The sequence below is a fragment of the Flavobacterium croceum DSM 17960 genome (assembly GCF_002917885.1).
Classification (GTDB): Bacteria; Bacteroidota; Bacteroidia; order Flavobacteriales; family Flavobacteriaceae; genus Flavobacterium; species Flavobacterium croceum.
Map to the genome: position 1 here is coordinate 115,344 of NZ_PQNY01000006.1, position 55,734 is coordinate 171,077.

The 55,734-nt window shown below is 32.1% G+C and carries 57 protein-coding genes (1 of these 57 cut by a window edge); 29 read left to right on the plus strand and 28 right to left on the minus strand.

The window, feature by feature from the left end:
- Together Q361_RS06060 and Q361_RS06065 are read right to left on the minus strand one after the other, a co-directional pair.
- On the minus strand, positions 1-41 hold the 5' portion of the coding sequence (locus Q361_RS06060) for a hypothetical protein (RefSeq protein WP_103725823.1). The gene continues 250 nt to the left of window position 1, outside the view; the window shows 41 of its 291 coding nt (coding positions 1-41); its start codon is at positions 39-41; the stop codon falls past the left edge of the window.
- Positions 42-112: 71 nt separating this feature from the next.
- Positions 113-577 (minus strand): Dps family protein, encoded by a 465-nt coding sequence (locus tag Q361_RS06065; RefSeq protein ID WP_103725824.1) that lies wholly within the window; start codon positions 575-577, stop codon positions 113-115.
- 101 nt (positions 578-678) lie between these two features.
- On the opposite strand from Q361_RS06065, the gene Q361_RS06070 reads away from it, so the two are divergent.
- On the plus strand, positions 679-1,620 hold the full coding sequence (locus tag Q361_RS06070) for a LysR substrate-binding domain-containing protein (protein ID WP_103725825.1): 942 nt from the start codon (positions 679-681) through the stop codon (positions 1,618-1,620).
- A 32-nt stretch (positions 1,621-1,652) separates the two neighbouring features.
- Here Q361_RS06070 and Q361_RS06075 read toward each other — a convergent pair whose 3' ends face one another.
- From Q361_RS06075 to Q361_RS06095, 5 genes are all read right to left on the minus strand, one after another.
- Positions 1,653-1,850 (minus strand): hypothetical protein, encoded by a 198-nt coding sequence (locus Q361_RS06075; protein ID WP_103725826.1) that lies wholly within the window; start codon positions 1,848-1,850, stop codon positions 1,653-1,655.
- Positions 1,851-1,957: 107 nt separating this feature from the next.
- A complete protein-coding gene (gene mnmD, locus Q361_RS06080) occupies positions 1,958-2,620 on the minus strand; it encodes a tRNA (5-methylaminomethyl-2-thiouridine)(34)-methyltransferase MnmD (RefSeq protein ID WP_103725827.1) in 663 nt (220 codons plus the stop codon).
- A gap of 6 nt (positions 2,621-2,626) precedes the next feature.
- Positions 2,627-2,968, minus strand: a complete 342-nt coding sequence (locus Q361_RS06085; protein ID WP_245874612.1) for an iron chaperone — start codon at positions 2,966-2,968, stop codon at positions 2,627-2,629.
- Between the two features lie 2 nt (positions 2,969-2,970).
- On the minus strand, positions 2,971-3,420 hold the full coding sequence (locus Q361_RS06090) for a hypothetical protein (RefSeq protein ID WP_103725829.1): 450 nt from the start codon (positions 3,418-3,420) through the stop codon (positions 2,971-2,973).
- A 3-nt stretch (positions 3,421-3,423) separates the two neighbouring features.
- Positions 3,424-3,915, minus strand: a complete 492-nt coding sequence (locus Q361_RS06095; RefSeq protein ID WP_103725830.1) for a DUF4920 domain-containing protein — start codon at positions 3,913-3,915, stop codon at positions 3,424-3,426.
- Between the two features lie 203 nt (positions 3,916-4,118).
- Between Q361_RS06095 and Q361_RS06100 the strand changes: the two genes are divergently transcribed.
- Entirely contained in the window at positions 4,119-5,189 is a 1,071-nt protein-coding gene (locus Q361_RS06100; RefSeq protein ID WP_103725831.1) for a branched-chain amino acid aminotransferase, read from the plus strand.
- Between the two features lie 45 nt (positions 5,190-5,234).
- Here the strand turns inward: Q361_RS06100 and Q361_RS06105 are convergent, their stop codons facing one another.
- The 5 genes from Q361_RS06105 to rho all read right to left on the minus strand — a co-directional run bounded on the left by Q361_RS06105 (position 5,235) and on the right by rho (position 11,211).
- Positions 5,235-6,125, minus strand: a complete 891-nt coding sequence (locus tag Q361_RS06105) for a Ppx/GppA phosphatase family protein (protein WP_103725832.1) — start codon at positions 6,123-6,125, stop codon at positions 5,235-5,237.
- A 45-nt stretch (positions 6,126-6,170) separates the two neighbouring features.
- A complete protein-coding gene (ppk1, locus tag Q361_RS06110) occupies positions 6,171-8,273 on the minus strand; it encodes a polyphosphate kinase 1 (RefSeq protein WP_169929276.1) in 2,103 nt (700 codons plus the stop codon).
- The gene (locus Q361_RS06115) at positions 8,273-8,758 is read right to left on the minus strand and encodes a SixA phosphatase family protein (protein ID WP_103725834.1); all 486 of its coding nucleotides are present in this window, start codon (positions 8,756-8,758) and stop codon (positions 8,273-8,275) included. Before Q361_RS06115 ends, ppk1 begins: the two co-directional genes overlap by 1 nt.
- A gap of 3 nt (positions 8,759-8,761) precedes the next feature.
- Complete coding sequence (pdxH, locus tag Q361_RS06120) at positions 8,762-9,406, minus strand: pyridoxamine 5'-phosphate oxidase (protein WP_103725835.1); 645 nt, start codon at positions 9,404-9,406, stop codon at positions 8,762-8,764.
- Between the two features lie 65 nt (positions 9,407-9,471).
- Complete coding sequence (rho, locus tag Q361_RS06125) at positions 9,472-11,211, minus strand: transcription termination factor Rho (protein WP_103725836.1); 1,740 nt, start codon at positions 11,209-11,211, stop codon at positions 9,472-9,474.
- 184 nt (positions 11,212-11,395) lie between these two features.
- Here rho and Q361_RS06130 point away from each other — a divergent pair, with 184 nt between their 5' ends.
- Positions 11,396-11,806, plus strand: coding sequence for a DUF4293 domain-containing protein (locus tag Q361_RS06130; RefSeq protein ID WP_103725837.1), 411 nt, complete (start codon positions 11,396-11,398; stop codon positions 11,804-11,806).
- A 117-nt stretch (positions 11,807-11,923) separates the two neighbouring features.
- Positions 11,924-12,649, plus strand: a complete 726-nt coding sequence (locus Q361_RS06135) for a DUF4369 domain-containing protein (RefSeq protein WP_103725838.1) — start codon at positions 11,924-11,926, stop codon at positions 12,647-12,649.
- Here Q361_RS06135 and meaB read toward each other — a convergent pair whose 3' ends face one another.
- Positions 12,650-13,735, minus strand: coding sequence for a methylmalonyl Co-A mutase-associated GTPase MeaB (gene meaB, locus Q361_RS06140; protein WP_103725839.1), 1,086 nt, complete (start codon positions 13,733-13,735; stop codon positions 12,650-12,652). It lies immediately after the preceding gene.
- Entirely contained in the window at positions 13,722-14,234 is a 513-nt protein-coding gene (locus Q361_RS06145; RefSeq protein WP_103725840.1) for a metallophosphoesterase family protein, read from the minus strand. The genes meaB and Q361_RS06145 overlap by 14 nt, the downstream gene beginning before the upstream one ends.
- 101 nt (positions 14,235-14,335) lie before the next feature.
- On the opposite strand from Q361_RS06145, the gene truA reads away from it, so the two are divergent.
- The 4 genes from truA (at position 14,336) to lpdA (ending at position 18,816) form a co-directional block, all read left to right on the plus strand.
- Complete coding sequence (gene truA, locus Q361_RS06150; protein ID WP_103725841.1) at positions 14,336-15,100, plus strand: tRNA pseudouridine(38-40) synthase TruA; 765 nt, start codon at positions 14,336-14,338, stop codon at positions 15,098-15,100.
- Complete coding sequence (locus Q361_RS06155) at positions 15,090-16,853, plus strand: ABC transporter ATP-binding protein (protein WP_103725842.1); 1,764 nt, start codon at positions 15,090-15,092, stop codon at positions 16,851-16,853. Before truA ends, Q361_RS06155 begins: the two co-directional genes overlap by 11 nt.
- Complete coding sequence (locus Q361_RS06160) at positions 16,850-17,365, plus strand: hypothetical protein (RefSeq protein WP_103725843.1); 516 nt, start codon at positions 16,850-16,852, stop codon at positions 17,363-17,365. Before Q361_RS06155 ends, Q361_RS06160 begins: the two co-directional genes overlap by 4 nt.
- Positions 17,366-17,430: 65 nt before the next feature.
- Complete coding sequence (gene lpdA / locus Q361_RS06165; protein ID WP_103725844.1) at positions 17,431-18,816, plus strand: dihydrolipoyl dehydrogenase; 1,386 nt, start codon at positions 17,431-17,433, stop codon at positions 18,814-18,816.
- A gap of 55 nt (positions 18,817-18,871) precedes the next feature.
- On the opposite strand, the gene Q361_RS06170 is transcribed toward lpdA, so the two are convergent.
- Positions 18,872-19,531, minus strand: coding sequence for a TrmH family RNA methyltransferase (locus Q361_RS06170; RefSeq protein WP_103725845.1), 660 nt, complete (start codon positions 19,529-19,531; stop codon positions 18,872-18,874).
- A 310-nt stretch (positions 19,532-19,841) separates the two neighbouring features.
- Here Q361_RS06170 and Q361_RS06175 point away from each other — a divergent pair, with 310 nt between their 5' ends.
- Positions 19,842-20,537 carry an SIR2 family NAD-dependent protein deacylase gene (locus tag Q361_RS06175; protein ID WP_103725846.1) on the plus strand — a complete coding sequence of 232 codons (696 nt, stop codon included), beginning with the start codon at positions 19,842-19,844 and terminating at the stop codon, positions 20,535-20,537.
- A gap of 67 nt (positions 20,538-20,604) precedes the next feature.
- Positions 20,605-21,948: an adenylosuccinate lyase gene (gene purB, locus Q361_RS06180; protein WP_103725847.1), complete on the plus strand. Its 1,344-nt coding sequence runs from the start codon at positions 20,605-20,607 to the stop codon at positions 21,946-21,948.
- A gap of 163 nt (positions 21,949-22,111) precedes the next feature.
- On the opposite strand, the gene Q361_RS06185 is transcribed toward purB, so the two are convergent.
- From Q361_RS06185 to Q361_RS06205, 5 genes are all read right to left on the minus strand, one after another.
- Positions 22,112-22,813, minus strand: a complete 702-nt coding sequence (locus tag Q361_RS06185; RefSeq protein ID WP_103725848.1) for a hypothetical protein — start codon at positions 22,811-22,813, stop codon at positions 22,112-22,114.
- A gap of 2 nt (positions 22,814-22,815) precedes the next feature.
- Entirely contained in the window at positions 22,816-24,645 is a 1,830-nt protein-coding gene (locus Q361_RS06190; protein WP_103725849.1) for an ABC transporter ATP-binding protein, read from the minus strand.
- A 4-nt stretch (positions 24,646-24,649) separates the two neighbouring features.
- A complete protein-coding gene (locus Q361_RS06195; RefSeq protein ID WP_103725850.1) occupies positions 24,650-26,377 on the minus strand; it encodes a phospho-sugar mutase in 1,728 nt (575 codons plus the stop codon).
- A 61-nt stretch (positions 26,378-26,438) separates the two neighbouring features.
- Positions 26,439-27,395, minus strand: a complete 957-nt coding sequence (locus Q361_RS06200; protein ID WP_103725851.1) for a glycosyltransferase family 2 protein — start codon at positions 27,393-27,395, stop codon at positions 26,439-26,441.
- Complete coding sequence (locus Q361_RS06205; RefSeq protein ID WP_103725852.1) at positions 27,395-27,925, minus strand: DUF4199 domain-containing protein; 531 nt, start codon at positions 27,923-27,925, stop codon at positions 27,395-27,397. The genes Q361_RS06200 and Q361_RS06205 overlap by 1 nt, the downstream gene beginning before the upstream one ends.
- A gap of 228 nt (positions 27,926-28,153) precedes the next feature.
- On the opposite strand from Q361_RS06205, the gene Q361_RS06210 reads away from it, so the two are divergent.
- Together Q361_RS06210 and Q361_RS06215 are read left to right on the plus strand one after the other, a co-directional pair.
- Positions 28,154-28,405 carry a type B 50S ribosomal protein L31 gene (locus Q361_RS06210; protein WP_103725853.1) on the plus strand — a complete coding sequence of 84 codons (252 nt, stop codon included), beginning with the start codon at positions 28,154-28,156 and terminating at the stop codon, positions 28,403-28,405.
- Between the two features lie 114 nt (positions 28,406-28,519).
- Positions 28,520-29,692, plus strand: a complete 1,173-nt coding sequence (locus Q361_RS06215) for a GlmU family protein (RefSeq protein WP_103725854.1) — start codon at positions 28,520-28,522, stop codon at positions 29,690-29,692.
- A 94-nt stretch (positions 29,693-29,786) separates the two neighbouring features.
- On the opposite strand, the gene Q361_RS06220 is transcribed toward Q361_RS06215, so the two are convergent.
- Together Q361_RS06220 and Q361_RS06225 are read right to left on the minus strand one after the other, a co-directional pair.
- Positions 29,787-30,080, minus strand: coding sequence for a c-type cytochrome (locus Q361_RS06220; RefSeq protein WP_103725855.1), 294 nt, complete (start codon positions 30,078-30,080; stop codon positions 29,787-29,789).
- A gap of 87 nt (positions 30,081-30,167) precedes the next feature.
- The gene (locus tag Q361_RS06225; RefSeq protein ID WP_103725856.1) at positions 30,168-31,100 is read right to left on the minus strand and encodes a peptidylprolyl isomerase; all 933 of its coding nucleotides are present in this window, start codon (positions 31,098-31,100) and stop codon (positions 30,168-30,170) included.
- A gap of 90 nt (positions 31,101-31,190) precedes the next feature.
- On the opposite strand from Q361_RS06225, the gene Q361_RS06230 reads away from it, so the two are divergent.
- From Q361_RS06230 to rplS, 4 genes are all read left to right on the plus strand, one after another.
- Positions 31,191-31,640 carry a DUF1569 domain-containing protein gene (locus tag Q361_RS06230; protein ID WP_103725857.1) on the plus strand — a complete coding sequence of 150 codons (450 nt, stop codon included), beginning with the start codon at positions 31,191-31,193 and terminating at the stop codon, positions 31,638-31,640.
- On the plus strand, positions 31,640-32,431 hold the full coding sequence (locus Q361_RS06235) for a class I SAM-dependent methyltransferase (RefSeq protein ID WP_103725858.1): 792 nt from the start codon (positions 31,640-31,642) through the stop codon (positions 32,429-32,431). Before Q361_RS06230 ends, Q361_RS06235 begins: the two co-directional genes overlap by 1 nt.
- Before the next feature lie 16 nt (positions 32,432-32,447).
- A complete protein-coding gene (trmD, locus tag Q361_RS06240) occupies positions 32,448-33,128 on the plus strand; it encodes a tRNA (guanosine(37)-N1)-methyltransferase TrmD (RefSeq protein ID WP_103725859.1) in 681 nt (226 codons plus the stop codon).
- Between the two features lie 158 nt (positions 33,129-33,286).
- The gene (rplS, locus tag Q361_RS06245) at positions 33,287-33,640 is read left to right on the plus strand and encodes a 50S ribosomal protein L19 (RefSeq protein WP_103725860.1); all 354 of its coding nucleotides are present in this window, start codon (positions 33,287-33,289) and stop codon (positions 33,638-33,640) included.
- A 77-nt stretch (positions 33,641-33,717) separates the two neighbouring features.
- Here the strand turns inward: rplS and Q361_RS06250 are convergent, their stop codons facing one another.
- Positions 33,718-34,419, minus strand: a complete 702-nt coding sequence (locus Q361_RS06250; RefSeq protein WP_103725861.1) for a hypothetical protein — start codon at positions 34,417-34,419, stop codon at positions 33,718-33,720.
- A gap of 128 nt (positions 34,420-34,547) precedes the next feature.
- Here Q361_RS06250 and Q361_RS06255 point away from each other — a divergent pair, with 128 nt between their 5' ends.
- The 4 genes from Q361_RS06255 (at position 34,548) to uvrB (ending at position 40,517) form a co-directional block, all read left to right on the plus strand.
- The gene (locus tag Q361_RS06255) at positions 34,548-36,914 is read left to right on the plus strand and encodes a TonB-dependent receptor (RefSeq protein WP_103725862.1); all 2,367 of its coding nucleotides are present in this window, start codon (positions 34,548-34,550) and stop codon (positions 36,912-36,914) included.
- A 23-nt stretch (positions 36,915-36,937) separates the two neighbouring features.
- Entirely contained in the window at positions 36,938-37,753 is an 816-nt protein-coding gene (locus Q361_RS06260; protein ID WP_103725863.1) for a DUF4249 domain-containing protein, read from the plus strand.
- Positions 37,754-37,768: 15 nt separating this feature from the next.
- On the plus strand, positions 37,769-38,443 hold the full coding sequence (locus Q361_RS06265; RefSeq protein WP_103725864.1) for a thiamine diphosphokinase: 675 nt from the start codon (positions 37,769-37,771) through the stop codon (positions 38,441-38,443).
- A gap of 85 nt (positions 38,444-38,528) precedes the next feature.
- Positions 38,529-40,517 (plus strand): excinuclease ABC subunit UvrB, encoded by a 1,989-nt coding sequence (gene uvrB / locus Q361_RS06270; RefSeq protein WP_103725865.1) that lies wholly within the window; start codon positions 38,529-38,531, stop codon positions 40,515-40,517.
- Between the two features lie 22 nt (positions 40,518-40,539).
- Here the strand turns inward: uvrB and Q361_RS06275 are convergent, their stop codons facing one another.
- Complete coding sequence (locus tag Q361_RS06275; protein ID WP_103725866.1) at positions 40,540-40,890, minus strand: 4Fe-4S dicluster domain-containing protein; 351 nt, start codon at positions 40,888-40,890, stop codon at positions 40,540-40,542.
- A 122-nt stretch (positions 40,891-41,012) separates the two neighbouring features.
- On the opposite strand from Q361_RS06275, the gene Q361_RS06280 reads away from it, so the two are divergent.
- The 3 genes from Q361_RS06280 (at position 41,013) to ppk2 (Q361_RS06290) (ending at position 43,847) form a co-directional block, all read left to right on the plus strand.
- Positions 41,013-42,071, plus strand: a complete 1,059-nt coding sequence (locus tag Q361_RS06280; RefSeq protein ID WP_103725867.1) for an acyl-CoA reductase — start codon at positions 41,013-41,015, stop codon at positions 42,069-42,071.
- A 93-nt stretch (positions 42,072-42,164) separates the two neighbouring features.
- Positions 42,165-43,019, plus strand: coding sequence for a polyphosphate kinase 2 (gene ppk2 / locus Q361_RS06285; RefSeq protein WP_103725868.1), 855 nt, complete (start codon positions 42,165-42,167; stop codon positions 43,017-43,019).
- Between the two features lie 12 nt (positions 43,020-43,031).
- Complete coding sequence (gene ppk2 / locus Q361_RS06290) at positions 43,032-43,847, plus strand: polyphosphate kinase 2 (protein WP_103725869.1); 816 nt, start codon at positions 43,032-43,034, stop codon at positions 43,845-43,847.
- Between the two features lie 110 nt (positions 43,848-43,957).
- Here the strand turns inward: ppk2 (Q361_RS06290) and Q361_RS06295 are convergent, their stop codons facing one another.
- Positions 43,958-44,266, minus strand: a complete 309-nt coding sequence (locus tag Q361_RS06295) for a hypothetical protein (RefSeq protein ID WP_211290366.1) — start codon at positions 44,264-44,266, stop codon at positions 43,958-43,960.
- Between the two features lie 100 nt (positions 44,267-44,366).
- Here Q361_RS06295 and Q361_RS06300 point away from each other — a divergent pair, with 100 nt between their 5' ends.
- The 6 genes from Q361_RS06300 (at position 44,367) to scpA (ending at position 50,580) form a co-directional block, all read left to right on the plus strand.
- Positions 44,367-45,026: an ABC transporter ATP-binding protein gene (locus Q361_RS06300; protein WP_103725870.1), complete on the plus strand. Its 660-nt coding sequence runs from the start codon at positions 44,367-44,369 to the stop codon at positions 45,024-45,026.
- A 4-nt stretch (positions 45,027-45,030) separates the two neighbouring features.
- Positions 45,031-45,795 carry a TIGR02757 family protein gene (locus Q361_RS06305; protein WP_103725886.1) on the plus strand — a complete coding sequence of 255 codons (765 nt, stop codon included), beginning with the start codon at positions 45,031-45,033 and terminating at the stop codon, positions 45,793-45,795.
- Positions 45,796-45,910: 115 nt separating this feature from the next.
- Positions 45,911-46,519, plus strand: coding sequence for a uridine kinase (gene udk, locus Q361_RS06310; RefSeq protein WP_103725871.1), 609 nt, complete (start codon positions 45,911-45,913; stop codon positions 46,517-46,519).
- Positions 46,520-46,521: 2 nt separating this feature from the next.
- A complete protein-coding gene (locus tag Q361_RS06315) occupies positions 46,522-46,875 on the plus strand; it encodes an FtsB family cell division protein (RefSeq protein ID WP_103725872.1) in 354 nt (117 codons plus the stop codon).
- Positions 46,876-46,986: 111 nt separating this feature from the next.
- On the plus strand, positions 46,987-48,354 hold the full coding sequence (locus Q361_RS06320) for a methylmalonyl-CoA mutase subunit beta (protein WP_103725873.1): 1,368 nt from the start codon (positions 46,987-46,989) through the stop codon (positions 48,352-48,354).
- A 66-nt stretch (positions 48,355-48,420) separates the two neighbouring features.
- A complete protein-coding gene (scpA, locus tag Q361_RS06325) occupies positions 48,421-50,580 on the plus strand; it encodes a methylmalonyl-CoA mutase (RefSeq protein WP_103725874.1) in 2,160 nt (719 codons plus the stop codon).
- Positions 50,581-50,633: 53 nt separating this feature from the next.
- On the opposite strand, the gene Q361_RS06330 is transcribed toward scpA, so the two are convergent.
- The 3 genes from Q361_RS06330 to Q361_RS06340 form a co-directional block, all read right to left on the minus strand.
- Positions 50,634-51,755, minus strand: a complete 1,122-nt coding sequence (locus Q361_RS06330) for a tetratricopeptide repeat protein (protein ID WP_103725875.1) — start codon at positions 51,753-51,755, stop codon at positions 50,634-50,636.
- Positions 51,745-53,340, minus strand: a complete 1,596-nt coding sequence (locus Q361_RS06335) for a helix-turn-helix domain-containing protein (protein ID WP_169929277.1) — start codon at positions 53,338-53,340, stop codon at positions 51,745-51,747. Before Q361_RS06335 ends, Q361_RS06330 begins: the two co-directional genes overlap by 11 nt.
- A gap of 80 nt (positions 53,341-53,420) precedes the next feature.
- A partial coding sequence (locus Q361_RS06340) for a T9SS type B sorting domain-containing protein (RefSeq protein ID WP_146046983.1) occupies positions 53,421-55,734 on the minus strand: 2,314 nt, incomplete at its 5' end.

Here is a 55,734-nt window from a genome sequence, read left to right on the forward strand (position 1 = left end):
GATAGAAACAGAAATAAAACGAACTGCGCTACTATTTTCATACTACAAAAATAACTTTTAAAAAAACATTTAAAAGTTATTGTAATTATTTTAACAAAAATTATAACCTATTTTAAGCAATCCAAGCATGAAACATCCAAATATTTTTTTCTTGTTCAGAAATTAAATCAGATATTAAAGTTGTAGTACCTTCATCGTCTATTTCTGATGCTAATTTTATGGTTTGTCTTTCAAGAATTAGTAATCCTTGTAAACATTGCAATATTAATTTTACGGCATCTTCATCTTCAAAAACATTTTCGCCTATAGGTAAAGTATTTTTACTTAAATAGCTCTCAAATGTATGAAAAGGAGTTTCTCCAAGAGTTAATATTCTCTCTGCAATCATGTCTATTTTAAGCTGAGCATCTGTATAGAGTTCTTCAAATTTAACATGTAATTCAAAAAATCTTCTTCCTTTTATATTCCAGTGAAGGCCTCTTAAATTTTGATAATATATTTGAAAATTTGCCAATAAATTGTTCAAACTATTTGCTAAAATAGTTGCTTGTTCTTGAGGTAATCCTATTGCGTTCATCTTATTTTGTTTTTCTATTTTGTAAAATTATTGGTTATGCTATTTTATTTTCTATAAATTTAATTGATAGTTTTTATATTTGCATAAAATTATACTATACCATGACAATTACACAACTACAATATGTATTGGCTGTTGCCGAATATAAAAACTTTACTCTAGCTGCCGAAAAATGTTTCGTTACGCAGCCCACCTTGAGTATGCAAATACAAAAAGTAGAAGACGAGCTTGATATTCAAATTTTTGATAGAAGTAAAAAACCGATACAACTTACAGATATTGGTATTAAAATAGTAAATCAGGCCAAAAACATTGTAAATGAAGCCGAAAGAATACAAGATATTGTAGACCAGCAAAAAGGTTTTATTGGTGGCGAATTTAGATTGGGTATTATTCCTACTATAATGCCTACTCTATTGCCCATGTTTTTGAATAATTTTATAAAAAAATATCCAAAGGTTAAACTCATTATAGAGGAATTAAATACAAACGATATTATTGAAAAATTAAACAACGGACATCTCGATGCCGCAATAGCAGCTACACCCCTAGAAGAAGAAAAAATCAAAGAAATTGTACTTTTTTATGAACCTTTTGTAGCTTATGTGCCAGAAAACAATAGTGTATTTGATAAAAAAGAAATCACTATAGACGATTTAAATTTAGATGAAATATTACTTCTGCAAGATGGTCATTGCTTTAAAGACAGTATTTTAAATTTATGTAAAAGTAACGGCAAAACAGAGCATCGCAATTATCAATTGGCAAGTGGTAGTTTTGAAACCTTAATTAAACTTGCCGATGAAGGCTTGGGTACTACACTATTACCTTATTTACATACACTCGAATTACCCGAAAAAGCCAAAGCAAAATTAAAGCAGTTTGCAGAACCTAAACCCGCTCGAGAAGTAAGCCTTATCTACCCAAAAAGCGAATTAAAAATTCATATAATTGATGCCTTACGAGCTACAATTGCAGGTGTTATAAAAGGAGCTATTGTGTTTAATAATGTAGAAATTATTAGTCCGAAACCCAATAAATAAAAAAAGGAACCTTGATTGGGTTCCTTTTAGTTTTATGAGTTTATACTAATTACACATTGCCTTAGTTCGGGTTTTTCTTTCACTATTTGTGATACCCAAACCATTAATTCTTCTATTTCAAAAGGCAACAAAACTTTGAATGCCTTTTCTAGTTCTTTACAAAAAAGTTTAGAATCGAAACTTACGCGTTCTAAAACCGATTTTGTATAGCTAAAAATCAATCTCGGCATAAAAACTAGATTATTGGTTAAACATATTTGTTAAGTAAGAACGTAATTTATTTTGCTTTATTGTATCAAAATTACATTTTTTAACGAACCAAAAGCCTAAAAATAAGTTAATATTTTATAGCGCGTAACATTTCTCTTTTACCGGGTGCTCCTGGCAATTTTTCAATTACAAAACCTGCTGTTTCCATAGCTCTTTTAATTACGCCTCGGCAAGCATAAGTTACCAAAATTCCGTTGGTTTTTAATGCCTTGTACATTTGCTTAAAAATCTGATCACTCCATAATTCGGGTTGTACATCATAGCCAAAAGCATCAAAGTAAATAATGTTGTAAAGATTTTCATCTAAAATATCTTGAAATTTTTTACACTGTTTTTTAATAGTAAATCTATCTGAAATAGTTTGCTCTTCTTCCCAATTACAAGTGTGCATCAACATAAATTTTTCGGTTTTTTCAGTTGCTTCTAATACTTCAACATAGTTTAGTTTTTTTACATGCTCAAGATCTACAGGATATGCTTCTATTGCAGTGTAATGAATTGATTTGTTGTTGTTTTCTGATTCTAAATAAGTAATAAAAGCGTTTAAACCTGTACCAAAACCTATTTCTAATATATGTGCTTTCTGCTGGTTATAGTAGTTTAAACCTGCATTAATAAACACGTGATAAGCTTCTTGAATGGCACCATTTTTTGAGTGATAAGTTTCATTAAGTTCTGGAACAAAAAGCGTAGAAGAACCGTCTTTTGTAATAAGTATTTCCTTTTTCAATGTTTATTATTTTACGATTTGAGAAAGTCTATAGAGAGCTATTTTTTGAATTAGTTGTTTAGGCAATTCTTCATGAAGAGAAAATTGTATAGCTCCTTTAGAATATTTATATGCTTTTAAATCATTTTCAAATTTAACAATGGGTTCGGCTGTAGGATAAAACCCAATATGATTTTTATAACCCGCATAATAAACTAAAATTTTATTTTGCTTAAAAGCGGGCATTTTATAAGAAATTGTTTCTGTAGCAAGAGGCAAAACTTCTTTTAAAACAAAATGAAGTTCGAGCAATTTTTGCTGAACTTCATTTGGAAATTGTTCTATATATTGTTTAATATCTCTATTCAATATTACTGTTTTATATATAGTTTTTTTATTTTGGGAATTGGGCCTCCACATTTTACTTCGTGACACGAAATACAAGCATCTATTCCTTTATTAAAATGCTCTTTTGCATTTTTTGGATCTTCATAAATTAATTCTTGGGCTTGAATAAACTTTTTAGCTTGTTCATTAAAAAATGCATCTTTATCGGTATCATCTGTCAATACTGCTTCGTGTATTTTTAAAAAATGCTGCGGAAATTTACCTATGGTATCGCCTTTTTTTATACGTTCTTTTAGTCTTTGATTGTCTACATACATTTGCTCCATAAGCGCTGCCATTTCAGACATTTCATACATCTCAAACTTTTGATTCTCGGTAGAGCAAGCTTCTTTTTTTTGTTTTTCGTCTGCCTTTTTTTGGCAAGAAAACAAAAGCAAAACCATACACAATGGTATTATCAATTTATTGAACATCTTTTATTTTTTAATTAATACACCGTCTGCTAGAAAAGAATATGTAATTTCTGGTTTGGTAATGCTGTCTATGCTCGCTTGCGATTTTCCTTCATCTTTGGCATAATGTTTCAACTCATCAACACTAATAATGTTTACAAAGGCTTTACCATTTGCAATAACCTCACTACCAGAAGCATTTTTGGGTACAAAAAATCCGTAATCTTTAAATTTTACAAAAGCAACTTCTTTGCCCGACAATTCTAAATTCATCCAACATCCTTTTTTTTGGCAAACCTCTTTTATCTTTGAGATTACTTTTACATTTAATGTGTCTGTAGAATCTTTAAGTGTTTTGTATTTTTCTAATAATTCAGCTCCTGTAATAGCTCCTTCTGCTGTAATAGAATCGCCAAATTTTGCATAAGAAACTTTTTCTTCTTTCGTATCTTGACCGTTGTTTTTACAACTTGTAAATGCAAGTGCAAGTACAGCTAGTAGCATTATTTTTTTCATGATAAGTAATATTTTAATTTTTAACAAATTTATAAATTTATGCTTTAATTTCCTAAATAATACAAGACCAGATTTGCCTTAAAAATCAATAAAAAACAATGAATACTATTTTAAATTGATTTTTTTGTAATTTAGCCGAAACTAAATATCACAAAATTATTAACTTTTTATTGTTTTATTCTTTTTATTAAAAGAAGTTAAAAATGGAATCAACAACTACATCCGACATTGAGATTATGCTTTCTTCTCAGTCTAAAATTAACGAAGTAGATTTTGAAAATCTAACTTTTGGAACCGTTTTTACAGATCATATGCTTGTATGTGATTTTAAAAATGGTGAGTGGCAAAAGCCTGTTATACAGCCTTATCAGCCATTTACTTTAGACCCATCTACTAAGGTTTTTCATTATGGGCAAGCCATATTTGAAGGTATGAAAGCCTATAAAGATGAACAAGGCGATGTTTGGATGTTTAGAGCCAATGAAAACTTTAATCGTTTTAATAAATCGGCAATACGTTTGGCTATGCCAGAAGTTCCCGAAGAAGTATTTATGGGTGGTTTAAGAAAACTACTTCACATTGAAAAAGATTGGGTTCGATATGGTATGGGTCGTTCTTTGTACATAAGACCTTACATGATTGCTACAGGCGAAGGCGTTATTGCTCAACCCTCTTCAGAATATAAATTTGTTATTATTTTATCTCCAGCAAAATCGTACTACAATCAAGAGGTAAAAGTAGTTATTGCCAATCATTACAGTAGAGCTGCCAATGGTGGTATAGGTGCTGCAAAAGCTGCTGGTAATTATGCTGGACAATTTTATCCTACAAAATTGGCTGTAGAAAAAGGGTTTCAACAAATAATTTGGACTGATGATGCTACGCATACCAAGCTAGAAGAAGCTGGTACTATGAATGTTTTTTTTAGAATTAATAATACTTTAATTACAGCGCCTACAAGCGAGAGAATATTAGATGGTGTTACGCGTAAAAGTTTGATTGATTTAGCAAAAAGAGAAGGTATTGATGTTGAAGTACGCTCTCTTTTGGTAGATGAATTGTTGAATGCTGCAAAAAACGGTACACTAAAAGAAATTTTTGGAGCAGGAACAGCTGCTGTAATTAACCCTATTGTTGGGTTTGCCTATGAAGATTTGTATTTTGATTTACCTAAAATAGAAAACTCAATGGCTATGGAATTGAAAGATAAATTGAATAAAATTCAATACAAATTGGCCGAAGATACTTTTGGTTGGACAGAAAAAATAGAATAGTAAAACAAAGGGATAATCTTAAAAAATTATCCCTTCTTTTTTGCTTTAAATTCTATTAAAATACATTGCTTTTACAATCCCGTCTGAAAGTCCAATTTTTGGTACAAATATTTGTTTGGCTCCACTAGATTTCATAGCGTGCAAATAAATTTTAGTCGCAGGAATAATAACATCGGCTCGGTCGGTATTTAAACCTAATTCTGCAATACGTTGTTCGTAGGTCATTGCTTCAAGTTTTTTATATTCTGAAGCTATGTATTTATAAGACAAAGGTTTATCTAAGTTTTTTTCAGACATTTTAAAAAGCTTATTGATATTTCCTCCAGAACCAATAAGTATAACATCGTCATAACCTTCTATTTGATGCTTAATCCAAGTTTCTATTTCGTTCCAAACTGTTTCATCAACCATATTATTAAGCAATCTTACTGTACCATTTTTAAACGATTTGGCTGCTACAATGTTTCCTTTTGAGAAAAGGGTAAATTCGGTACTACCACCACCCACATCTACAAAAAGATAATTTGCATTAGTATGCATTAAATTATGTAAATCGGACGATGCAATGATAGCCGCTTCAACTTTACCATCTATAATTTCTATATCTATAGAAGCTTTATCTTGAATAAGTTTCACAATCTCTTTGCCATTGTGAGCTTCACGCATTGCCGATGTGGCACAAGCTTTGTATTTTTGAACTTTATATACGTTCATTAGTAATCTAAAAGCATTCATAGCATCTACCATTCTATTGCCGTTTTCTTCAGAAATTTGACCTGTAGTAAATGCATCTTGCCCCAAGCGTATAGGAACTCTTATAAGTGCAGATTTGTTAAATTGTGTTTCTTTTCCTTTTTGTTCTATAATATTGGTAATAAGCAATCGCATGGCGTTTGAACCAATATCTATAGCTGCATATTTTTTTATTGTAATCATTTAATAATATAATTCATTTGCTAAAATATGTACAAACTATACATTTTAGCTATTTTTAGTGATTGTATTAAAATAGTTATATGTTTCTTGTTGAGCTCTAAAAATAGGTTCGTTGGCTTTTCGTTCTCTATATAGATTATCTAGCTTTTCCGAATGTAAACGTGCTTTTACATTACCTTTCCAACCTACTTCAAAGGTATCTATGAGTTGCTTTTTAATACTTTCGTCATAAATAGGGCACGTTACCTCTACTCTTCCATCTAAATTTCTTGTCATAAAATCGGCCGAAGAAATAAATACTTCAGTATCATTATTATTACAGAAAATAAATATTCGGGCGTGTTCTAAATAGTTATCAACAATACTTATGGCTTCTATATTCTCGCTCATTCCTTTAATTTTTGGAATTAATGAGCATATTCCTCTTATTTGCAATCGTATTTTAACACCTGCATTGCTTGCTTGGTATAGCTTATCTATCATTAAAAAATCTGATAAACTATTCATTTTTAAATCAATATAAGCAGGTTTACCTAATTGAGCATTAAAAATTTCACGGTCTATTAATTTTACAATTTTTGTACGCGTATAATGTGGAGAAACAATAAGATGTTTGTATGGATATAATCTATAGTTTATATCAAAAAAATCAAATACTTTAGACATATCTTTTAGTATTTTTTGATGGCTTGTAAATAGTGTAACATCTGTATAAAAACGCGCTGTAGATTCATTAAAATTACCTGTAGAAATAAATCCGTATCGCTTTATTTTACTATTTTCTATACGCTCTACATAACATATTTTACTGTGTACTTTAAGTCCTTTTACACCAAATATTAAATGCACACCTTCTGTTTGTAACTGTTCTGCATACGATATATTGCTTGCCTCATCAAAACGAGCTTGCAATTCGATTTGCACAGTAACTTTTTTACCATTTTTGGCCGCATTAATCAATGAACTAATAATTTGAGAATTGTTGGCAAGTCTATAAAGTGTAATTTTTATTGTTGTTACTTTGGGGTCTAATGCAGCTTCTCGTAAAAATTTAATGAGATATGCAAAAGTTTGGTAAGGCGCATAAACAAGATAATCTTTTTGGGCAATTTTATTTAAAATACTTCCGTCTAATGATAAATCTGGAACGGGCAAAGCTGTATTTTGCTTGTACAATAAATCATACCTGCCAAGGTTTGGAAAATCCATATAATCTCTACGATTGTGGTATCTTCCGCCTGGAATAATGCTATCGGAAGCATCGATTCCCATACGCGTTAGAAAAAATTCTAGTGTATCTTTTTCTATGGTTTTGTCATATACAAACCGAACAGGTTCGCCAACGCGTCTATCTTTTACCGAAGTTGCAATTTTTTGCATCATACTTTTACTCATATCTGAGTCGATATCGAGCTGAGCATCTCGAGTAATTTTTATCATGTGTGATGATATCGATTCATAGTCGAAAATATTAAAAATACTTTCGAGATTATATCGAATTACATCATCTAGAAGCATCACATATTGTTTGTCTTCTATAGAAGGTAATACTACTACTCTATTAATTGTTTTCGGAATTTCTATAAGCGCATAGCGTATGTCTTTTTTGGGTTTAACCAAACCTAAAAGTTTACTTTTTTCTTCGGGTTTCATTACCAACCGTATCGCTAAATAGCCTGCTGTATCTTTAAGTAAAGGAAATTCAGCAAGATCATTCAATATAATGGTAACCAACTCTGGGCTTACTTTTTGAATGAAAAAATTCTTGATAAACTCTACATGTTCTGGTAATACTTCGGTTTCTTCTACAATAATTATGTTTTCTTCTTTTAGTTTATTTTCTATAATTTGAAGAATTTTTAAGCTCTCTGCTTGTTGTTTTATTACAATCTCGGTAATCTCTTTTACCAATTGTTGGGCAGAAATGCCACCTAGCAGTTTTTCTCCCGATTGTCCAGATAAACTCAACCTTCTTACTGCTGCAAAACGAACCCTGAAAAATTCATCTAAATTATTGGAGAAAATACCTAAAAATCGTAATCGTTCCAACAATGGAACTGTTTCGTCTGCCGCTTCTTGAAGCACTCGAGCATTAAAAGCAAGCCAGCTTTTTTCGCGATCAATATATCTAAACTTGTTTTCTTGCATTATGATATTTCTTTTAAGAAAATAATTTTGGTGGTAACACCTTTTTGTAAACTATTCCATTCTTGTATTTTAAAATCTATTTGAACAAAACCCGACGTAGGCACATTATCTATAAATTCTGAACCATATTTATTTACAAAATCGGTAAAAGCTTCATTATGTCCAAAAATTACAACTGTACTTGCATTTTGAGGTAATGCTTTGATGTTTTCAACCAATTGATGTAAATTAAATGTATAATATTCGTCTTTAATAATAAGACTTTCTACAGGAATATCCCACACATTTAGCGCTATTTGAGCCGTTTGTAAAGCTCTAGTAGCGGTGCTTGATATAAAATAAAAGTCAGCATTTATATGCTTTTTTGATGCTAAAGCTACTTTTCTTGTTTGTAGTTTACCTTCTTCAAGAACAGTTCTTTGCTTATCGCTTACACCTAATTCCCAACTCGATTTGGCATGCCGAAATAGAATAATTTGTTTCATGGTTTATGATGATAAGCGTTCTATTTTCCAATTGTAATCTGGTTGTAATGTGAATCGTATTCTATCGTGAAGACGATTGGGTCTTCCTTGCCAAAATTCAACTTCGTGTGGTATTACCAAAAATCCACCCCAATATTTTGGACGCGGAATTTCTTTACCTTCAAATTCTTTTTCAAGTGCATGAAGTTTATCTTCCAAAAAAGCTCTATTGGGTATTACTTCGCTTTGGTTTGAAGCTATAGCACCTAATTTGCTCCCGTCTGGTCTAGACGCAAAATAATTGTCTGAGATGTTCTCGCTGGTTTTTTGTGCTATTCCTTTAATAATAACTTGACGCTCTATACTAGGCCAAAAAAAAGACAAGCATACTTTTGGATTTTGCAGTATTGATTTTCCTTTTTCAGAATTATAATTCGTATAAAAAACGAAGCCTTCTTCATTAAACTTTTTGAGTAGTACTACTCTACTTTTTGGAAAACCATCGAGCCCTACTGTAGATAAAGTCATTGCATTTACTTCATCAACACCGCCAAAATCTTCTGTTTCATAAAACCATTTATGAAATAAATTGATAGGGTCTTCGGGCAAATGTGATTCTAATAATTCACTTTTTTCGTAAGATTTTCTGTAATCACTTAGATCTTTCATTCTAGAATATTAACTTTTTCAAAGATAAAAAAAATCCGAAAGTAGTCTTTCGGATTTTTAAGTTTTTATTCGTTCATTGATATGAGAAACTCTTCATTATTGTTGGTTTTTTTAAACCTATCATTAATAAAATCCATAGCTTCTACGGGGTTCATATCGGCAAGGTATTTTCTCATAATCCACATTCTTTGAATCGTTTTTGCATCTAGAAGTAAATCGTCTCTTCTGGTACTCGAAGAAGTTAAATCTATTGCCGGGAAAATGCGTTTATTAGCAATTTTTCTATCCAATTGTAACTCCATATTACCTGTTCCTTTAAATTCTTCGAAGATAACTTCATCCATTTTTGAACCCGTTTCGGTAAGTGCTGTTGCTATAATACTCAATGAACCTCCGTTTTCTATGTTACGAGCTGCACCAAAAAAACGTTTTGGTTTTTGCAAAGCATTGGCGTCTACACCTCCACTAAGTACTTTACCAGAGGCTGGCTGTACAGTATTGTAAGCTCGTGCCAAACGAGTAATAGAATCTAGCAATATTACCACATCGTGACCGCATTCTACCAATCTTTTTGCTTTTTCAAGTACAATATTGGCTACTTTTACATGTCTGTCGGCTGGCTCATCAAATGTAGAGGCAATTACCTCGCCACGCACACTGCGCTGCATATCTGTAACCTCTTCTGGGCGTTCATCTATTAAGAGTACAATTAAATACACTTCTGGATGATTGGCTGCAATGGTATTGGCAATGTCTTTTAATAACATTGTTTTTCCTGTTTTGGGTTGCGCTACAATCATACCTCTTTGACCTTTTCCTATTGGCGAAAATAAATCGATGATACGTGTTGAAATAGAGGCATTTCTACCTGCAAGGTTGAATTTTTCTTCTGGAAAAAGCGGTGTTAAATGTTCAAATGATATTCTATCTCGTACAACTTGAGGGTCAAATCCATTAATTTTTAAAACTTTTACTAATGGGAAGAATTTTTCGGCTTCTTTTGGCGGACGTACAACTCCTTTTACAGTGTCTCCTGTTTTTAAACCAAATAGCCTTATTTGAGAGCCTGATAAATAAATATCATCTGGTGAGGCAAGGTAATTATAGTCTGACGAACGTAAAAATCCATATCCGTCTGGCATCATTTCTAGCACTCCTTCACATTCTATTATACCGTCAAATTCATAATCGGCATCACGGAAATTATTGGTTTTATTGTATTTATTGTTTTTGTTATTGCCGTTAGAATTGTTGTTCCCGTTTGTGTTATTGCTTTGCTGAGTGGCGTTTTGAGAAGTGTTGCTTGGCGGGTTTGAAGAGGCACTATTTTGATTTGTAAACTTATTTTTTTGTTTAATATGAACTTGCTTTTGTTCTTCGTTTACAGGAGTTTCTAAAGGTGTTGTAGCGCTTGGGGTTGTAGAAATTTCTTCAGAACTTATTGGAGTTTCTACATTTGTTGTAATAGTATTTGTACTTTCTTCTTGACCTTTGCGTTTGCGTTTTTGCTTTTCTTTGGTGCCTTCACTATTATTTTCGGTAGATGCTTCTACAATCGTTATAGGCTCTTCTTCTGCAAAGAGCGAAATCGCTTCGACTTTATTTTTGGATTTAGCTTTATTTGTCTTGGGTTTTTCGGTAAGAGTAACTTGAGACTCGCTATTTGATGTTTCTTGTTGATGTTTTAATATAAGCTCTATTAATTCATCTTTTTTAACACCAAAATACTTAATTTTTTTAGAAATTTTAGCAATGTCTTGTAGCTCTGTAAGCTTCATTGCTTTTAGAGAGGAAATATCAAACATGTAGTTTAAATAAATTTTTAGTTGTTTTCAACAAAATGTAAAATTTGTGATTTTTTTGTGGGAATTAATTCGTATAAACAGAAGTAGTTACGAATTTGGATTGCAATAATACAACATTTTTTTTATTTAACAATAGTGTATAACAAAAAGAAAAACTATTTTTGCTCGTTATTAAACACAAATTATGTTACAAAGAGTACAAACTGTATATATGGGTATTGCTATGCTGGTTTCGGCATTTTTACCTTTTGTATTTAAACTTTGGAAAGTAGGCAATGTAGATTTTTACTTTATGAGTAATATAATATATGCTGCTTTGTTTGGATTGAGTGCTACTTTGTCTTTATTAAGTATAATGACATATAAAAACCGAAAACAACAATTTGTATTGAACAGATTGAATATGATATTAAATTTAATTTTATTAGGATTATTTGTGTATCGCTCTCTAAATTTATCTGGAGAAACCCCTGAGGTTTCAGAGAAAGGTATTGGGATGTTTCTACCTATCATTTCTATCGTAATGCTAGTTTTGGCAAACAAAGCTATCAAGAAGGATGAAGATCTCGTAAAATCTGTAGATCGATTGCGATAAACCTTTTAACTTAGTTTATTAGTGCGTTAAAAATCCGAGTCTTCTCGGATTTTTTTGTTTTTTAGTATATCTAAATATTTATAACTAGCTTTGCCGCTTTAACACAAAAAATTTAGAATGAAAAAAATTGTTTTATTAGCCTCTGTTTTAGTAGCCTTAATAAGCTGTAATTCATTGGAAAAAGATGAATACTTAATTACAGGAACTGCAAAAGGTATTGCAAATGGTAAAAAAGTTTTGGTTCAAATTCAAGATGAAAATGGTATTCCAAAATCGATAGACACCGTAACCGTAAAAGATGGAAAGTTTGAAATAAAAGGAAAAACAAAAGAAGTAACAGTTGCTTATGTTAGTTTTCCTGATTTGAAAAATGATGGTTTTACTGTGATACTAGAGCCTGGAGAAATTGATGCAGAAGTTTACAAAGACAGCATTGATAAATCTAAAGTTACTGGAACTTATAATAATGACGAACTAACTAAAACTTTGAAAATTACCAATAAGATTGATGCAGAAATGCAAAAAATTGGTATGGAATTTCAAAACAAAAACATGCAACGTATTCAGCAAGCTCAACAAACAAGAGATACTGCTGTTATGAACCAATTAAATGCTGAGTTTTTACCTATCTTGAAAGATAAATACAAATTTTATTTTGATTATATCGAGAAAAATCCAAAATCGTATTTATCATTATTATATTTCAACAAATTATCTCCATTTGCTACTACAGAACCAGATAGAATAAAAAAATTATTCAACAATTTGGATCCAAGCATTAAAAACTCAACCATTGGAAAAAAACTAGGCGAAGCGATAAACAAAATGCCTTCAAAAAAATAATTATTTGCTGTAATAAGCTTCTAATAAATTAAGAGCGGCTGCAAAAGGTGATATTTCATTGTTTTGCAGCGCTTTTTTATTTTGTTCGAGTAATGCCATCACTTGTTTATGGTTGTAAAAATCTAATTTTAATTGTTCGTTTATCGTTTCCATCATCCAAAATTGGTTTTGATTTCTTCGATTCTCTTCAAAATAACCATTATCTTTAACTAGGTTTATATATTTAGTAATTGTTTCCCAAACATCTTCAATTCCTTTTTTTTCATAGGCGCTACACGTTGAAACCGTTGGAGTCCATTGAGATTTTTTGGTTGGAAATAAATGTAATGCCCTATTGAATTCAGTTTTAGCTAATTTGGCTTTTGCAACATTATCACCATCGGCTTTATTAATAATAATCGCATCGGCCATTTCCATTATACCGCGTTTTATTCCTTGTAATTCATCGCCAGCACCTGCAATTTTTAGTAATAAAAAGAAATCCACCATGCTGTGTACAGCAGTTTCGCTTTGCCCTACTCCTACCGTTTCTATTATTATTGTATCAAAACCTGCGGCTTCACATAAAATAATAGTTTCTCGTGTTTTTCGGGCTACACCACCAAGCGTATTGCCAGAAGCACTCGGTCTTATATAAGCATTTTCATCTTTTACCAACTCTTCCATTCTTGTTTTATCGCCTAATATACTACCATGAGAAATAGAACTGCTAGGATCTATAGCTAGCACAGCTACCTTTTTTCCTATTGATGTAAGGTATTTACCAAAAGCTTCTATAAAAGTACTTTTACCTACACCAGGAACTCCTGTAATTCCTATTCGTATAGATCGATTTGCTTTTGGTAAACAAGATTGAATAATACTATTGGCTTTTTCTTGATGAGCTGCTTGTGTACTTTCTACCAAGGTTATGGCTCTACTTAATGCTGTTTTGTTTCCTTCGAGTATTTGTGCTACTAATGTTTCGGGGGTAGGTTGTTGCTTTCTTTGATACAAAACTTTGTTCAGCGCTTCTTTTGATAGAGAATCTGGCTGTTCAATACCATTCAGTTCTTGTAAAGCTGTTTTATTTTTATCTTGATTCATTCTTCAAAGATTTATCCATTTCTATGATTTCCAAATTCTGAATTTTTCCACTGGCTAACTCAAATCGTAACATCGTGCGTACTTTATGAAAACCGTGAATACCCGCTGCTCCCGAATTTAAAAACAACATATTGTATTTTTTATCAAACTCGACTCTCAAAATATGCGAATGTCCACAAATTAAAAGTTTTGGCGGATTTGTATCTAATATTTTTTTTACTTCTGGGTTATAGTGTTTTGGATTTCCAGCAATATGTGTAATTAATACATCTACTCCTTCGCATACAAACCGATTGTATTCTTTAAATTCTAATCTAGCTTTATTATCGTCTATATTTCCATAAACGGCTTGCAATGGCTTGTATTTTTTAATGGTATCGGTTACTATTAAACTACCTATATCGCCTGCATGCCAAACCTCATCGCTCCATTGCACATGCTTTACAATTTTTTCATCGATATAACTGTGTGTGTCTGACAGCAGTAAAATTTTTTTCATCTATACATTAAATCTCTGACTAAAGTACAACGAATGTTTTATTTTTCAAACAAACCACTCCCCAATTCTTATTACATTTGCAAAAAAATTAGTACTTAGCCTTGAGATATTTTTTAGAATTTGCATACAAAGGAACTCGCTATCACGGGTGGCAATACCAACCCAACGCTTGCTCGGTTCAAGAAACTATAAATCATGCTCTTTCCACATCATTAAGAGAAAATATAGATGTACTGGGCGCCGGAAGAACCGATGCAGGCGTACATGCAAAACAAATGTTTGCGCATTTTGACACCGAAAAAGAAATAGTTGAACCTGTTTTTATAAAAAAACTCAACTCTTTTTTACCAAAAGATATTGCTGTTTTTAAGATTCATAAAGTAGCCGTTGATGCTCATGCTAGATTTGATGCTAACGCAAGAACTTATGAGTATTACATACATCAACAAAAAAATGCTTTTGAGTGTGATGATTCTTGGTTTTTTCCTTATCCATTACATTTAGAACTCATGAATAGCGCTTGTGCAATTTTAATGAAATATACTGATTTTGAATGTTTTTCAAAAACAAATACTGATGTAAATACGTTTAATTGTACTATTACTAAAGCATTTTGGATAAAAAAAGAAGAGCAACTCGTTTTTACCATTTCTGCCGATAGATTTTTAAGAAATATGGTTCGAGCTATTGTAGGTACTATGATAAATATCGGACAAGAAAAAGTATCTTTGCAACAGTTTAGAGCTATTATTGAAAGTAAAAACCGAAGCAAAGCTGGTTTTTCTGTTCCAGCTCACGGGTTATACCTTACACAAGTAACGTATCCGTATATTACTAATTTGAACACACAAAAGAATGAAAGCTAAAGCTTTTGACATACAACTCTTTAAAAGAATATTATCGTACACAAAACCTTACAAATTTAGGTTTTACGGTTCTATTGTTTTTGCTATAGGTCTCTCTATATTTGCTGCAGTACGCCCCTATCTTTTAAAACTTACGGTAGATGAGTACATTAAACCCAAAGACGAACAAGGCTTTTTGCTGTATATTGTACTTATGGGCATTGTGTTGGTGCTAGAAGGACTCTCTCAATACCTATTTGTATATTGGGCAAATTGGCTAGGGCAAGATATTATTAAAGACATTAGAATAAAACTTTTTGCTCATTTCTTAAGTTTTAGAATGAAATACTTTGATAATACTCCTGTAGGTCAATTGGTTACACGTTCTGTTTCTGATATAGAACAAATTGCGCGCATATTTAGTCAAGGTTTGTTTATGATTATAAGCGACTTACTCAAAATGATTGTGGTTTTGGTATTTATGCTTTTTATGAACTGGAAATTAACTCTTATTGTAGTTGCAGCAATGCCAATACTAGCATACTTTACTAGAGTTTTTCAACGAAAAATGCAAGTCGCTTTTGAAGAAGTTCGAAACCAAGTAGCAAACCTCAATACATTTGTACAAGAGCGTATTACAGGTATGAAAATTGTTCAACTTTTTAATCGAGAAGATGAAGAGTTCAAAAAATTTAAGCAAATCAATGAAAAGCACAATAAAGCATGGATTAAAACCATTCTTTACAACTCTATATTCTTTCCAGTTGCCGATATTATTTCGTCTTTAACACTAGGATTTGTTGTATTGTATGGTGGTTATAGTATTATTAACGGAAATCATTTTACATCGGTAGGCGATTTGTTTTCGTATACTATGTTTATAACTATGTTATTTAATCCATTAAGGCAAATTGCAGATAAGTTTAACGAGATGCAAATGGGAATGATTTCTGCCAATAGGGTTTTTGAAATTATCGATACTACTGTAGAAGTACAAAATCAAGGTACTCTAGAAGCAAGCAGACTTAAAGGTTCTATTGTATTTGATAAAGTCGTTTTTAGTTATATAGAAAATGAAAATGTACTTAAAGGCATATCATTTGAAGTAAATGCAGGAGAAACCATTGCTATAGTAGGCGCCACAGGAGCAGGAAAATCTACCATTATTAATTTACTCAATCGGTTTTACGAAATTAAATCGGGTAAAATTACTATAGACAATCAAGATATTAATGATTTTACTTTGTCTAGCCTACGCAAACAAATTGCGGTTGTATTGCAAGATGTGTTTTTGTTTGCCGATACTATATACAATAATATTACACTCAATAACCCAAATATTACTGAAAACCAAGTTATAGAAGCTGCCAAACAAATTGGTATTCATGATTTTATAATGAGCTTGCCAGAAGGCTATCAATATAATGTGAAAGAAAGAGGCATTATGCTATCTTCAGGACAAAGACAACTCATTGCTTTTTTACGAGCTTATCTAGGTAACCCGAGCATTCTTATACTTGACGAAGCGACCTCATCAATAGATACGTATTCTGAAGAATTAATACAGAAAGCAACTGAAACAATTACCAAAAATAGAACCTCAATCGTTATTGCACATCGCCTAGCTACTATTATGAATGCTACAAAAATTATTGTTATGGATAAAGGCAAAATTGTAGAAATGGGTAATCATAATCAATTAATTACAATAGAAAACGGATTTTATAAAAATTTATATGAAGCCCAATTTTCTACTGAAAAAATACAACCATGAATTTTTCAAAAATAACCAAAAAAGTAGCCTCATTTTCTGTAGAAGGAAAAACAAAAGAAGCTGCTCTGTGGCTTTTGCAAATATTTGACATTCAAGATGATTACTTTGCTGGCTTTGAATACCGCGAAAAAGCTAATCCCGATTTTATTTTAATGACTACCGAAGGAGAATTTGGAGAACCTCAAAAAATACGAATTCCAGAAAATACTTTCGAATTTCCGTTGCCACTTATGCTAAGTTTATTAGCTCACGAAATGGTACATGTACGACAAAAAACAAGACAACCTTATATACTCGATAGAAATGAACGTGAATGGCAAGCTTACTATCAAATGTTATTTAAAAATGTATTTCCATTAGTTCCCGATATTTCTCCCTATCATAAAAAAGCATTTGCAAACAAAGCCTTAGAATACTATAACCGAATGGAACCCAATGGTGCATTACAACAAAAATATGCAAATCAAAAACAAGAAGTAGAGCAGTTTTTAAAAACATTGGAAAACCAATAAACAGAAAGTTAAATTTTTTAAAAAATAATTACTTAATTTCGCACTGTAGAAAACAATAAATTCAAATGAAATACGATGTAATAATTTTAGGAAGCGGGCCAGGCGGATATGTTACTGCCATTCGTGCTTCGCAACTTGGTTTTAAAGTTGCAGTAATCGAAAAAGAAAATTTAGGTGGTATTTGTCTTAATTGGGGCTGCATACCTACCAAAGCCTTATTAAAATCGGCTCAGGTTTTTGATTACTTAAAACATGCTTCCGATTATGGATTGACTGTTACAAATTTTGATAAAGATTTTAATGCTGTAATTGCACGTTCCCGTTCTGTTGCCGACGGAATGAGTAAAGGCGTACAATTTTTAATGAAAAAAAACAAAATTGATGTTATAGATGGTTACGGAAAAGTAAAACCTGGCAAAAAAGTAGAAGTTACCAAAGATGGCTCTGTAACCGAATATTCGGCAGACCATATTATTATTGCTACGGGTGCTCGTTCTAGAGAATTACCAAATCTTCCACAAGATGGCGTTAAGGTAATTGGGTATAGACAAGCTATGACTTTGCCAACACAACCTAAAAAAATGATTGTAGTTGGTTCTGGCGCTATAGGTGTTGAGTTTGCTCATTTCTACAACGCTATGGGAACAGAAGTTACTATTGTTGAGTTTATGCCAAACATTGTACCTGTAGAAGATGAAGATGTTTCTAAACAAATGGAACGCTCTATGAAAAAAGCAGGCATTACTATTATGACCAATGCTTCTGTTGAAAAAGTAGACACTTCAGGCAATGGCGTAAAAGCATTTGTAAAAACTGCCAAAGGAGAAGAAATACTAGAAGCAGATGTATTGCTTTCGGCTGTAGGCATTAAAACAAATATAGAAAACATAGGACTGGAAGACGTAGGTATTGCTACCGATAGAGATAAAATATTGGTAAATAGTTACTACCAAACTAATGTACCAGGATACTATGCAATAGGCGATGTTACACCAGGTCAAGCTTTGGCGCATGTGGCATCTGCCGAAGGTATTTTGTGTGTAGAAAAAATTGCTGGTATGCATGTAGAACCATTAGACTATGGTAATATACCAGGTTGTACTTATGCTACACCAGAAATTGCATCGGTAGGTTTAACTGAAAAAGCAGCTAAAGAAAAAGGCTATGAAATAAAAGTAGGTAAATTTCCTTTTTCTGCATCGGGTAAAGCCAAGGCTGCTGGAGCATCAGACGGTTTTGTAAAAGTAATATTTGACGCAAAATACGGCGAATGGCTAGGTTGCCACATGATAGGCGCTGGAGTTACCGATATGATTGCAGAAGCTGTAGTGGCGAGAAAACTAGAAACTACAGGACATGAAATACTAAAAGCCGTACACCCACACCCTACCATGAGTGAAGCGGTTATGGAAGCTGTAGCAGATGCTTATGGCGAAGTAATACACTTATAAAATAGAAAAAACATACCAATATACCTCTAAGATTTTAAACATCTTAGAGGTTTTTTTATACCTTATTGTAATATCTTTTTTCTATAAAATCAATATCTTTTATAGAATTTTTTGTCCACTGCAGTCGGTAATATAAGAGTTCTTCTTCTGATAATTTCCAATTGATGTTCGATTGGCGTAATCTAGTAGTTATATCTTGAATAATGATTGCTGCCGAAACCGAAATATTTAAACTCTCAGTAAAACCTACCATCGGAATTTTAATAAAACCATCGGCTTGTGCCATCACTTCTTCAGACAATCCTTCTTTTTCTGTTCCAAAAAAAATAGCACTTCGTTTAGAAATATCAAACTCATGAAGCATACACGAATCGTTATGAGGCGTTGTGGCAATAATTTGATAATCTTGAGCTTTAAGGTTGTCTATAGCATCTTGAATACCTGCAAACCTATTAATATTAACCCATTTTTGAGCTCCCATAGCGATTTCTGTATCTATGCGCTTACCAAACTTTTGTTCTACTACATGAAGCTCTTGCACCCCAAATACCTCACAACTACGCATTACTGCACTGGTATTATGCAATTGATACACATCTTCCATAGCTATAGTAAAATGGGTTGTTCTATTTTGTAAAACTTCCAAAAAGCGAGATTTTCTGCTTTCTGTAAGAAAATTAGTTTCCAAATATTCTAAAAAATCAATATCAATCATAAATGAATCTTTTGCCAGTGAATTTTACACCATTTATAATACAACTTATCTTGTAAGTAGTAAATGTTTTTTTATATGCAATAAACCTTACACTTAATATAATAAACTTTACATTTAAAACAATAAACCTTACTTTGTTTATATTAAACAATAACTACTAAATATGTAAGGCTATTTTAGTAATATAAAACCTTACTTTATATCTATTTAAGCTTTTTTAGTATGATGAAATGGTAACTTTAAAGGCTTAAAAGTGCAAAAATACAATTTAGATATTTATAAAATAAACACAAACGAGTATCTTTGATATATGAAGAAAAAATTAGTAGTGCTTACTGGTGCGGGCATTTCTGCCGAGAGTGGCATCTCTACTTTTAGAGATGCTGGCGGACTTTGGGAAGGGCATGATATTATGGAAGTTGCCTCGCCTAACGGTTTTAAAAATAATCCAAAACTTGTATTAGAGTTTTACAATTTAAGAAGAAAACAACTGCATCAGGTACAACCTAATATTGGACATCGCACTTTGGTAGAATTGGAGACATATTTTGATGTGCATATAATTACTCAAAATGTAGATAACCTACACGAACAAGCAGGAAGCAGTAATGTACTGCACTTGCATGGCGAACTTTTTAAAGTGAGAAGCACTGCAAATCCAAATAGTATACTTGAATGGAAACATGATTTACTTTTGGGAGATACCGATAATGAAGGTTATCAACTTCGCCCACATATTGTATGGTTTGGCGAAGAAGTACCTGCTATTGAAGAGGCTGTAAACATAACGAGAGAAGCCGATTATTTTGTTATTATTGGTACATCAATGCAAGTATATCCTGCTGCTAGCTTAATACATCACACAAAACCTAATTGCCCTATTTTTTATATAGATCCTAGTCCGGCAACATTGTATGATGTTACAAATCCTCTAGAAATAATAAAAAATACAGCTTGCCATGGTGTACCTATTTTAAAAGAAAAATTGTTACACCTTTTCTTTTAAGTTCTCTACAAACTCATTTTTAAATTGAGTAATTAAATACTACTTTTGCACCTTAACAACACAACACATGCAATTGACAACTCTAAACGCAATTTCACCTATAGATGGGCGTTATCGTTCAAAAACAGAATCTTTAGCACAGTATTTTTCGGAAGAAGCTCTTATAAAATATCGTGTTTTGGTAGAAATAGAATATTTTATCGCTTTATGCGAATTGCCATTACCTCAACTAGCATCTATTGATGTATCTATTTTTGCAAAACTTAGGGCTTTGTATGAAAATTTTTCTACCGAAGATGCACTATGGATTAAACAAACCGAACAGACTACCAATCATGATGTAAAAGCGGTTGAATATTTTTTAAAAAATAAGTTTGAAACTTTAGGCTTAAATCAATATAAAGAATTTATTCATTTTGGTTTAACTTCTCAAGATATTAATAATACAGCCATTCCGCTTTCTACAAAAAATGCTTTTGAAAAATGCTATTTGCCAGCACTTATTGCTTTGGTTTCTAAACTTAAAGATTTGGTGGTAACATGGCAATATATACCTATGCTTGCTCGTACCCATGGGCAACCTGCTTCTCCTACCCGATTGGGTAAAGAAATTGAAGTATTTGTAGAGCGTATAGAAGAACAACTTAGATTGCTTTTTAATATACCTTTTGCTGCAAAATTTGGTGGTGCCACCGGAAATTTTAATGCGCATAAAATAGCTTACCCTACTATAGATTGGAAACAGTTTGGAACTCAATTTGTACAGCAAACCTTGGGTTTACACCATTCTTTTCCAACAACACAAATAGAACATTACGACCATTTTGCTGCCTTTTGCGATGCTTTAAAACGTATTAATACAATACTACTCGATTTGGATAGAGATATTTGGACGTATGTTTCTATGGATTATTTTAAACAAAAAATAAAAGAAGGCGAAATAGGCTCATCGGCTATGCCACATAAAGTAAACCCTATAGATTTTGAAAACAGCGAAGGAAATTTGGGTATTGCTAACGCTCTTTTTGAACATTTTGCATCGAAACTGCCTGTTTCGAGATTACAACGCGACCTTACCGATAGTACTGTATTGCGTAATATAGGTGTGCCTTTTGGACATACACTTATTGCTCTAGAATCTACATTAAAAGGATTGAATAAATTACTTTTAAACGAAACCAAACTGTCTGAAGAATTAGAAAACAATTGGGCGGTAGTTGCCGAAGCTATTCAAACTATTTTGCGCAGAGAAAATTATCCAAACCCTTACGAAGCTTTAAAAGATTTAACAAGAACAAATACTATAATTAATAAAAAAGCTATACACGAGTTTATTGAAACACTACAAGTATCTGATGAGGTAAAAAATGAATTGTTACAAATTACACCGAGTAATTACTTAGGTATTTAATCCTTTTTTCTTAAAATTAAATAGATAAGTAAAATAATTGCACCCAAAATTGCTATTGAAAAACTTAATATTCCTAAAGAGTCATTAGTATAGTTAATATAACAATCGTACAACATATATAGAAACAAAAAATAGGGAAGTCTGAGAATAACTCAGACTTTTTTTATATTAAAATATCACTTTCCAAATCAGATTTTTCTATAGTAAAACCATAATCTAACTTTGATACAAGCTCTATAACAAGCTTTTTATACCAATTTTCACTCTTAGGATGAATGTATATTTTTTCTATTAATTGATCGATATCAACATTAATTTTTAAACCGTCATTTATTTTGATTTCTCTTTCAGATAAATCAGAAATAATGCGAATTTCTCTTTCATATTGAAAACTTTTGCGTTTAAACATAAAAGGGAAAAACATATCGTCAAAAGGAATATATTCTTTTTTATAATCTATATAATTAACCTCTCCAATAAACTGTTTGTATTGCACTTCGGCTTCTAATGCTTTTTGCAGTCGACCAATGGTAGATTGAATAGCTAAACCTTCACTGTTTTGAGTGAATATTTGCCACATAGCAAACGATTCATATTCATTGATATGCCAACTACTCACTACAACTTTTTCGCGGTGCGACTTGTAGTAATTTAAAAATTCGGGGTTATTTTCTGATAATTTTTTAATCTCTTCAAAAGTAGGTTCGCTAAATGTCCCTTCATACTGATCTTCAAACTTATCAGATCGAGACATAAATAATTTTTTAGATAATAATAAATCTAAAAATTTTGACAAATCTAAATATTTCCAAACTATAGTATTAGGATCATTTGGTAATTTAATATTTTGATTTTCTACATACATTGTTAATCAAAAGATTGTAAAGAAACTAATTTGGCATAAGTGCCATTTTTTGCTAACAATTCTGTATGCGTACCTTGCTCTACAATTTCGCCTTTGTTCATTACTACAATTAAATCGGCTTTTTGAATCGTAGAAAGTCTGTGCGCTATAACTACAGAAGTTCTATTTTGCATCATATTTTCGAGTGCTACTTGTACGAGTTTTTCACTCTCGGTATCCAACGCAGATGTAGCTTCATCTAAAATCATAATAGGAGGATTTTTCAAAACAGCTCTAGCAATAGAAAGTCTTTGTTTTTGACCTCCAGATAGTTTTCCTCCTGCATCGCCTATATTTGTATCGATACCTTGCGGCAAATTATTTACAAACTCATGAGCATTTGCAATCTTTAAAGCATTTGCAATTTCTTCATCGGTAGCATTTGGTTTACCAATTAACAAATTATTTTTTATTGTATCGTTAAATAAAATAGAGTCTTGTGTTACAAGTCCCATTAAATTTCGTAACGACTTCAAAGTCATCTGCTTAACATCTACTCCATCGATTTTAATTTGTCCTTCGTTTACATCGTAAAAACGAGTGAGCAAATTAGCAATAGTACTTTTACCACTACCCGATTGACCTACAAGAGCAACTGTTTTTCCTTTTGGAACTTGCAAAGAAAAGTTTTTGAGTACATAGTCTTGCTCGTACTTAAAATTGATATTTTCTATTACTAATTCATTTTCAAATGTGTTCTTATCAATGGCGTTGTCAGCATCTACAATATCATTGTGTTGCTCGAGCAAAGTAAATACTCGTTCTGCAGCTGCCAAACCACTTTTTACTTGATAAGAAGCTTTTGAAATAGCTTTTGCAGGCGTTAAAATAGTATAGGCTAATCCAATATAACCAATAAAAGATGTAGCATCCAAACTGTGATCTACTAAAACCAAATAACCTCCGTAAACCAAGAGAATAGCAATTGTAATAATGCCCAAAAATTCGCTCATAGGCGAAGCTAAATTATTTTTATTAGCAATACTTGTACTCAACTTTAATAACCTATGTATAGAATCATTAAATTTTTGAATAAAAATAGGTTCTGCGTTAAAACTTTTAACCACTTTAAGACCTGTAAGTGTTTCATCTAAAGTAGATATAAAAATACCTTGTTCTTGTTGAGCTCTTACAGATTTTGATTTTAAACTCTTACCAATTTTTGAAATAATAAATCCAGAAATAGGGATAAAAACAAACACAAAAAGAGTAAGTTTGATGCTAATAATCATCATAGAAATTAGCGAAAAAAGTATAGTGAGAGGCTCTCTTACTATAAGCTCAAATATTTGAAAAAAAGAATTTTGTACCTCTCCTACATCACCGAGCATTTTTGTCATAACATCGCCTTTTCTTTGGTCTGAGTAGTACGATACAGGAAGGTTAATTATTTTATTGTATAATTGTTTTCTCATATCTGTTAGTACTCCATTTCTCAATATTGTAGATTGGTTTGAACCTAAATAATTAAAGAGATTTTTTAATAATGCTGTTATAATCACTATAGTTACTACAAAATACAAAGACGATTGTATACCATGTACTTGAGCAATAGAAGTTATTTTATAATTAAAATAATCTCCAAAATATGCACCTATTTTTGTAAATCCTTTGTAAATTGGCTTTTTATATACTTGATTTTCTTTACCAAACAGAACTTGAAGTGTAGGTATTAATGTAACCATTAATAGCGTAGAAAAAAGAGCATAAAAAACATTGAATATCGTGTTTAATATTACATTTTTTTTATACTTAGCTACATAGGGTAGTATTTTCTTTAAATTTTGATCCATTCGATTAATTTAATTTCATGTCAGAAATAATGCGCTGAATTTTAGCATCTAATAGCTCTTCTGTTTGAGGTGCGCTTGTTACCTCATCTAAAGAAGTATTTACACTAAAATAAAACTTTATTTTAGGCTCTGTTCCGCTTGGTCTAGCACAAATTTTAGAACCATCTTCGAGGTAATAGATTAATACATTCGATTTTGGTACTGTAATAGCAAATTCTTCATTATTCATAAAGTCTTTACCTATAGACGATTGATAATCTTCTACACAAACTACACGTTGCCCTGCAATTTCGGTTAAAGGATTTTGACGTAAATCAATCATCATTTGTTTTATTTCATTGGCTCCTTCTATACCTTTTTTGGTAATAGAAATTAAGTGTTCTTTGTAAAAACCATAATCTACATATAGATTAAGCAACTCTTTGTACAAACTACTACCCGATGCTTTGGCTTGAGCAGCAATTTCGCAAATTAACAAAGTAGCCGCTACAGCATCTTTATCACGAACAGCATCGCCCACCATAAAACCAAAACTTTCTTCTCCGCCACCAATAAATTTAAGGTCTGGAAAATCTTTTATAAACTTGGCTATCCATTTAAAACCTGTTAATCCAACTTTGCATTCTACATTGTAAGCACTAGCTAATTCAAGCATCATTGGTGTAGATACAATTGTAGAACCAATAAATTGTTTTCCGTTTATTTTTCCTGCTTGTTTCCATTGCTCTAGCAAGTAAGCTGTCATAATAACCATAGTTTGATTACCATTTAGCAAAATAAGTTTATTGTTGGTATCACGTACAGCTACACCAAGTCTATCAGAATCTGGATCGGTACCAATAACAAGATCTGCATTAATTTGGTTTGCCAAATTTAAAGCCATTGTAAGTGCTTCGGGCTCTTCGGGGTTTGGCGATTTTACTGTAGGGAAATCTCCATTGGGAACTTCTTGTTCTTTTACTATATTCAAATCGGTATATCCTGCTAATTGCAACACGTTTGGAATTGCTTTTATTGATGTACCATGCAAAGAAGTATATACTATTTTAAGATTTTGTTTGGCTTGCGCTGGTGTATTAAAACTTGCGTTTTCTACTGTAGATTTCCAGAAAGCGTTGTCTATATCTTTATCTATATATTCAATAAGATTTTTATTGGCATTAAAATGAATTTCATTATAATTTAATGCTTCTATAACCTGAATTATTTCGGCGTCTTGTGGTGGCACGAGTTGTCCTCCATCTTGCCAATATACCTTGTACCCATTATATTCAGGCGGATTGTGTGAAGCTGTAAGTACTATACCCGCATGACAATGTAAATATTTTAAAGCAAATGATAATTCGGGGGTTGGGCGCATTTCAGAAAATAAAAAAACTTTAATTCCGTTGGCAGAAAAAACATCTGCCACTACTTGAGCCAATGTATCGCTGTTATGACGGCAATCGTATGCAATTGCTACTTTGAGTTCTTCGTTTGGAAAAACTTGTTTCATATAATTGGCTATGCCTTGCGTATTTTTTCCTAAGGTATATTTATTTATTCTATTGGTACCTACACCCATTATACCTCGCATTCCGCCTGTACCAAATTCTAAATTTTTATAAAAACTTTCTTCCAATTCTTTTGGGTTGGAAGTTATCATGTTTTGAATAGTTTGTTGTGTTTGCGCATCAAATGTTGGGGTAAGCCATTCGTTTGCTTTTTTTAAGATATCTTCTTGAATATTCATAATATATATTTAATAACAAATTGTACAAATGAGATAGAAAACCCTTTTGTGTACAATAATTTTACAAATTGACTTCGGTAGCTATTTTATAACGTTCTTCATTGTTTTTGGTACGCAAAATAATTTCTCCTAAAAAGCCTGCTACAAATAGTTGCGAACCAATTATCATAGAAGTGATAGCAATATAAAATAATGGATTTTGAGTTACCAATATTGTATGGAAACCCGAATATAGTTTTATCATTTTAAAAAGGATAATAAATCCTGTAGATAAAAAACCTAATACAAACATAATTACTCCTAAGGCTCCAAAAAAGTGCATAGGTCTTTTTCCGTATTTAGATATAAACCAAATGGTTATTAAGTCTAAAAAACCATTTATAAATCGGTCTATACCAAATTTAGATTCTCCATACTTTCTTGCTTGGTGTTTTACTACTTTTTCACCTATTTTGCTAAATCCTGCATTTTTTGCTAATACTGGAATGTAACGGTGCATTTCGCCAGAAACCTCAATGTTTTTGATAACCAAATTCTTATAAGCCTTTAGCCCACAATTAAAATCGTTTAAGTATACTCCCGATGTTTTTCGGGCGGCCCAATTGAATAACTTTGAGGGTAAATTTTTAGTTACAACATGGTCGTAACGCTTTTTTTTCCAACCCGAAACCAAATCATAATTTTCTTGGGCTATCATATTAAAAAGTTGCGGAATTTCTTCGGGACTATCTTGCAAATCGGCATCCATAGTAATTACTATATCTCCTTTGGCTTTGGCAAAACCAGCATGCAATGCCTGTGATTTACCGTAGTTTCTAAAAAACTTAATTCCTTTAACGTTTGCGTCTTTTTGTGAAAGTTCTTGTATGGTTTCCCAAGAATGATCTGTACTGCCATCGTCTATAAAAATAATTTCATAACTGTAATTATTTTCATGCATAACCTTTAAAATCCATTGATGTAACTCGGGCAACGATTCTTTTTCGTTGAGTAAAGGAATTATAATTGATAAATTCATTAATATATTTCTTTGTTTCTAGATTTAAAGATTGCAGCTAATATTAAACCAAGAATGATTGCTCCAATAAGTGCTTGAAAGAAACCCATTACTTGACCTTTTAATGAAAATTGAGAGTTTTCTTTGATTTCTTGAACTACTTCGGCTATTTGTTCTTGTGGAGAATTGAATTTTTCTAACATTTCTACCTGAAAATCAACTAAATGTTCTGTGATTATTTCTCTAGCTTGGGTATCAAAATAATTGAAAAGAAAAATATTAAATAATGTAGATATGGATATTCCTATGAGAGCAGATACAAAATAGGCTGTAAAACCTTCTTTAAAACTTAATACACCACGTTGTTCTTTTTTACATTTTTGAAGTAAAACTATACCTATTACAATCCAAACTCCTATTAATCCAAACCCTATCCAAACATTGACGAATAGTTTTAGATTTATTATATACATAAGTAGCGTAACTAACACGGCAATTGCTCCAGAAATTAAACCAAAGTTAATTGCATTTTTTTTAATAATTGGAATCATAGTTTTTAGTTTTTAAAATAATCTACAAATATAGTAATTATTGAGATATGCCAAGACTTGTAACAAATAATAAAAAAAATGACCGTTTCGTTTGTTATTAAAAAAAATAGTGTAATTTTGCCAACTGATTATTTAAAAATAACCTAAGTAAAAGTTACAACCAGTTAATACCTTTACTAAAAGCATCAAGACTGGGTTGTTTCATAAAAATTTAAAAAGATTTACAAAATGAGAAAAGGAATTCATCCAGAAAATTACAGATTAGTCGCTTTTAAAGACATGTCAAACGACGATGTTTTTATCACTAAATCTACAGTAGAAACCAAAGAAACCATTGTTCACGAAGGAGTTGAATATCCTGTGTACAAAATGGAGATTTCGAGAACCTCTCACCCATTTTATACTGGTAAATCTAAACTTATCGATACAGCAGGACGTATTGATAAATTCAAAAACAAATACGCAAAATTCTCAAAATAAGAGTTACAAGTGTTCAAATTTTAAAGAGCCTTCCTACCAAAATTGGAAGGTTTTTTTATTGCTTATAAGTTTGTACTTTTACATTATTAATCACACCCAATAAACCACAGCAAAATGAACTACATTCTCTTTGATGGCCCATCTAGAAATGCTTTACTTCCGTTTACCTTTACAAGACCTGTTGCAGAGCTAAGAATAGGTATACTTACTATTCGAGAAAAATGGGAAAAACATTTAGGCTATACCACAACTACACTTACAGAAGAATATTTATCTGAAAAATATCCTATGGTAGAAGTCGAAGAAAATATCATGATTAATGCTTCTTATTTACCCAACGATGTTTTGGTGGCTACTATAAAAAGTTTAGAAAAAAATCAGGCAATTTTTAAAGACGATGAAGTTATAGCCTTTTACACATATAATACACAAGAAGAAGTAAATTTTGATGATTATGAAATTATTGATTTGGAAGAAGAATGCATTACAGTACAACATACTTGGGATATTTTTGCCAAAAATGATTTAGCATTACGAGAAGATTTTGAATTACTTACTCAAGATAGAGTTTCACAACCCATACCAAAATCTGTTAATGTTCTTTCTCCCGAAAATATTTTTATTGAAGAAGGAGCAAAACTAGAATTTGTTACACTTAATGCTTCTACCGGACCAATTTACATAGGTAAAAATGCTGAAATAATGGAAGGTTCTGTAATACGTGGTCCATTTGCACTTGGCGAAGAAGCACAGGTAAAACTAGCCACCAAAATATATGGCGCAACAACAGTTGGCCCTCATTGTCGTGTGGGTGGCGAAATAAACAATTCTGTTTTGTTTGCCTACTCAAACAAAGGGCATGATGGTTTTTTGGGTAATTCTGTTCTTGGAGAATGGTGTAATATTGGCGCCGATAGTAATAACTCTAATTTAAAAAACAATTACGAAGAAGTAAAACTTTGGAGTTACGAAACCGAAAATTTTGCTAAAACAGGTTTGCAATTCTGCGGATTAATGATGGGCGACCACAGTAAGTGTGGTATAAACACGATGTTTAACACAGGTACGGTAGTAGGTGTTTCTGCCAATATTTTTGGTAGCGGATTTCCTCGCAACTTTGTACCTAGTTTTTCATGGGGTGGCGCATCGGGTTTTTCAACTTATTTAACCCATAAAGCTTTTGAAACCGCTCGTATTGTAATGTCTAGACGTCATTTGGATTTTACAGAACAAGATGCAAAAATTCTAGAACACGTATTTGAAGAAACAAAAAAATACAGAAAGTAAAATTTTAAAAAAATCTTAAAGTTCCAATATCATTTACAAAAAAAGACAAAAACGAATACTTCATTTTTGTCTTTTTTTATCTTTTATTCATTAACTATTCAGATAACGTATAAGTTATATAATCAAGTACTTGATATTTTTGTTCGTCTGTTAAATTTGCTTTTTTGGCCATTCTATTTATAATAGGTTTCCATTCTTCTTGCTTAAAATCTTTTGGACTATAAGCTTTGTGGCATTTAGCACAATCATTTTCCATAATTTGTTTTCCACTAGCCAAAGCTTCTCCAGAATACTTTACTCCTCTTATGGGTTGATCTGCTATTTGTTTATTTTTTGATGCACAAGATGCAAGAAGAACCATACTCACTAAAAAAACTATTTTTTTCATTTATTTCAAGTTTTATAATAATTAGGTAAATATAAAAAAACAGCCTAAAAAAATTTAGACTGCTTGATATAATTTTTATTTTTTTGCTTACTTAACATCCATAAGCTCAACATCAAACACCAAAGTAGCATTTGGAGGAATTACACCACCAGCACCTTGTGCTCCATAACCTAAATAAGATGGTATTACAAAACGGGCTTTATCTCCTACTTGAAGCAATGCAATACCTTCGTCCCAACCTTCTATAACGTAGCCTTTTCCTAATGGGAACTCAATAGGTTTTTTACGAGTATATGAAGAGTCAAATACTTTTCCGTTGTCTAAAGCGCCTTGATAATGCACTGAAACTGTCTTTCCTGCTTCTGCTTTTTTGCCATTTCCTTTTTGGATAATTTTATAACGGAGTCCGCTTTCTGTTTTATCAAAACCAGCAGAAAGTTTTTCAACTGCCTCTTCTGCTTTTTGTTTTTCTTCTTCCATTCTTTTTAATCGAGAGCCTTCAAAAGTTCTAAAAGCTTCAATGGCATTCCATTTTTGAGCTTCATCACCTACTCTAATAATTTCTAAACTATCTATAACATCATTTTGAGCTACTGCATCTACCACGTCTTGCCCTTCAACTACATGACCAAAAACGGTATGTTTACCATCTAGCCATGGCGTAGGAACATGAGTAATAAAAAATTGTGAACCATTGGTACCTGGTCCAGCATTGGCCATAGAAAGAACTCCTGGTTTATCATGTTTTAATTCTGATACAAACTCGTCGTCAAATTTATATCCCGCATCGCCTGTACCCGTACCTAGAGGACATCCACCTTGTATCATAAAATCGGGAATAACTCTATGAAATTTAAGTCCATCATAGTATGGTTTTCCCATAGGTTTTGCAGTATTTTCCAATTGTCCTTCTGCCAAAGCAACAAAGTTACCCACAGTGCCTGGTGTTAAATCATGAGTTAATTTTACTAAAATAGAACCTTTTGTAGTATTAAATTTTGCGTAAATTCCGTTTTCCATTTGTATTTTAATTTAAAGGAGCAAAGGTAAAATATTATTGTGTAATAATTGTATAATTGTATTTTTGAAAATGAATTTAATAAAACTATCATGAATTCTATCTACAACCACAATTCTATAGCTCTTTTAATTGATAGAATTGAAAAAATTACGCCCGAAACCAAAGCCTTATGGGGAAAAATGAATGCTGCGCAAATGCTACAACATTGTAAATTGGCTACTGATGTTGCTTTTGGAAAACAAGACCTTAAAATAAATTTTTTAATGAAAATTTTAGGCAGATTGCTCAAAAAAAAGGTTTTTTATGGTGGTGGATTACAAAAAAATACTCCTACTGCAAAAGAATTCATTGTTAATTACAATGTCGATTTTGAGAAAGCAAAACAAGATTTAATCCATAATTTAAACCGATTTGCCAACGAAGGAATAGCATCTATCAAAGTAATGAACCATCCTTTTTGGGGAAAATTAACTTATGAAGACTGGGACGCTCTACTTTGGAAACATACCAACCATCATTTGGAACAATTTGGAGTCTAATGAAAAATTATATAGAAATAAACAGAAATACTTGGAACAATAAGGTTGCAGTACACGTAGATTCTAATTTTTATGACAATGAAAGTTTTATAAAAGGAAAATCAACTTTAAACAATATAGAACTCGAACTGTTAGGAAATGTAAAAGATAAATCTATCTTACATCTACAATGCCATTTTGGACAAGATACAATGTCTCTTGCAAGAATGGGAGCACAAGTAACAGGTATCGATTTATCTGACAAAGCTATAGCAAAAGCCCAAGAACTCAATTTACAACTAGGTTTAAACAGTCAATATATTTGTTGTGATGTATACGAAACAAGACAACATACAAATGAGTTATTTGATATTGTTTTTAGTAGTTATGGCACTATAGGTTGGCTGCCCGACTTAGATATATGGGCAAAAGTTATTTCAGATTCTTTAAAGCCAAATGGAATTTTTGTTTTTGCAGAATTTCATCCTGTAGTTTGGATGTTTGATAATGATTTTAAAGAAGTTTTTTATAGTTATTTTAATACTGAAGAAATCATTGAGGAAGAACAAGGTACTTATGCAGACCGAAATGCCAATATTGAGGCAAAAACCATAACTTGGAATCACTCACTAACAGAAGTATTAAATTCTTTGATTAACAATGGTTTGACAATAGAAATTTTTAATGAATATGATTACTCTCCCTACACTTGTTTTAATAATGTAGAAGAATTTGAAACAAATAAATTTAGAATAAAAAATTTAGGAAACAAAATCCCGATGGTTTATAGTTTAAGAGCAAGAAAAAAGTAATTTATATCTTTGCCTTATGAGAATAGATATTATTACGGTTTTACCCGAATTATTAAAAAGTCCGTTTGAGGCTTCTATTATGAAACGTGCTATAGAAAAAGGCATTGTAGAAGTGTATTTTCATAACCTAAGAGATTACACCACAGATAAACGCCGTACTATAGACGATTATCAGTTTGGAGGTGGCGCTGGCATGGTAATGATGATTGAGCCTATAGACAAATGTATTTCTAAATTAAAGCTAGAGCGCGATTATGACGACATTATCTATATGACTCCAGATGGAGAAACATTAAACCAAAAAATGGCTAATACTGTTTCTTTACAAAAAAATATTATTATTCTTTGCGGACATTATAAGGGTGTAGATCAGCGTGTTCGCGATCACTTTATTACACGGGAAGTTTCTATTGGAGATTATGTGCTAAGTGGTGGAGAAATTGGAGCCATTGTGTTTTGTGATGCTATTATAAGGCTTATTCCTGGTGTTTTGAGTGATGAAACCTCTGCTCTTACCGATAGTTTTCAAGATAATTTACTTTCGCCTCCTATATATACTAGACCCGCTAATTACAACGGTTGGGAAGTACCCGATGTTCTCTTGAGCGGTCATTTTGCTAATATTGAAAAATGGCGTGAAGAAAAAGCATACGAACATACCCTAAATAGAAGACCTGATCTTCTTGACGAGTCTTAAAGTCGAATGGCAAAAGTCTTAAAGTCTTTTTCTAAAAAACTTTCGACTTTTGACTTGCAACTTTCGACTTAATTTGTATCTTTGCACCCAATTTTGGATTAACCTCTGACGAAAACCGTGAATGTTAGTCTGATTATCAACAATTTAAAACATAAATCATGGCAGATTTAATTAAATTTGTACAAGACGAATTTGTAACAAAAAAAGATTTCCCAACTTTTGGAGCAGGTGATACAATCACTGTGTATTATGAAATTAAAGAGGGTGAAAAAACAAGAACTCAGTTTTTTAAAGGTGTTGTTATTCAACGTAAAGGAGCTGGTTTAACAGAAACTTTCACTATCCGTAAAATGAGTGGCGCTGTAGGTGTAGAACGTATCTTCCCTATCAATATGCCTGCATTACAAAAAATTGAAGTAAATCAATATGGTAAAGTTCGTAGAGCTCGTATCTATTACTTTAGAGAACTTACTGGTAAAAAAGCAAAAATCAAAGAAAGAAGAAGAAGATAATTCTCATTCTTTTTGTAAAAATAAAAGTCCCATGTTTGGGACTTTTTTTATTTTATGGCGTAATTATATTAATAGTATTACTCTTTTTTCTCCAGTTCTTCTTTTACCAGTATTACTTTTGCCTTAACTCCTGTTGCTAAATTCCATTTATTGGAAGTAACCAATTTTCCTTTATCATCAAAAACTACAAACTGAGCAGTATTTGGCCCTGATTCGCCTTGATTAAGCGCTTCAAACTCAACTTTATTAAAACCTGGTTGTAATACCAAAAATAGTTCTTTGTATTGTACATCAAGCAACAAACTTTCAATAACAACCTTATCATTTACCCAAATTCTAACCAAATCACCATCTGGCGCTTCGTGATCTCTACAGGCAATACGCACACTTTTTGTAGCCGTTCTAAACTCACCCAAATACGTTTCACTCATAAATTTTTGATTACTTTCTCCGTTGCCTCCTTTATTGTATTTTTCGGTATAAATTTCAGAAGGATTGCGCACATCATTGGGCGTAGTACTAGGTTGTATACCTACTTGAGGGGTGTTAAGGTATTTGTTGAATACTTCATTAGGGTCTTTAATGTACTGACTTTTGTATTCTATTTTTGCTTCTTGAGAAACTTTAGGTTTCTCTGCCAACATAGTAGCTCTTTTTTTACTAAACTTTTGAGGCATGGCTTCAATCGTTTGTTTTTTCTTTTTGGAAAACTCATATTGCGAATACCCAGCATGAGTTGCACTAAAAAACAAAATGGTAAGTAAAAAAAACTTTCTCATGTAATTTCAATAAAAAGTAAAAATAACCAATAATTGCAAAACTTATGCCAACTTAACCATAGATTAACATTTGATTATTTTTTAATATGAGTTTTATAATTGAAATTTGCAATCTCAAACTTATAGATATGAAGCACATCAAATTATTAGTCTTTATTTTGCTCGTAAACTTTTTTGCCAATGCACAAGAAAAGTTCACATTAAGCGGTACTATTTTAGATAAAAAAAGTAATGAAACACTCATTGGTGTAAATATTAGAATTGAAAATAAAAACAGTAATACAAACACCAATGAATACGGGTTTTATTCTATTACTTTACCAAAAGGAGAATACACTGTAAAATATTCTTATTTGGGTTACGAAACATTAACCGAAAAAATAGTTTTGGATAAAAATATAACAAATAATGTTTCATTAAAAGAAAACACACAAACATTACAAGAGGTAGTTATTACTGAAAAAAGTAAGGCTAACATTCGTAAACCCGAGATGAGTTTAAACAAACTCTCTATCGGTACTATTAAACAAATGCCTGTGGTATTGGGTGAGGTTGATATTATAAAATCGATATTAATGCTACCTGGTGTAACCAACGCTGGCGAAGGACAATCGGGATTTAATGTACGTGGTGGTGGTGCCGACCAAAATTTAATACAACTCGATGAAGCTACTATTTACAACTCATCGCATTTATTTGGGTTTTTCTCGGTTTTTAACCCCGATGCTATAAAAGATTTAAAATTATACAAAGGCGGTATTCCTGCACGTTTTGGTGGTAGAGCTTCGTCTGTGTTAGACATCTATCAAAAAGATGGTAATAGTAAAGACTTTCACATGAATGGAGGTATCGGACTAATTTCTAGTCGATTACTAGCCGAAGGGCCCGTTGTAAAAAATAAAAGTTCTTTTCTTATTGGTGGTAGAGCTTCTTATGCTCATTTATTTTTGAAATTATCTGATAATAAAAATTCAGCTTATTTTTATGATTTGAATACAAAATGGAATTATAAATTCAACAAAAACAATAGTTTATATCTTTCTGGATATTTTGGTAGAGATGTATTTGATATTGCACAAAGTTTTAGAAATACCTACGGAAATGCTACATTAAATTTACGATGGAATCATTTATTTTCAGATAAATTATTTTCAAATTTATCTGCTATTTATAGTGATTATTACTATGGCTTACAACTTGATTTTGTTGGGTTTAAGTGGGATTCGGGTATAAAAAACTATAACCTAAAATACGATTTTAAATATTATGTAAATGATAATATAAAAATGAATTTTGGTGCCAATGCTATTTACTACGATTTTAACCCTGGTGAAATAAAACCTTCATCTGAAAATTCATCGATAAATTACCGCCAACTAGATAAAAAATACGCCTTTGAACCTTCAGTATACGTTGGTGCAGAACAAAAAATATCTTCAAAATTTTCTACCGAATATGGCGTTAGATATTGTTCTTTTACTCGATTAGGTTCTTCAACTATCAATAATTATTTGAATGACAATCCCGTTGCATACGATGAAGATTTAAAAATTTATGAAAAAGCAACCCCTATTAGCACTACTTTTTATGGTAAAAATAAAAAAATAGCAAGCTATAATAATTTTGAACCTCGTTTTGCTATTGCTTACGAAATTAATGAAGATAATTCTATAAAAGCAAGCTACAACCGTATGGCACAATACCTTCAATTGGTTTCCAATACGGCTTCTCCTACTCCACTCGATGTTTGGACACCAAGTGATAAATACATTAAACCACAACTCGCAGACCAATATGCTTTGGGTTATTTTAAAAACTTTAAAGACGATAATTATTCTTTAGAATTAGAAACATTTTACAAGAAAATTAAAAACCGTATGGACTATATAGATGGTGCAGATTTAATTGCTAACGAAGCTATAGAACAAGTTATTTTAAACGGCGAAATGAGAGCTTATGGACTCGAAATATTACTGAAAAAAAACAACGGAAAATTAAACGGTTGGGTGGCTTATACATTATCTAAATCTGAACAAAGAACGCCTGGTAGAACAGCTTCTGAAGTTGGTATTAATAATTCTCAATGGTATCGTTCGGCATACGATAAACTTCACAACCTAGCCGTTACAGCATCTTATAAACTTAATACAAAATGGAATTTTGGTGCTAATTTTATTTTACAATCTGGGCAACCCGTTACCTATCCAAACGGGCAATACACTTATCAAGGTATAACGGTTCCTAGCTATGGTACTAGAAACGAAAATAGGCTTCCATTGTACCACCATTTGGATATTGCGGCAACTTTAACACCAAAACAAGACGCTTCAAAAAAATGGAAAGGCGAATGGGTATTTAGTATTTACAATCTATATGGCAGAAAAAATGCAGCAAGTATAAGTTTTAGACAAAACCAAGAAACAGCACAAAATGAAGCTTATAGACTCTCAATTTTTGGGTTGGTTCCTTCTGTAACATATAATTTTAAATTTTAACCTCAACAAATAAATATCTATATATGAAAAATATACTTTCCCTATTTTTGCTCTCAATATTATTGTGGAGTTGTGAAGATAAAGTAAATATCGATTTAGAAAATGCTTCTCCAAAGCTCGTTATAGATGCAAATATCCTTTGGAATAAAGGCACATCTGGCGCAACGCAATCTATAAAATTAAGTACTACAGGTAATTATTATAGTAATACAACTCCAAAAGTATCTGGCGCAATAGTAACTGTTACATCTGGTGCCAATGTATTTAATTTTTTGGAAGTAACCCCCAATTCTGGCGAATATGTTTGTACAAACTTTGTACCTGTTATAAATCAAAATTACACGCTTAATGTAAACTACCAAGGACAAAACTATACGGCTACCGAAAAACTTTTGGCTACGCCTACAATAACTCATGTAGAAAAAACAGTAGTTTCGGTTTTTGGTAAAGATGTCATACAACTCAAAGCCTTTTTTAATGATAATGGAAACGAAAATAATTTTTATTTAGTTGGCGTAAAAAATCCGCTATACCAAATTCCAGAATACGGAGTTCTTAAAGACGAATTTTTTCAAGGAAACGAAATGTTTGGTTTTTATGCCGATGAAAATTTAGTTACTGGGCTAGATATGAAATTTACAATACAAGGAATCTCAGAACGTTATTATAATTATATGAATAAATTGCTCAGTGTATCTGGAAATTCTGGAGGCAGTCCTTTTGCAACGCCACCAGCTTCAGTACGCGGTAATATTGTCAATCAAAACGATACCAATAACTATCCTTTAGGTTATTTCCATATATCAGAACAAGACACTAAAAACTATATTATTCCGTAAAACAAATCAAAATTTATGTCATCACACCACATCGTTAAAGACGACCAAGAGCCTGCATTAATAATTGCCAATGGTGATGCTTGTTCTTTACAATTAACGCACCAATTACTCGAATGGTCTCCGTATGTGGTTGTATTGGATGCTGCTGTAGAAAGAGTCTTGGAACTAGATATAAAAATTGATGTACTTTTAGGTGATTTTGATAAAAATTTCGACGCAAACTCGTATCGAGAAAAGCAATATCCTTTGGAAATTGTGTATACTCCAAACCAAGATAAAACAGATTTAGAAAAAGCTTTCGATTTTTTAATCGAAAAAGGACATAAAGCTGTTAATGTAATTTGGGCAACAGGCAAGCGTGCAGACCACACTATATCTAATCTTACCAATATTATTCGGTACAAAAATCAACTAAAAATAGTGATTCTAGACGACTATTCTAAAGTTTTTGTATTGCCCAAAAAATTTGAAAAATGGTATCCAAAAAACAGTATCATTTCGCTTATTCCTATTGGTGTTGTAAAAGGTATTGTTACAAAAAACTTAGCCTATCCACTAAAAAATGATGAGCTAATATTGGGCTACAAATCGGGCAACAGCAACCACGTTCTTGAAGAAGGTATAGTGAGTATAACACACCAAGAAGGCGATTTGATATTGATGGAATGTTGGGATGTAGCAACCAACTAAATACACAATCATGTTTGGAAATTTATAAATACATTTGTACTTATATACTTTCTAATTTTCTATTACTAAAACTATTTTCATTACCATGAAATTTCAAGTTGTATCTCAATTTAAACCTACTGGCGATCAGCCTCATGCTATAGAAAAATTAGCACAAGGAATACGCCAAGGAGAAAAATTTCAAACTTTACTTGGAGTTACAGGTTCTGGAAAAACATTTACAATTGCCAATGTTATTGAAAAAATTGAAAAACCAACGTTAATATTAGCTCATAATAAAACATTGGCTGCTCAATTGTATTCAGAATTTAAACAATTTTTTCCGAATAATTCTGTACAATATTTTGTTTCTTATTACGATTATTACCAACCCGAAGCTTTTATTCCCGTTACAGGAACTTATATAGAAAAAGACTTGTCTATAAACGACGAACTCGAAAAACTTAGACTTAGTACAACCTCTGCATTACTTTCTGGCAGAAGAGACATTGTAGTTATCTCATCTGTATCATGCTTATACGGTATAGGAAACCCTGTTGAGTTTCAAAAAAATGTAATTAGCATACAAAAAGATCAAATTATTTCGAGAACAAAACTTTTGCATCGTTTAGTGCAAAGTTTGTATGCACGTACCGAGGCCGAATTTACACCAGGAACCTTTAGAATAAAAGGAGATACTGTAGAAATATTTCCATCTTATGCCGATGATCCTTTTAGAGTACATTTTTTTGGAGATGAGATAGAAGATATCGAAGCATTTGAAGCAAGTAGTTCAAAAGTTATAGAAAAATACAATCAATTAAACATATACCCTGCCAATATGTTTGTAACATCTCCAGATATTTTACAATCTGCTATTTGGGAAATACAACAAGATTTGGTAAAACAAGTTGATTATTTTAAGGAAATAGGAAAACATTTGGAAGCAAAAAGATTGGAAGAGCGTACCAATTTTGATTTAGAAATGATACGAGAACTAGGCTATTGCTCAGGTATAGAAAACTACTCTCGCTATTTGGATAGACGCTTACCTGGTACACGACCATTTTGTCTTTTAGATTATTTTCCAAAAGATTATTTAATGGTAGTTGATGAAAGCCATGTAACACTCTCTCAAGTTCATGCTATGTATGGTGGTGATAGAAGTAGAAAGGAAAACTTGGTAGAATATGGATTTCGATTGCCTGCTGCTATGGATAATCGTCCGTTAAAATTTGAAGAATTTGAAGCCTTGCAAAATCAAGTCATATACGTTTCTGCAACGCCAGCCGATTATGAATTACAAAAAACAGAAGGTGTTTATATTGAACAAATTATACGACCAACGGGTTTATTAGACCCTATAATTGAAGTACGCCCAAGCCAAAATCAAATAGACGATTTAATAGAAGAAATTCAGCAACGTTGCGAACTCGACGAAAGGGTTTTGGTAACGACTCTTACCAAGCGAATGGCAGAAGAACTCACAAAGTATCTTACCAAAGTATCTATTCGATGTAGATACATACATTCTGATGTAGATACACTAGAACGTGTAGAAATTATGCAAGATTTGCGCAAAGGTTTGTTTGATGTGTTAATTGGTGTAAACTTGCTTAGAGAAGGTTTAGATTTACCCGAAGTTTCGCTTGTAGCTATACTCGATGCCGATAAAGAAGGTTTTTTGCGTAGCCACCGTTCTTTAACCCAAACAGTAGGTAGAGCCGCAAGAAATGTAAACGGAAAAGCTATTATGTATGCCGATAAAATTACAGCATCTATGCAAAAAACCATAGATGAAACCAATTACCGTAGAGAAAAACAAACGGCTTACAATACGGCAAACCATTTACAACCACAAGCTTTAAACAAATCGATAGAAAATCATTTAAGCAAAAGTCCAATTACTTCATACCATTATGACATTGACAAAAAAATAGCTGCAGAACCTACCGAAAATTATTTATCAAAACCTGAAATAGAGAAAAGAATAAAAGAAAAAAGAAAAGAAATGGAAAAAGCTGCCAAAGATTTAGACTTTATGCAAGCAGCAAAATTACGAGATGAAATTAAAGCGTTACAAGATAAAATATAGGCAGTCAATAGACTGCCTTTTTTTATTCATTATGCAAAAACGCTTGTCTGTTCAATAAAGTTTCTTCGGTCTCTACATGATTTTCATCGGGTACACAACAATCTACTGGGCAAACAGCAGCACATTGTGGTTCTTCATGAAAACCTTTACATTCGGTACATTTGCCTGGAACAATATAATAAATATCATCCGAAATTGGTTTTTGAGGCGCATTAGCATCTATTTCTGTCCCATCGGGTAGTATTACTTTTCCGCTTAACTTGGTTCCATCTTTATAGCGCCAATCGTCTGCCCCTTCATATATTGCAGTATTTGGACATTCTGGCTCGCACGCACCACAGTTTATACACTCATCAGTTATTACAATTGCCATTTTCTTTAATTTAAGAGTTTAAAAGATTATGAATTAAAATCATTTTCTTTGGCGTATGCCTAATTACTTTTACTTAATTTTGTGCAAAATTACAACCATTAGATTGGATAAACAAGATACAAATGTTACAAAACGACAAAAAAAATGCTTTTGTAGAACTAGGTAAATTTTTAAGCCTCTTTTCACACACCACACAAACCGATAAATCGAGCGTTTTATATAGCGATTTATTTTTTGATCGAATGCAATTTTTAATTGAAAATGCTGTATCATACAACGGTTGGTTTACCCAAGAACAAGTAATTTATGCGCTTTCATCTTGGGCTGAAAGTCTTACTGAAAACAATTTAAACAAATGGCTAGCAGAGTATCAATTTTCTACAAAAGAGCCAAAAAATGTAGGACTTGTGCTCGCTGGAAATATTCCTATGGTTGGGTTTCATGACTTTTTATGTGTTTTGATTTCTGGAAATACCGCTTTGGTAAAAACATCTTCAAACGATCAACATCTTATTAAACTTTGTGCAGACTATTTAATTACCGTTTTTCCTCCATTTGCACATAATATTGTATTTATTGAAAATAAATTGGAAAATTTTGATGCCGTAATTGCTACAGGAAGTAATAATACTGCCCGATATTTTGAGTATTATTTTCAGAATAAACCAAATATTATAAGAAAAAACAGAAATTCGGTAGCTGTATTAAACGGAAAAGAAACCCAAGAAGACTTAGAAAATTTAGGCGAAGATATTTTTAGATATTTTGGTTTAGGATGTAGAAATGTTTCAAAATTATTTGTGCCAAAAAACTACAATTTTGATGCTTTTTTTAATGCCATATACAAGTACAAAGATTGTATTGAATATCAAAAATATGCCAACAATTACGATTATAACAAAGCTGTTTTTTTAATGAGTTTGTACAAATTACTCGATAATGGATTTTTAACACTCAAAGAAGATAGTAGTTATTCGTCACCAATTTCTTCTGTTTTTTACGAATATTACGAAGATATTTCTGAAGTAGAAACCAAACTAGAACAAGAAAAAGAACAAATACAATGTATTGTTTCTAATAATCTTGTAAAAAATTCTATTACTTTTGGAACAACTCAAAAACCCAACCTGTGGGACTATGCAGACAATATAGATACTTTACATTTTTTACTGAAATTGTAATATACAAAAAAAATATTTAGTTCTACATAACAAGCATCATTTTTCGTTCATTTCTAGTGGTTTATCTTTGTTAAATAATTCAAAAAAACCGCTATGATAACAGCCGAAATACTTAAAGATTTTAAATCGGGCACTGATCTATTGCACTATTTAGAACAGCATAAAGCTGAAAACCCCTTGTTTGAAAAAGTATATGAAAATTATATTTACGAAAATGAGTTAAAAAAACTACAAGCTGAACTTGTAAACCTTCAAAAATGGGTTATCGAAAACAAGAAAAAAGTTGCCATAATATTTGAAGGTAGAGACGCATCGGGCAAAGGAGGAACAGTAAGACGCTTTGCCGAGCACTTAAACCCAAGAGCCATGCGCATTGTAGCGCTTAATAAACCTACCGAAATAGAAAAACATCAATGGTATTTTAATAGATATATTAAAGAATTACCCAACGCTGGCGAAATTGTATTTTTTGATCGCAGTTGGTACAATCGTGCTGTAGTAGAACCCGTTATGGGGTTTTGTACTCCAGATCAATATGATAGATTTATGGTTCAAGTACCAGAATTTGAACACATGCTTTACGAAAGTGGAACTATTATTATTAAATTTTGGTTTTCGGTATCCAAAGACGAACAGTTAAAACGCTTTGGAGGCCGATTGAAAAGTGAACTCAAAAAATGGAAATACTCTCCAGTAGATGAAAAAGGACAAGAACTTTGGGATACTTTTACATACTACAAAGACCAAATGTTTACAAGAACCCACCACTCTTTTAGTCCTTGGATTATTGTAAAATCTGACAATAAAAAACTAGCAAGATTAGAAAGTATAAAATATGTACTTTCTTTATTTGACTACGAAGGCAAAAACGAAGCAAAAACAAGTTTACTAGTAGATCCAAACGTAGTACATCGTTATTTTAGACTCATTAACCAAATTGACCAATAAACCACAAGTAGTATGACACTTACAGATAAAGAATTAAAATTAATAAATAGCAAAGATGGTTTAATGGCGCTATTAAATCAAGAAGAATTAGATGTAGAAAAAGCTACACGCTTGGTAAAATATGAAAATCGTTTGGCAAAACTACACGAAGAACTTATAAAACTTCAGAGTTGGGTTGTTAATAATAAGAAAAAAGTAGTTATTCTATTTGAAGGACGTGATGCTGCGGGAAAAGGCGGTGCAATTCGTAGAATTGTAGAACACTTAAATCCTCGCGAACACAGAGTAGTAGCCTTACCCAAACCAAACGAAATTGAAGCTGGTCAATGGTATTTTCAACGATATATAAATCATTTACCCAAAGAAGGCGAATTGGTTTTTTTTGACCGTAGTTGGTATAATCGAGCCGTAGTAGAACCCGTAAATGGTTTTTGTACGCAAGATGAGTACGAAATGTTTATGAATCAGGTAAACGAAGTAGAAAAAATGATTATTCAATCGGGAGTTATTTTACTAAAACTCTATTTTTCTATTAGTAAAGAAGAACAAGCTTATCGATTTAAAGACATACAAGAAAGTCCATTAAAAAAATGGAAATATTCTCCAGTAGATCAAAAAGCACTCGAATTGTGGGACGAGTATACCGCATACAAAGAAAAAATGTTCGAAAAAACAAGTACCGACTATGCGCCTTGGCAAATTATAAAAGCAAATAGAAAAACAAAGGCGAGAATTGAAGCGCTAGAATACATCTTACAAAATATTCCGTATACGGTAAAAAACGACGAAATTATTGTCCATCAAGAAATTGTTGAAGATGAAAATTAATTCATATTCAAACGAATAAAAAAACCGCCTTCATACAAAAGGCGGTTTTTGTTTAGTATTGCAATGTATCTCAAATGAAATACATATACTAAGCCAAAGCTTTGGCAAAATTATACTTGTTCTTTTTTAATAAGGTACACATAAACCCATGTCAGTGTAAAGGTTGGTATAATGTCTACACCAGGTATAAGCTCTTCAATAAAATCTATAGTACCCGCAATTTTACCTGTAGTACCTTTATACATACTAGCCAACAATAATGCCGAAATGGGTGCCCAAATTACATCAATAAACTCTCCCAAACCAGGTATAGCGTAACTCATCATACCTATCAAATCAAAAAAAATACCCAAAACCAATTTTACCATTTTATAGGATTTTTGTTGAGGTACAGTTTCTAATTGCAATTCTTTTGTCATTTTTATAAAATTATTTTGAGTCGAATATTACAAAACGTATGCCATTTTTTTACAATCATTTTATAAACAATATATTTGTACATCAAAACGTTTACTAAACATGATTATTGCCAAAAACATTCATAAACATTACAACGAACTTCACGTATTAAAAGGCGTTGATTTACATATTAAAAAAGGCGAAATTGTTTCTATTGTAGGGGCTTCAGGCGCAGGAAAAACTACTTTATTACAAATTTTGGGAACCTTAGATAGCCCTGACAAAAACTACAATTCTAGTTTAGAAATACAAGGCGTGTCTGTACTCGGCATGAAAGATAAGGTACTCTCAAAATTTAGAAACGAAAATTTAGGTTTTATTTTTCAATTTCATCAATTACTTCCAGAATTTACAGCACTAGAAAACGTTTGTATTCCAGCATATATTGCCCATAAAAATAAAAAAGAAACAGAACTAGAAGCAAAACAAATATTATCATTTTTAGGACTTGAAGCACGAATAAACCATAAACCTTCAGAACTTTCTGGCGGTGAACAACAACGTGTAGCTGTTGCGAGAGCCTTAATAAATAAACCTGCCGTTATTTTTGCCGACGAGCCATCTGGAAATTTAGATACCGCAAGTGCCGAAAATTTACATCAGTTGTTTTTTAAGTTACGAGATGAATTTGGACAAACCTTTGTAATTGTTACCCACAATGAACAATTGGCAAATATGGCCGATAGAAAATTGGTAATGAAAGACGGAAATATTCTATAATTTGATACCAAAACATGAACTAAAGTCTTTCTTAGACGAAAAAGTTGCACTCTACAACAATCCAAGTTTTATTACAACAGATCCTATACAAATTCCACATCTTTTTACAGTAAAAGAAGATATAGAAATAGCTGCTTTTTTAACAGCTACCATTGCTTGGGGTAATAGAACAATGATTATTAAGAATGCACACAAAATGATGTCTATAATGGGTAATGCTCCCTATGATTTTGTTATGAATTATTCTAAAAATGATTTAGAAAAGTTGGATAATTTTGTTCATCGCACTTTCAATTCCACCGATTTTGATTCATTTATAAGAGCACTACAAAATATGTACAAAAACCACAATGGCTTAGAACACGTATTTACACAACACCAAACTCAAAATTCACTACAACCAGCCATTACCGAATTTAAAAAATTATTTTTTCAAATAAACCACCATGTTCGAACCCAAAAACATATTTCCGACCCAAGTTTAAACTCTGCAGCCAAACGCATCAATATGTTTTTACGTTGGATGATTCGTAAAGACAATACAGGTGTCGATTTTGGTATTTGGCAAAGTATAGATAGTTCAAAATTGTCTTGTCCGCTCGATGTTCATTCTGGAAATGTTGCTCGTAAACTAGGTTTAATAACCCGAAAACAAAACGATGCTAAAACGCTCAACGAGTTAGATTACAATTTAAGAGCAATAGATCCAATTGATCCAGTAAAGTACGATTTTGCATTATTTGGATTAGGTGTTTTTGAAAAATTTTAGGCATAAAAAATAGATATCAATTTAGCAAATACAAGGCTAGATTATGACAAAATAAGTATCTAAAAACCAAAATTATTTCTAAATTTGTAGTGAAATAAAATATAACACAACACCAATGCTAATAATAGGAATTGCAGGCGGTACAGGTTCTGGTAAAACTACTGTAGTACATCAAATTATGAATGAATTACCCGAAACCGAAGTAGGGATAATCTCTCAAGACTCCTACTACCGTCAAAATGTAGGAATGAGTTTTGAAGAAAGAAGCAAAATAAATTTTGATCATCCTCGTGCTATAGATTTTGAACTGTTGGTACAACACTTAAAAGATTTAAAAGCTGGTAAAACTATAGAACAACCCGTATATTCTTTTGTAACACACAATCGTACCGATGATACTGTACTTACACACCCAAGAAAAGTAATGATTGTAGAAGGAATTCTTATACTAAGTAACCCCGAATTACGAGAAATGTTTGATATAAAAGTATTTGTTCATGCCGATTCAGATGAAAGATTAATTCGTCGATTAAAACGAGATATTGCCGAGCGCGGACGTGACATGGATGAGGTTTTAAACCGATATCAAACCACCCTAAAACCAATGCATCAACAATTTATAGAGCCCACAAAAGCTTTTGCCGATATTATTATACCTAACGACAAATACAACACTGTAGCTATAGATGTAGTAAGAGCCGTAATAAACCAACGTTTAGTTTAACTATGAACAAATACCTCCAAAACTTATTTCTTAAATACCCTTGGCTTAAAACATTGGCAAACAAATACGTTTTGGTATCACTATTTTTTGTGATTTGGATGGTATTTCTAGACAATTATTCGCTACTCAACCATCGAGAATTAGACAAAGTTATCAACAAACTAGAAGACAACAAAAGCTACTTTCAACAAGAAATTAAAAAAGACGAAAAAAGCATTAAAAAACTCCAAGATATTAATGAAATAGAACGTTTTGCTCGCGAAAAATACTTTATGAAACGCGATAGCGAAGACATTTATATTATTGATATTGAAGAAGACCGAATAAAAGATAGTTTATTAGAAGCAAATCAATAGGCAATTGCTATAGCCTATTCCCGCTGTACGCGCTACATGGTAGCTTGCTTCCATCGGGGCTAAATTAGTAAACTATAAACAAGATATAATAACCTTAATACATTAGAATTCGTGGCAACAAAAAAAATATTTCAGGAATTTAGTCCCGTTTCTTCAGCCCAATGGAAACAACAAATTCAATACGAATTAAAAGGTGCCGACTATAACGAAACCTTAGTTTGGGAAAGTCAAGAAGGTATTAAAGTAAGACCTTTTTATCACATAGACGAATTTGAAAAAAAGTATGCAATATCAAATCCTAAAGGTTTTGAAATTGTACAAAATATCTTTGTGCATGATGCAACAAAATCCAATCAAAAAGCGCTAAACGCATTACAGCGTGGCGCAGAATGTATACGGTTTACTCTAGAAAACCAAAATATAGATTGTGCTACATTGCTAAACAACCTACCAACATCGGCAACCTATATCTTTGTATTTCCGTTTTTATCGGTTTCATACTGTGAAAATTTGGCACAGCAAATAAATCAACAAAAACTTTGTGCTCGTTTTTGTATAGATCCAATAGGACAGCTGTGCAAAGACGGAAATTGGTTTGAAAACCTCGAACCCGATATGCAGAAACTAAAAGAAATTTCAACTAAAAATGCTATTCCATTTTTACAAATTTCTACAGCAATTTATCAAAATTCAGGTGCCAATATTATTCAACAATTGGCGTATAGTTTAGCACACATCAATGAATATTTTACAAGAGGTATTTCTGCCACACAGCCCATTACAATAGATGTTGCTGTAGGTACGCATTACTTTTTTGAAATTGCAAAAATAAGAGCACTACGACTACTCTATACAACACTTGCAAAAGAATACAACCAAAATTTAGATTGCAAAATTATTGCTACACCAAGCAAGCGTAACAAAACAATTTACGACTACAACGTAAATATGTTGCGTACAACTACCGAATGTATGAGTGCTATATTGGGTGGTGCCGATGCTGTAAGCAATCTTGCTTATGATGCAATCTACCATAAAGACAATGAATTTGGCGATAGAATATCTAGAAATCAATTGCTTATTTTAAAACACGAAAGCTACTTTGACAAAGTAAGCAACCCTGCCGATGGTTCTTATTATATTGAAACACTCACGCAGCAACTTGCCGAAAAAGCATTAGAATTATTTAAAGATATTGAGGCGAATGGCGGATTTATCACACAATTAATAGAAGGGACTATTCAAAGAAAAATTAATGAAAGTGCTCAAAAAGAGCAAGATTTGTTCGATTCGGGAAAAGAAGTCTTATTGGGTACAAACAAATATCCAAACAAAAATGACCGTATGAAAGACAATTTAGAATTGTATCCATTTGTAAAACAAAACCCACGAAAAACCTTAATTACACCTATTATAGAAAAACGATTGGCTGAAAAATTAGAACAAGAACGCTTAGCTGAAGAATCAGTAGAACAATAAGCTAATATGCCAATTAGTAGAATCATTATAAAGATTTTGACTTAAACCTTGAAAAATTCTCTAACTATGAGAAAAAACATACAACATTTAACATTGGATAATTCCAAAAACTTGGCTCAAGGCACTACCGAACTGAACCAAGTTGAACCTGAAACGTCAAGCCTAGAACAAAAGTTTACTACGGCAGAAGGTGTCGAAGTAAAATCTGAATATTCAGAAAAAGACATAAACAACTTAGAACACCTTAATTTTGGAGCTGGTTTTGCACCCAATCTTCGTGGCCCATATGCTACTATGTATGTGCGTCGCCCTTGGACAATTCGTCAATATGCAGGATTTTCAACTGCCGAAGAAAGTAACGCTTTTTATAGAAGAAATCTTGCTGCAGGACAAAAAGGACTCTCAGTTGCTTTTGATTTAGCTACACATCGTGGCTATGATTCTGACCATGAACGTGTTGTGGGCGATGTTGGAAAAGCAGGTGTCGCTATCGACTCTGTAGAAGATATGAAAGTACTTTTCGACCAAATTCCATTAGGTGAAATGTCGGTTTCAATGACTATGAATGGAGCCGTTTTACCAATTATGGCTTTTTATATTGTTGCTGCCGAAGAACAAGGTGTAATGCCTAACTTACTTTCTGGAACAATTCAAAACGATATTTTGAAGGAATTTATGGTGCGTAATACCTATATATATCCACCAACACCTTCTATGAAAATCATTGCTGATATTTTTGAATATACGAGCAAAAATATGCCGAAGTTTAATTCAATATCTATTTCTGGATACCACATGCAAGAAGCTGGTGCTACTGCTGATATTGAGTTGGCATACACTTTAGCCGATGGGTTGGAATACATTCGAACTGGTTTAGCTGCAGGAATGAAAATTGATGAGTTTGCACCAAGATTGTCATTTTTTTGGGCTATTGGTATGAACCACTTTATGGAAATTGCCAAAATGCGTGCAGGTAGAATGTTGTGGGCAAAATTAGTAAAACAATTCAATCCAAAAGACGAAAAATCATTAGCATTAAGAACACATTGTCAAACAAGTGGTTGGAGTTTAACAGAGCAAGATCCATTTAATAATGTGGCTCGTACGGCTATAGAAGCTGCCGCTGCCGCTTTTGGAGGGACTCAATCTTTACACACCAATGCTTTGGACGAAGCGATTGCTTTACCAACCGATTTTTCGGCACGAATTGCTAGAAATACTCAAATATTTTTACAAGAAGAAACTAAAATTTGCAAAACTGTAGATCCTTGGGCTGGTAGTTATTATGTAGAAAGCTTAACCGCTGAAATTGCAGAAAAAGCGTGGGCTTTAATCGAAGAAGTTGAAGAACTAGGCGGTATGACCAAAGCTATAGAAGCAGGTATACCAAAATTGCGTATTGAAGAAGCTGCTGCACGTAAACAAGCTCGTATAGATAGCGGGCAAGACATAATTGTTGGTGTAAACAAATACCGTTTGGAAAAAGAAGATCCACTGCATATATTAGAAGTTGATAACCAAACTGTTCGTAAACAACAAATTGAACGCTTAAATCAAATTAAAGAAACAAGAGATACAAGTAAAGTAACAGAATGTTTAAACAAATTGACAAATTGTGCCAAAACTGGTGCAGGAAACTTGTTAGAACTAGCTGTAGACGCTGCTCGAAATAGAGCTACTCTAGGTGAAATAAGTGATGCTCTTGAAGTTGTTTTTGGACGATATAAAGCACAAATAAGAAGTTTTAGTGGCGTGTATAGTAAAGAAATAAAAAACGACGAAAGTTTTGAAAAAGCAAAACAACTAGCCGATGCGTTTGCTCAAAAAGAAGGGCGTCGCCCAAGAATAATGATTGCCAAAATGGGGCAAGATGGTCACGATAGAGGTGCCAAAGTAGTGGCTACTGGCTATGCCGATGTAGGCTTTGATGTAGATATTGGGCCATTGTTTCAAACGCCTCAAGAAGCTGCTAAACAAGCCGTAGAAAACGATGTACATATTTTGGGTGTTTCATCTTTAGCTGCAGGACATAAAACACTTGTCCCTCAGGTTATAGAAGAGCTGAAAAAATATGGTCGTGAAGATATTATGGTTATTGTAGGTGGCGTGATTCCTGCCCAAGATTATCAATTTCTTTTTGATGCTGGTGCTGTTGCCATTTTTGGGCCAGGCACTAAAATTAGCGATGCCGCTATTAGTATTCTGGAAGTTTTATTACAAGATTAATATTTATGTTTATAAAGAAAGGAGTTTGTCTTTAAGGTAAACTCCTCTTTTATTTAAGTTGTTTTAACTTGTATTTCTTCTTTAATTTTTAAAATTTCTTCTTTTATTTTTCTACAATAAAAATACACCAACACTAATACAATAAAAAGCCCTACTATTATAAAAACTATTATAAAATAAATAGTCATTTCGTTGGAGTTTTTATTGATTTCACTTTGCTTTTCTGATAGTAAACTATTTATAGACTGACGCTCATTTTGTCGTAAAGAAGTTTGTGTATCTCTATATTTTTGTTCATAATATTGATATTCTTTTAGATTATTTAAAGCTAAATAATTTTCAGATAAACCTTTGTAAACTTCTTGATTGAGTACTAAATCATTCACATCTTTAGACACAATCAAAGCGTCTTTTAGCAAACTTATTGCCTGATGATAATTCCCTTTTGAAGTATATACTTGTGCTAAGCCTTTTTTTGCAAAAGCTACCAAGCTACTCGCCTTCACTTTTTGAGCGTCGTGTATGGCTTCATTAAAACTAATAATCGCTTGTTCATAATCAGACATAAGCATATAGCAATTACCCTTATTGTATTTTGCAATACTGAGTTTATTGAAATTGCTTTTTAAATCTTGTGATTGTTTTATTTCATCTATTCCTTTATTAAAAAACGCTATGGCTATATCACAACTTAACTTATCTTTATATATAAATCCTCTTACCATGTAGTTTATGCCTAAACTCACCTTTACAGAATTTTTATCGGGATATTGCAGACACAATTTTTCGGCTTCATCTAAATATTGAATAGCCTTATCGTAAATTTTAAGTTGGTGATATTGAATTCCAATTTTATTAATAATTTGAATTTGAAGTAATTTATCGTCACTCTGTGGTAGCAAATTACTAGCCTTAATTACATATTCTAAAGATTTTTGGTAATTTCTTTTTGATGAATACCCATCGGATATAAGCTTATATGCTTTTATTCTTGACTCTGTAGACAAATCAAGATTCTTTAGTATAGAATCTCCAACTTTTATAACTTTTTCAGGATTTTCATACATTAACAAAGCTGTTTTCTTTATCAAATCATCAATTTTCTTTTGATTTTGAGAAAAACAAATCAAATGAAATAGCATGAAAAATGTTAGATGTAGATACTTATTCTTCATACTCAATATTTTTTATAGTATTTGTTGCGGTATCTTCTTTTAATAAGTCGATAAAAGTTACAGGAGCAATACCTGTAATAGACTTAAAAACAGTCGCAAAACTACTATGAGAAGAAAAACCAGCATCTTCGGCAAGATAACTTATTTTATAATTCATATAATTAGCATCTGTTTTTAATTTTTCTACTATATAATTTACTCTAAGTTTATTAATATAAGTATTAAAATTAACGTTATAATGTTTATTTATTATCTCTGATAAATATTTAGTATTTGTATCAAACTGCGATGCCAAATTGGCCAATGACATTTCTTTATTGGTAAATTTTTTTGTTTGTTCAAACTTTTTGAGTTTATTAAGAATAATTTGTTCGGTTTCGGTGGGTATAAGAGATCTTTTTTGTGCTTCTTTTTTCTCTGTATATCTATTAACCATGTTATTTCGGGTAACCTCCAAATAATTTAATAGTTCTGTTACTCTCTTTTTTTCGGCAATTGTTTTGTTAAAATAGAAAAACACTACTATAAGCAACATTATAGAAACACCTATTGTTACCACTAATTTATTAATATTAGATTTATTTCTTTGTGCCGATAATTCTTCTTTTTCTTGAGATATCAAATTAAAAGCAGTATTAACAGCCTCTTGTTCTGTATTTTCAATTTGTGTTAATTTACTTAAATAAAGATTGTTATAATAAACATAATTTGCTTTATCATTTAAAACTAAATAATTCATTACCAAATTTTTGCTCGAAACTTGCTGTAAATATTGATTGTCTAGTTTTTCTGAAAGTGATAAAGACTTTTTAAGCATATCAATTGCTAATGCATACTTTTCTTCTCTAAAAAGATTATCTGCATAACCTATAAGGGCATAAGAATGCGAAAAATAATCCAAAGGTTTTTGGCTTGACAGCTCTATCAATTTTTGATAATAGGTATTACTTTCTTCTAGAGAATTATCTACTGACGTTTGCTTTGCTTTTATCTGCCAATATCTTTTTAACAATATAGTTTTATCAATAGTTTGTAAAGTATTAATTTGTCTATATAGCCTTAACAGCAACTCATATGTTTTATTACTGATTTTACTTTTTAATAAAACTTCAAGTTCAATTAATTCTATATACGTTTTATAGTAGTTTTTTTTATAAGTATCTACTATTTTAGCTTGGTATATTTTTGATAAATCTAAAAATGATTTGAATTCTTTATCTAAAAACAAATCTCTCATAATCAAAGCCTTTATTAAATTTAGCTCACAATTATTTTCAAAAGATAGTACGTCTTGGGTATGCTTAATTTTAAATAAATATTCTAAAGCATTTGTATAATCTGATTTAATAAAATAGACCTTGCCTATAAGAAGATTATTTTTTGCTTTTTCTTGATCAGAATCGGAACTTTTTAATAACAAAAAACCAATTTTAAGAGCCTCATTAGGGTTTGAAAGAGATAAATTTTCTGTATCAACAACAGCTAATTTTTGGTTAGAAGCCTGTTGAGCAGTTAATGACATAGAAATAAAAGCCATTAAAAAACAGCTTGTTCTTACTATATAATTTATTATCACTTGTTTCATTAAGACAAATGTATACATTATAATTAGAAAAGCTATTCGTTATGAATAGCTTTTAAATTTAATAATAATTTTAACTTTTTCTATCTTTTAAGTGAGAAATGGGCTTTAAAAGTTTTGGTTGTATTGAGTTCGAAGTATTCGACAGTAAACCAGTAATCGGTTGCAGGTAGAGGATTACCGTTGTACGTACCATCCCAACCTTGCGTATCAGGGCTAAGTTGTTTGATAAGCTTACCAAATCGGTCAAACAGGTAAATTTTAGCATACTGTCCTTGTAAACCATTGATATTCCAGTAGTCGTTAAACCCGTCACCATTTGGCGTAAAGTAATGCGGATAATCAATAGTTCGTACTTTTTGTATCAAGAAAGGATCACAACTTTCATTACCTTCTTTAACATCCCACACCGTAATAAAATGTTCACCTAGGCTTACATTTTCAAATATAGGACTAGTTTGTCTTGGGCCATCATCTAAGCTGTATTCATATTTTCCCCAACCATCAACATCTACGGTTATAGTTTGATTTTCGGTAAAAGCATTGGTTACGGTATAGCCTGTGCTACCTATTACAGTAGGCGTAGCAGGGCCAGATTGTATTACAGTAAATGCTTGTACAGAGGTATACGAACAACCTAAACCAGGTGTTGTAGTTGTCATTTCTACTTTGTAGTTGCGTACATCTCCAGTGGCACTTGCAGGGACATTATAAGTGCTGTTTGTTTCTCCAGGTATAGGTGCATTACCTTCGTACCATTTGTAAGTGTAGGTTGGTGTACCATGTAGATACGGTGTATCTTCAGTAAGGTTGTGTATTTGTAATTGTAGCGGTCTTAATACCATTAATGATCTATAATCTACACAAATTACATGCATACCATTGTCCGATTCGATAACAGGCTCTGGTAACTGCTCTACAACAAAGTTGGTAGAACCTACAACATAACATCCTGTGGTATTATTGGTTACACGTATCCAAATGGTTTCTGTTTGTGCCATATAAGCACTTAGATTGGTAATGCCATTGGTTGCTGCTATCGCATCAGCTTCTGTATGATAGAATGTTACTGTAAAATCTGTATCGGCTTGACCATTTAAAATACCAGGTATTAATGCTGCTAAATCGTGATTGTAATAGCCATCGTTTGGATAATTTACGGTATCGGTAGGGTCTAGCGTATCACATGTTTTCCAAGTAGCTGGAGGTGTTACTGTAGGGTTTGGATTAACAATAATACTGAATGTTTGTGTATAAGAACAGTTAAGCGGAGAAGCCGAAGATGTTGCTGTTACAGTTATCGTTTCAGGATTGGTTGTATTGGTATAAGCCGCTGGATTACTAATAACCCCACTAGCATTTGAAAACACAAATGTTGTATTAGCAAACGTAATACCCGTTGTATTCATTAATAAATCATCGGTATAAGATGTTAAGTCAAACACTGCAAAACCATCGGTATCATTATCACAAATTTGGAACTGCTTGTTGGCATACATTAGTGGTAATGGATATACTTTTACAGGTTGTTTTACAATGACATGACAGTATTGATTATTTGAATCTATAAACGAAGTAACAGGTGCTGGTTTCCATTGTACTCTAATGTACACATCTCCATTTACATTGGCTGCCGTTGGATTGGTTATTTCATTGGTTCCGTTTTCTGCATCAACAAGACTTGGATAGTAATGCAACTCGGTATTGGTATCACCATTTAGTATATAGTTGGCATTTACGGTTAAATTAAATATTTCAAAACCATCATTTGGACTGTTACTATCGCAAGAATGGATAAGATATTGAGGTGCAGATAAATTGGTGTTTGGTGTAGGTACAGGTAGTACAGTTAGGGTTAAAGTTCTACTGCTGATACATCCTGTAGTATTGTTGGTTGCTGTCCAAAAAATAGTTTGGTTGGCAGGCAATGTATTGGTAAACGGACTAGAAATAGGTTGTGTATGAGCCGCATCTGCATAAAGATTGATGGTATACCCAGCTATTGGTCCTATAAAACTCAATATATTAAAAGAAGTATAATTATCATTTGGTGTAGTATCGGTATCACATACTTTGTACAATGTTGGTGTAGTTAGTACCAAAGGTGCATGTACAATCAACTGGAAAGAACTTACGGTAAAGCATCCTGTACTATTGTTTTGTACACGTACCCAAATAGTATCACCATTATGCCCAAAATAATTTGTTATTTGAGATATTGGCAATATACCGTTTGGACTAGCACTCGCATTGATTTGGTTGTTATAATACGTTACCGTGTAGTTACTACTTGGCGTGTTTGCAGCCAAAATAGCAGGTGTTTGCAAAGACAAGTTAAAATAAGCATAACCATCTTGAGTATTTCCTATATAATCACAAACTTCTAAATTAGTGAGA

Excerpts from the sequence above, each read along its gene's own strand:
- Q361_RS06070 (WP_103725825.1), top strand. The coding sequence starts at position 679 with ATGACAATTACACAACTACAATATGTATTGGCTGTTGCCGAATATAAA.
- purB (WP_103725847.1), top strand. The coding sequence starts at position 20,605 with ATGCAATTGACAACTCTAAACGCAATTTCACCTATAGATGGGCGTTAT.
- ppk2 (WP_103725869.1), top strand. The coding sequence starts at position 43,032 with ATGACACTTACAGATAAAGAATTAAAATTAATAAATAGCAAAGATGGT.
- Q361_RS06065 (WP_103725824.1), bottom strand. The coding sequence starts at position 577 with ATGAACGCAATAGGATTACCTCAAGAACAAGCAACTATTTTAGCAAAT.
- uvrB (WP_103725865.1), top strand. The coding sequence starts at position 38,529 with ATGAAATTTCAAGTTGTATCTCAATTTAAACCTACTGGCGATCAGCCT.
- Q361_RS06295 (WP_211290366.1), bottom strand. The coding sequence starts at position 44,266 with ATGACAAAAGAATTGCAATTAGAAACTGTACCTCAACAAAAATCCTAT.
- ppk2 (WP_103725868.1), top strand. The coding sequence starts at position 42,165 with ATGATAACAGCCGAAATACTTAAAGATTTTAAATCGGGCACTGATCTA.
- Q361_RS06155 (WP_103725842.1), top strand. The coding sequence starts at position 15,090 with ATGAAAGCTAAAGCTTTTGACATACAACTCTTTAAAAGAATATTATCG.
- udk (WP_103725871.1), top strand. The coding sequence starts at position 45,911 with ATGCTAATAATAGGAATTGCAGGCGGTACAGGTTCTGGTAAAACTACT.
- scpA (WP_103725874.1), top strand. The coding sequence starts at position 48,421 with ATGAGAAAAAACATACAACATTTAACATTGGATAATTCCAAAAACTTG.
- meaB (WP_103725839.1), bottom strand. The coding sequence starts at position 13,735 with ATGAATCAAGATAAAAATAAAACAGCTTTACAAGAACTGAATGGTATT.
- Q361_RS06250 (WP_103725861.1), bottom strand. The coding sequence starts at position 34,419 with ATGAGAAAGTTTTTTTTACTTACCATTTTGTTTTTTAGTGCAACTCAT.
- Q361_RS06135 (WP_103725838.1), top strand. The coding sequence starts at position 11,924 with ATGAAAAAAATTGTTTTATTAGCCTCTGTTTTAGTAGCCTTAATAAGC.
- Q361_RS06095 (WP_103725830.1), bottom strand. The coding sequence starts at position 3,915 with ATGAAAAAAATAATGCTACTAGCTGTACTTGCACTTGCATTTACAAGT.
- Q361_RS06220 (WP_103725855.1), bottom strand. The coding sequence starts at position 30,080 with ATGAAAAAAATAGTTTTTTTAGTGAGTATGGTTCTTCTTGCATCTTGT.
- rplS (WP_103725860.1), top strand. The coding sequence starts at position 33,287 with ATGGCAGATTTAATTAAATTTGTACAAGACGAATTTGTAACAAAAAAA.
- trmD (WP_103725859.1), top strand. The coding sequence starts at position 32,448 with ATGAGAATAGATATTATTACGGTTTTACCCGAATTATTAAAAAGTCCG.
- Q361_RS06075 (WP_103725826.1), bottom strand. The coding sequence starts at position 1,850 with ATGCCGAGATTGATTTTTAGCTATACAAAATCGGTTTTAGAACGCGTA.
- Q361_RS06315 (WP_103725872.1), top strand. The coding sequence starts at position 46,522 with ATGAACAAATACCTCCAAAACTTATTTCTTAAATACCCTTGGCTTAAA.
- Q361_RS06300 (WP_103725870.1), top strand. The coding sequence starts at position 44,367 with ATGATTATTGCCAAAAACATTCATAAACATTACAACGAACTTCACGTA.
- rho (WP_103725836.1), bottom strand. The coding sequence starts at position 11,211 with ATGTTTGATATTTCCTCTCTAAAAGCAATGAAGCTTACAGAGCTACAA.
- Q361_RS06100 (WP_103725831.1), top strand. The coding sequence starts at position 4,119 with ATGGAATCAACAACTACATCCGACATTGAGATTATGCTTTCTTCTCAG.
- Q361_RS06145 (WP_103725840.1), bottom strand. The coding sequence starts at position 14,234 with ATGAAAAAAATTTTACTGCTGTCAGACACACACAGTTATATCGATGAA.
- Q361_RS06205 (WP_103725852.1), bottom strand. The coding sequence starts at position 27,925 with ATGATTCCAATTATTAAAAAAAATGCAATTAACTTTGGTTTAATTTCT.
- Q361_RS06130 (WP_103725837.1), top strand. The coding sequence starts at position 11,396 with ATGTTACAAAGAGTACAAACTGTATATATGGGTATTGCTATGCTGGTT.
- Q361_RS06225 (WP_103725856.1), bottom strand. The coding sequence starts at position 31,100 with ATGGAAAACGGAATTTACGCAAAATTTAATACTACAAAAGGTTCTATT.
- Q361_RS06280 (WP_103725867.1), top strand. The coding sequence starts at position 41,013 with ATGTTACAAAACGACAAAAAAAATGCTTTTGTAGAACTAGGTAAATTT.
- Q361_RS06170 (WP_103725845.1), bottom strand. The coding sequence starts at position 19,531 with ATGATTGATATTGATTTTTTAGAATATTTGGAAACTAATTTTCTTACA.
- Q361_RS06200 (WP_103725851.1), bottom strand. The coding sequence starts at position 27,395 with ATGAATTTATCAATTATAATTCCTTTACTCAACGAAAAAGAATCGTTG.
- pdxH (WP_103725835.1), bottom strand. The coding sequence starts at position 9,406 with ATGAAAGATCTAAGTGATTACAGAAAATCTTACGAAAAAAGTGAATTA.
- Q361_RS06190 (WP_103725849.1), bottom strand. The coding sequence starts at position 24,645 with ATGGATCAAAATTTAAAGAAAATACTACCCTATGTAGCTAAGTATAAA.
- Q361_RS06090 (WP_103725829.1), bottom strand. The coding sequence starts at position 3,420 with ATGTTCAATAAATTGATAATACCATTGTGTATGGTTTTGCTTTTGTTT.
- Q361_RS06160 (WP_103725843.1), top strand. The coding sequence starts at position 16,850 with ATGAATTTTTCAAAAATAACCAAAAAAGTAGCCTCATTTTCTGTAGAA.
- Q361_RS06265 (WP_103725864.1), top strand. The coding sequence starts at position 37,769 with ATGTCATCACACCACATCGTTAAAGACGACCAAGAGCCTGCATTAATA.
- ppk1 (WP_169929276.1), bottom strand. The coding sequence starts at position 8,273 with ATGCAAGAAAACAAGTTTAGATATATTGATCGCGAAAAAAGCTGGCTT.
- Q361_RS06260 (WP_103725863.1), top strand. The coding sequence starts at position 36,938 with ATGAAAAATATACTTTCCCTATTTTTGCTCTCAATATTATTGTGGAGT.
- Q361_RS06335 (WP_169929277.1), bottom strand. The coding sequence starts at position 53,340 with ATGAAACAAGTGATAATAAATTATATAGTAAGAACAAGCTGTTTTTTA.
- Q361_RS06105 (WP_103725832.1), bottom strand. The coding sequence starts at position 6,125 with ATGATTACAATAAAAAAATATGCAGCTATAGATATTGGTTCAAACGCC.
- Q361_RS06255 (WP_103725862.1), top strand. The coding sequence starts at position 34,548 with ATGAAGCACATCAAATTATTAGTCTTTATTTTGCTCGTAAACTTTTTT.
- Q361_RS06230 (WP_103725857.1), top strand. The coding sequence starts at position 31,191 with ATGAATTCTATCTACAACCACAATTCTATAGCTCTTTTAATTGATAGA.
- Q361_RS06185 (WP_103725848.1), bottom strand. The coding sequence starts at position 22,813 with ATGTATGTAGAAAATCAAAATATTAAATTACCAAATGATCCTAATACT.
- Q361_RS06235 (WP_103725858.1), top strand. The coding sequence starts at position 31,640 with ATGAAAAATTATATAGAAATAAACAGAAATACTTGGAACAATAAGGTT.
- Q361_RS06115 (WP_103725834.1), bottom strand. The coding sequence starts at position 8,758 with ATGAAACAAATTATTCTATTTCGGCATGCCAAATCGAGTTGGGAATTA.
- lpdA (WP_103725844.1), top strand. The coding sequence starts at position 17,431 with ATGAAATACGATGTAATAATTTTAGGAAGCGGGCCAGGCGGATATGTT.
- Q361_RS06215 (WP_103725854.1), top strand. The coding sequence starts at position 28,520 with ATGAACTACATTCTCTTTGATGGCCCATCTAGAAATGCTTTACTTCCG.
- Q361_RS06330 (WP_103725875.1), bottom strand. The coding sequence starts at position 51,755 with ATGAAGAATAAGTATCTACATCTAACATTTTTCATGCTATTTCATTTG.
- Q361_RS06275 (WP_103725866.1), bottom strand. The coding sequence starts at position 40,890 with ATGGCAATTGTAATAACTGATGAGTGTATAAACTGTGGTGCGTGCGAG.
- Q361_RS06210 (WP_103725853.1), top strand. The coding sequence starts at position 28,154 with ATGAGAAAAGGAATTCATCCAGAAAATTACAGATTAGTCGCTTTTAAA.
- Q361_RS06195 (WP_103725850.1), bottom strand. The coding sequence starts at position 26,377 with ATGAATATTCAAGAAGATATCTTAAAAAAAGCAAACGAATGGCTTACC.
- Q361_RS06175 (WP_103725846.1), top strand. The coding sequence starts at position 19,842 with ATGAAGAAAAAATTAGTAGTGCTTACTGGTGCGGGCATTTCTGCCGAG.